General features: G+C 33.7%; 58 protein-coding genes and 1 riboswitch (2 of these 59 running past the window's edge). Of the genes, 19 read left to right on the top strand and 39 right to left on the bottom strand.

The features are described from left to right. From Q7C23_RS18350 to ahcY, 12 genes are all read right to left on the bottom strand, one after another. Positions 1–411, bottom strand: the 5' portion of a protein-coding gene (locus Q7C23_RS18350) for an alpha-ketoglutarate-dependent dioxygenase AlkB (RefSeq protein ID WP_375033864.1). 198 nt of this gene lie to the left of the window's left edge; only the first 411 of its 609 coding nucleotides appear in the window; it begins with the start codon at positions 409–411; the stop codon falls past the left edge of the window. Then, on the bottom strand, positions 398–643 hold the full coding sequence (locus Q7C23_RS18355) for an Ada metal-binding domain-containing protein (protein ID WP_375033865.1): 246 nt from the start codon (positions 641–643) through the stop codon (positions 398–400). The genes Q7C23_RS18350 and Q7C23_RS18355 overlap by 14 nt, the downstream gene beginning before the upstream one ends. Before the next feature lie 97 nt (positions 644–740). Beyond that, on the bottom strand, positions 741–1454 hold the full coding sequence (locus Q7C23_RS18360) for a 2OG-Fe(II) oxygenase (protein ID WP_375033866.1): 714 nt from the start codon (positions 1452–1454) through the stop codon (positions 741–743). Positions 1455–1464: 10 nt separating this feature from the next. Beyond that, a complete protein-coding gene (locus Q7C23_RS18365) occupies positions 1465–2316 on the bottom strand; it encodes a methylated-DNA--[protein]-cysteine S-methyltransferase (RefSeq protein WP_375033867.1) in 852 nt (283 codons plus the stop codon). Positions 2317–2456: 140 nt separating this feature from the next. Beyond that, complete coding sequence (locus tag Q7C23_RS18370; RefSeq protein WP_375033868.1) at positions 2457–2789, bottom strand: DMT family transporter; 333 nt, start codon at positions 2787–2789, stop codon at positions 2457–2459. A gap of 53 nt (positions 2790–2842) precedes the next feature. Further along, on the bottom strand, positions 2843–3931 hold the full coding sequence (locus tag Q7C23_RS18375) for a WG repeat-containing protein (RefSeq protein ID WP_375033869.1): 1089 nt from the start codon (positions 3929–3931) through the stop codon (positions 2843–2845). Positions 3932–3940: 9 nt separating this feature from the next. Then, on the bottom strand, positions 3941–4225 hold the full coding sequence (locus tag Q7C23_RS18380; protein ID WP_375033870.1) for a hypothetical protein: 285 nt from the start codon (positions 4223–4225) through the stop codon (positions 3941–3943). A 29-nt stretch (positions 4226–4254) separates the two neighbouring features. Next, on the bottom strand, positions 4255–4593 hold the full coding sequence (locus Q7C23_RS18385; RefSeq protein ID WP_375033871.1) for a hypothetical protein: 339 nt from the start codon (positions 4591–4593) through the stop codon (positions 4255–4257). A gap of 82 nt (positions 4594–4675) precedes the next feature. Then, positions 4676–5224, bottom strand: a complete 549-nt coding sequence (locus Q7C23_RS18390) for a hypothetical protein (protein WP_375033872.1) — start codon at positions 5222–5224, stop codon at positions 4676–4678. Positions 5225–5532: 308 nt separating this feature from the next. Beyond that, positions 5533–7851 carry a patatin-like phospholipase family protein gene (locus tag Q7C23_RS18395; RefSeq protein WP_375033873.1) on the bottom strand — a complete coding sequence of 773 codons (2319 nt, stop codon included), beginning with the start codon at positions 7849–7851 and terminating at the stop codon, positions 5533–5535. A 147-nt stretch (positions 7852–7998) separates the two neighbouring features. Beyond that, a complete protein-coding gene (locus Q7C23_RS18400) occupies positions 7999–8472 on the bottom strand; it encodes a hypothetical protein (RefSeq protein ID WP_375033874.1) in 474 nt (157 codons plus the stop codon). Between the two features lie 342 nt (positions 8473–8814). Continuing rightward, positions 8815–10131 carry an adenosylhomocysteinase gene (gene ahcY, locus Q7C23_RS18405; RefSeq protein WP_026983772.1) on the bottom strand — a complete coding sequence of 439 codons (1317 nt, stop codon included), beginning with the start codon at positions 10129–10131 and terminating at the stop codon, positions 8815–8817. Positions 10132–10444: 313 nt separating this feature from the next. Here ahcY and Q7C23_RS18410 point away from each other — a divergent pair, with 313 nt between their 5' ends. After that, complete coding sequence (locus Q7C23_RS18410; RefSeq protein WP_375033875.1) at positions 10445–11095, top strand: 4'-phosphopantetheinyl transferase family protein; 651 nt, start codon at positions 10445–10447, stop codon at positions 11093–11095. A 90-nt stretch (positions 11096–11185) separates the two neighbouring features. Here Q7C23_RS18410 and Q7C23_RS18415 read toward each other — a convergent pair whose 3' ends face one another. The 3 genes from Q7C23_RS18415 to Q7C23_RS18425 form a co-directional block, all read right to left on the bottom strand. Next, positions 11186–11584, bottom strand: a complete 399-nt coding sequence (locus Q7C23_RS18415; RefSeq protein ID WP_375033876.1) for a group III truncated hemoglobin — start codon at positions 11582–11584, stop codon at positions 11186–11188. Further along, entirely contained in the window at positions 11581–11868 is a 288-nt protein-coding gene (locus tag Q7C23_RS18420; protein ID WP_072970482.1) for a hypothetical protein, read from the bottom strand. Before Q7C23_RS18420 ends, Q7C23_RS18415 begins: the two co-directional genes overlap by 4 nt. An 81-nt stretch (positions 11869–11949) precedes the next feature. After that, positions 11950–12546: a Crp/Fnr family transcriptional regulator gene (locus Q7C23_RS18425; protein WP_375033877.1), complete on the bottom strand. Its 597-nt coding sequence runs from the start codon at positions 12544–12546 to the stop codon at positions 11950–11952. 95 nt (positions 12547–12641) lie between these two features. Between Q7C23_RS18425 and Q7C23_RS18430 the strand changes: the two genes are divergently transcribed. The 5 genes from Q7C23_RS18430 (at position 12642) to Q7C23_RS18450 (ending at position 19014) form a co-directional block, all read left to right on the top strand. Continuing rightward, positions 12642–13370, top strand: coding sequence for a geranylgeranylglyceryl/heptaprenylglyceryl phosphate synthase (locus tag Q7C23_RS18430; RefSeq protein WP_375033878.1), 729 nt, complete (start codon positions 12642–12644; stop codon positions 13368–13370). A gap of 24 nt (positions 13371–13394) precedes the next feature. Beyond that, positions 13395–14018, top strand: coding sequence for a nicotinamide riboside transporter PnuC (gene pnuC, locus Q7C23_RS18435; RefSeq protein WP_375033879.1), 624 nt, complete (start codon positions 13395–13397; stop codon positions 14016–14018). After that, positions 13979–16093, top strand: coding sequence for a DUF4301 family protein (locus tag Q7C23_RS18440; protein WP_375033880.1), 2115 nt, complete (start codon positions 13979–13981; stop codon positions 16091–16093). The genes pnuC and Q7C23_RS18440 overlap by 40 nt, the downstream gene beginning before the upstream one ends. Continuing rightward, positions 16093–16497, top strand: a complete 405-nt coding sequence (arfB, locus tag Q7C23_RS18445) for an alternative ribosome rescue aminoacyl-tRNA hydrolase ArfB (protein WP_375033881.1) — start codon at positions 16093–16095, stop codon at positions 16495–16497. Before Q7C23_RS18440 ends, arfB begins: the two co-directional genes overlap by 1 nt. A 321-nt stretch (positions 16498–16818) precedes the next feature. Further along, positions 16819–19014 carry a TonB-dependent receptor gene (locus tag Q7C23_RS18450; protein ID WP_375033882.1) on the top strand — a complete coding sequence of 732 codons (2196 nt, stop codon included), beginning with the start codon at positions 16819–16821 and terminating at the stop codon, positions 19012–19014. Positions 19015–19070: 56 nt separating this feature from the next. Here Q7C23_RS18450 and Q7C23_RS18455 read toward each other — a convergent pair whose 3' ends face one another. Further along, positions 19071–19484, bottom strand: coding sequence for a Rieske (2Fe-2S) protein (locus Q7C23_RS18455; RefSeq protein ID WP_375033883.1), 414 nt, complete (start codon positions 19482–19484; stop codon positions 19071–19073). A gap of 156 nt (positions 19485–19640) precedes the next feature. Here Q7C23_RS18455 and greA point away from each other — a divergent pair, with 156 nt between their 5' ends. Further along, positions 19641–20117, top strand: coding sequence for a transcription elongation factor GreA (gene greA / locus Q7C23_RS18460; RefSeq protein ID WP_072970495.1), 477 nt, complete (start codon positions 19641–19643; stop codon positions 20115–20117). Between the two features lie 66 nt (positions 20118–20183). Then, positions 20184–20570 carry an HIT family protein gene (locus tag Q7C23_RS18465; RefSeq protein WP_375033884.1) on the top strand — a complete coding sequence of 129 codons (387 nt, stop codon included), beginning with the start codon at positions 20184–20186 and terminating at the stop codon, positions 20568–20570. A gap of 41 nt (positions 20571–20611) precedes the next feature. On the opposite strand, the gene Q7C23_RS18470 is transcribed toward Q7C23_RS18465, so the two are convergent. Next, complete coding sequence (locus tag Q7C23_RS18470) at positions 20612–21766, bottom strand: PAS domain-containing sensor histidine kinase (RefSeq protein ID WP_375033885.1); 1155 nt, start codon at positions 21764–21766, stop codon at positions 20612–20614. A 159-nt stretch (positions 21767–21925) separates the two neighbouring features. On the opposite strand from Q7C23_RS18470, the gene Q7C23_RS18475 reads away from it, so the two are divergent. The 4 genes from Q7C23_RS18475 to Q7C23_RS18490 all read left to right on the top strand — a co-directional run bounded on the left by Q7C23_RS18475 (position 21926) and on the right by Q7C23_RS18490 (position 24780). After that, the gene (locus Q7C23_RS18475; RefSeq protein WP_375033886.1) at positions 21926–22801 is read left to right on the top strand and encodes a flavin reductase family protein; all 876 of its coding nucleotides are present in this window, start codon (positions 21926–21928) and stop codon (positions 22799–22801) included. A 30-nt stretch (positions 22802–22831) separates the two neighbouring features. After that, positions 22832–23203, top strand: a complete 372-nt coding sequence (locus Q7C23_RS18480) for a DUF3127 domain-containing protein (RefSeq protein WP_026983757.1) — start codon at positions 22832–22834, stop codon at positions 23201–23203. Between the two features lie 142 nt (positions 23204–23345). Continuing rightward, positions 23346–23984: a leucyl/phenylalanyl-tRNA--protein transferase gene (aat, locus tag Q7C23_RS18485; protein ID WP_375033887.1), complete on the top strand. Its 639-nt coding sequence runs from the start codon at positions 23346–23348 to the stop codon at positions 23982–23984. 1 nt (position 23985) lies between these two features. Continuing rightward, positions 23986–24780: an MOSC domain-containing protein gene (locus tag Q7C23_RS18490; protein WP_375033888.1), complete on the top strand. Its 795-nt coding sequence runs from the start codon at positions 23986–23988 to the stop codon at positions 24778–24780. Here Q7C23_RS18490 and Q7C23_RS18495 read toward each other — a convergent pair. The 14 genes from Q7C23_RS18495 to Q7C23_RS18560 form a co-directional block, all read right to left on the bottom strand. Then, positions 24777–26672 (bottom strand): DUF3857 domain-containing protein, encoded by a 1896-nt coding sequence (locus Q7C23_RS18495; RefSeq protein WP_375033889.1) that lies wholly within the window; start codon positions 26670–26672, stop codon positions 24777–24779. The genes Q7C23_RS18490 and Q7C23_RS18495 overlap by 4 nt on opposite strands. Then, the gene (locus Q7C23_RS18500) at positions 26669–28549 is read right to left on the bottom strand and encodes a transglutaminase family protein (protein ID WP_375033890.1); all 1881 of its coding nucleotides are present in this window, start codon (positions 28547–28549) and stop codon (positions 26669–26671) included. Before Q7C23_RS18500 ends, Q7C23_RS18495 begins: the two co-directional genes overlap by 4 nt. Before the next feature lie 125 nt (positions 28550–28674). After that, positions 28675–29385 carry a ThiF family adenylyltransferase gene (locus Q7C23_RS18505; RefSeq protein WP_375033891.1) on the bottom strand — a complete coding sequence of 237 codons (711 nt, stop codon included), beginning with the start codon at positions 29383–29385 and terminating at the stop codon, positions 28675–28677. A gap of 87 nt (positions 29386–29472) precedes the next feature. Next, complete coding sequence (thiH, locus tag Q7C23_RS18510; RefSeq protein ID WP_375033892.1) at positions 29473–30594, bottom strand: 2-iminoacetate synthase ThiH; 1122 nt, start codon at positions 30592–30594, stop codon at positions 29473–29475. A gap of 137 nt (positions 30595–30731) precedes the next feature. After that, entirely contained in the window at positions 30732–31508 is a 777-nt protein-coding gene (locus Q7C23_RS18515; RefSeq protein ID WP_375033893.1) for a thiazole synthase, read from the bottom strand. Next, positions 31489–32127 carry a thiamine phosphate synthase gene (locus tag Q7C23_RS18520; RefSeq protein ID WP_375033894.1) on the bottom strand — a complete coding sequence of 213 codons (639 nt, stop codon included), beginning with the start codon at positions 32125–32127 and terminating at the stop codon, positions 31489–31491. The genes Q7C23_RS18515 and Q7C23_RS18520 overlap by 20 nt, the downstream gene beginning before the upstream one ends. Beyond that, positions 32117–32872, bottom strand: a complete 756-nt coding sequence (locus Q7C23_RS18525; RefSeq protein ID WP_375033895.1) for a hydroxymethylpyrimidine/phosphomethylpyrimidine kinase — start codon at positions 32870–32872, stop codon at positions 32117–32119. Before Q7C23_RS18525 ends, Q7C23_RS18520 begins: the two co-directional genes overlap by 11 nt. Continuing rightward, positions 32839–33429, bottom strand: coding sequence for a thiamine phosphate synthase (locus Q7C23_RS18530; RefSeq protein ID WP_375033896.1), 591 nt, complete (start codon positions 33427–33429; stop codon positions 32839–32841). The genes Q7C23_RS18525 and Q7C23_RS18530 overlap by 34 nt, the downstream gene beginning before the upstream one ends. Positions 33430–33460: 31 nt before the next feature. After that, complete coding sequence (gene thiC / locus Q7C23_RS18535; RefSeq protein WP_375033897.1) at positions 33461–35284, bottom strand: phosphomethylpyrimidine synthase ThiC; 1824 nt, start codon at positions 35282–35284, stop codon at positions 33461–33463. Between the two features lie 158 nt (positions 35285–35442). Beyond that, complete coding sequence (thiS, locus tag Q7C23_RS18540; protein WP_375033898.1) at positions 35443–35649, bottom strand: sulfur carrier protein ThiS; 207 nt, start codon at positions 35647–35649, stop codon at positions 35443–35445. A gap of 63 nt (positions 35650–35712) precedes the next feature. Next, positions 35713–35811, bottom strand: a riboswitch (TPP riboswitch). A gap of 89 nt (positions 35812–35900) precedes the next feature. After that, positions 35901–36470 (bottom strand): DNA-3-methyladenine glycosylase I, encoded by a 570-nt coding sequence (locus Q7C23_RS18545; protein ID WP_375033899.1) that lies wholly within the window; start codon positions 36468–36470, stop codon positions 35901–35903. Next, positions 36470–37144, bottom strand: coding sequence for a hypothetical protein (locus Q7C23_RS18550; protein WP_375033900.1), 675 nt, complete (start codon positions 37142–37144; stop codon positions 36470–36472). The genes Q7C23_RS18545 and Q7C23_RS18550 overlap by 1 nt, the downstream gene beginning before the upstream one ends. A gap of 12 nt (positions 37145–37156) precedes the next feature. Next, positions 37157–37819 (bottom strand): queuosine precursor transporter, encoded by a 663-nt coding sequence (locus tag Q7C23_RS18555; protein WP_375033901.1) that lies wholly within the window; start codon positions 37817–37819, stop codon positions 37157–37159. Positions 37820–37877: 58 nt separating this feature from the next. Continuing rightward, positions 37878–41561 (bottom strand): TraB/GumN family protein, encoded by a 3684-nt coding sequence (locus Q7C23_RS18560; RefSeq protein WP_375033902.1) that lies wholly within the window; start codon positions 41559–41561, stop codon positions 37878–37880. A gap of 269 nt (positions 41562–41830) precedes the next feature. On the opposite strand from Q7C23_RS18560, the gene Q7C23_RS18565 reads away from it, so the two are divergent. Then, positions 41831–43894, top strand: coding sequence for a M3 family metallopeptidase (locus tag Q7C23_RS18565; RefSeq protein WP_375033903.1), 2064 nt, complete (start codon positions 41831–41833; stop codon positions 43892–43894). A gap of 58 nt (positions 43895–43952) precedes the next feature. Here Q7C23_RS18565 and tsf read toward each other — a convergent pair whose 3' ends face one another. The 6 genes from tsf to Q7C23_RS18595 all read right to left on the bottom strand — a co-directional run bounded on the left by tsf (position 43953) and on the right by Q7C23_RS18595 (position 48633). Further along, entirely contained in the window at positions 43953–44915 is a 963-nt protein-coding gene (gene tsf, locus Q7C23_RS18570) for a translation elongation factor Ts (protein ID WP_375033904.1), read from the bottom strand. 136 nt (positions 44916–45051) lie between these two features. After that, the gene (gene rpsB / locus Q7C23_RS18575; protein WP_375033905.1) at positions 45052–45834 is read right to left on the bottom strand and encodes a 30S ribosomal protein S2; all 783 of its coding nucleotides are present in this window, start codon (positions 45832–45834) and stop codon (positions 45052–45054) included. Between the two features lie 176 nt (positions 45835–46010). Beyond that, positions 46011–46397, bottom strand: coding sequence for a 30S ribosomal protein S9 (gene rpsI, locus Q7C23_RS18580; protein ID WP_007808909.1), 387 nt, complete (start codon positions 46395–46397; stop codon positions 46011–46013). Beyond that, positions 46397–46852 (bottom strand): 50S ribosomal protein L13, encoded by a 456-nt coding sequence (gene rplM, locus Q7C23_RS18585; RefSeq protein WP_026983738.1) that lies wholly within the window; start codon positions 46850–46852, stop codon positions 46397–46399. The genes rpsI and rplM overlap by 1 nt, the downstream gene beginning before the upstream one ends. 192 nt (positions 46853–47044) lie before the next feature. Continuing rightward, positions 47045–47857 carry a ferritin-like domain-containing protein gene (locus Q7C23_RS18590; protein WP_072970516.1) on the bottom strand — a complete coding sequence of 271 codons (813 nt, stop codon included), beginning with the start codon at positions 47855–47857 and terminating at the stop codon, positions 47045–47047. Positions 47858–47883: 26 nt separating this feature from the next. Then, complete coding sequence (locus Q7C23_RS18595) at positions 47884–48633, bottom strand: ferritin-like domain-containing protein (protein ID WP_375033906.1); 750 nt, start codon at positions 48631–48633, stop codon at positions 47884–47886. 192 nt (positions 48634–48825) lie between these two features. On the opposite strand from Q7C23_RS18595, the gene Q7C23_RS18600 reads away from it, so the two are divergent. After that, positions 48826–49851, top strand: a complete 1026-nt coding sequence (locus Q7C23_RS18600) for a LacI family DNA-binding transcriptional regulator (RefSeq protein ID WP_375033907.1) — start codon at positions 48826–48828, stop codon at positions 49849–49851. 42 nt (positions 49852–49893) lie between these two features. On the opposite strand, the gene Q7C23_RS18605 is transcribed toward Q7C23_RS18600, so the two are convergent. Both Q7C23_RS18605 and polA read right to left on the bottom strand, forming a co-directional pair. Then, entirely contained in the window at positions 49894–51006 is a 1113-nt protein-coding gene (locus Q7C23_RS18605; RefSeq protein ID WP_375033908.1) for a hypothetical protein, read from the bottom strand. Positions 51007–51050: 44 nt separating this feature from the next. Beyond that, positions 51051–53900 carry a DNA polymerase I gene (polA, locus tag Q7C23_RS18610; protein WP_375033909.1) on the bottom strand — a complete coding sequence of 950 codons (2850 nt, stop codon included), beginning with the start codon at positions 53898–53900 and terminating at the stop codon, positions 51051–51053. 325 nt (positions 53901–54225) lie between these two features. Here polA and Q7C23_RS18615 point away from each other — a divergent pair, with 325 nt between their 5' ends. From Q7C23_RS18615 to Q7C23_RS18635, 5 genes are all read left to right on the top strand, one after another. Next, positions 54226–54444 carry a hypothetical protein gene (locus Q7C23_RS18615; protein ID WP_375033910.1) on the top strand — a complete coding sequence of 73 codons (219 nt, stop codon included), beginning with the start codon at positions 54226–54228 and terminating at the stop codon, positions 54442–54444. Between the two features lie 185 nt (positions 54445–54629). Further along, the gene (locus Q7C23_RS18620) at positions 54630–55304 is read left to right on the top strand and encodes a response regulator transcription factor (protein WP_375033911.1); all 675 of its coding nucleotides are present in this window, start codon (positions 54630–54632) and stop codon (positions 55302–55304) included. 11 nt (positions 55305–55315) lie between these two features. Beyond that, positions 55316–56653, top strand: coding sequence for a sensor histidine kinase (locus tag Q7C23_RS18625; RefSeq protein WP_375033912.1), 1338 nt, complete (start codon positions 55316–55318; stop codon positions 56651–56653). A 149-nt stretch (positions 56654–56802) separates the two neighbouring features. Beyond that, positions 56803–57000 carry a hypothetical protein gene (locus Q7C23_RS18630; protein ID WP_375033913.1) on the top strand — a complete coding sequence of 66 codons (198 nt, stop codon included), beginning with the start codon at positions 56803–56805 and terminating at the stop codon, positions 56998–57000. 178 nt (positions 57001–57178) lie between these two features. Beyond that, positions 57179–57671, top strand: the 5' end (the start) of a protein-coding gene (locus Q7C23_RS18635; protein WP_375033914.1) for a metallophosphoesterase. 743 nt of this gene lie beyond the right edge of the window; 493 of the gene's 1236 nt are visible here — the first part of the coding sequence; its start codon is at positions 57179–57181; the stop codon falls past the right edge of the window.

Here is a 57671-nt window from a genome sequence, read left to right on the forward strand (position 1 = left end):
ACCAATTGCGCCATTCTTCTTTAAATCTTTTTCGGCGTCGCTGTGCCAGGCCATTCCTTCCTCTCCGGAATGATACAAATTAAGCAAGCAGGAGTTGAATGTTTCGCCTGTTTTTTCTTCAATAATGGCTTTTAATTCCAAAAGTTCTTTTGTCCAGGGAAGTGCTTTTTTGGTGGTATTCGAATACGTATATTCAAAACCCGAATCACCGTACCAGGCCACTTTTCGTTTGGTTAAAATTAATTTTCCGAAGATAATCGCTTCGTCATTTTTCCATTCAATTGTGTTCAAAAGAATATCTAAATAATGGTTTGAATCTTCACGAGAAAATAATCTTCCGTAATAATTCACCGTTCCATCTTTCGGAAGCAGGTTTGTATTTTCGTCTGTATGTGGATTAAATAAGTCCATTTTTCCAGTTTTGATATTCGGTTTTTATGCAATGTCCGCAAGGTCTGAAACCATTTTCCATAGCTTCGTTTTCAGATAAAAAGAAAACCCGGTTTTCGCGTTTCATTCTTTTACCGGAAGAACATTTTAAGGTTCCGTAGATTTTTAGTTTCCGGTTTCCACCGAAGCAAATTTCTGCATTTTTAATTTTATTTCTAAGATCGGAATCAAGAATTTTGTTGTGGTGTATCATTTGTTTTTTTTAGGTTCAAGGTACAAAGGCACAAAGATGCCAGCTTATGAGGAAACCTCTGAACCTCTGAACCTTTGTACCTCTGCATCTTTGCTCCTTAAGATAACGCATCATGAAAAATAATCCCCAATGTATGTCGTTCTCCAGAATGAATTTCACTCACACCATGTTTCATATTAACACGATAATATCCTTTTGTGCCTTTTACCGGTCTGAAATTGGTTGTAAAAACCAAAACGTCACCTTTTTTAGGTTTCAAAACAATCGCTTTTGATTGCGCTCTGGGCGTTTGTTGAGTTAAGACAAATTCGCCTCCTGTAAAATCTTCACCAGGCTCGTTTAGAAAAAGAACTATTTGAATAGGAAAATAAACATCTCCGTATAAATCCTGATGCAAAGTATTAAAACCACTTTTACCATATTTTAAAATTAAAACTGTTGCTTTTAGTTGATTATTAGCGTGACATTGTTCGATCAATTTTTCATGTGTTTCAGGAAAAACAGTATTGATGTTTAATACTTTCATCCATGAATTTGCAATTGGTGCCAGCTTTGGATAAATAGATGAACGAATGCTTTGAATCAAATCCGGAAGTGGATAATTAAAGTATTTATATTCACCTAAACCAAATCGGTATCGCTCCATAACAACTGTTTTTCGGTATAAATTTGGATTATCATAATCGAATTTTAAATCTTCGCATTCTTCGGTAGTAAGTAAATTGGGAATAATCGCAAATCCATTTTCGTGCATAGATTCGGTGATGCTTTCCCAATTTTGAAAAGCAATTTTTGATTGTATATTTTGCATGGAATTAAGTTTAGAGATCTGAATTTAGTTGCGCGCCTTCCCAGCCAATTATAGCTGTTTTTCGAGTATTTCCCCACATATAACCGCCAAAGGTTCCTGTGGATTGAATAACACGATGACATGGAATTAAAAACGCTACAGGATTGCTTCCAATTGCTGTTCCGACAGCGCGTGAAGCATTTGGTTTTTCAATTTGATGTGCTATAGAGCCGTAAGTAGAAAGTTGTCCCATTGGAATTTTAAGCAACGTTTCCCAAACTTTCAATTGAAAATCGGTGCCTTTTAAATGCAGTTTAATTTCAGATAATTTGCTCCAGTCGTTTTGGAAAATAAATAAGGCATTTTGTTGTACTAAATCCAGTTTCCGGGAGAAGGTTGCGTTTGGGAATTTATGTTTTAAATCTTCAAATCCGATTTCTTCGTTTTCGGCGAAAGCCATAAAACAAACCCCTTTTTGGGTAGAAGCAACTATAATATTCCCAAACGGACTTTCGGCAAAGCTGAAATTAATGTCTAAATTCTTTCCGCCATTTTTATATTCCGCTGGTGTCATTCCTTCGATGTTCACGAACAAATCATGAAGACGACTTGTTCCGGAAAGTCCGGTATCAAAAGCAGCATCAAATAAAGTGGCCTGATTGTCTTCTTTCAGAATTTTTTTAGCATGTTCGACACTTATATATTGCAAAAACTTCTTCGGACTTGTGCCGGCCCATTCGGTAAACAAACGCTGAAAATGAAACGGACTCAAATGCACTTTTTCGGCAACTTCATCAAGATTAGGCTGCGCTTTAAAATTGGCTTTGATATAATCAATCGCATCGGCGATTCTATTATAATTGATGTTTTCCTGTGTGTTCATTTCTTTCAATTTTATAAGGCAAATATCGACAGGGTTTAGCAGTCATAAAATCCGAAACTTGCTTTGTTTTTGTTTCAGGTTTCAGTTTCACGTTCTGTAGCAACTTGAAACTTGAAACAATTTTTTCAATAAATTAGAAATTAATGCGCGGTAGTTTTAGAAAAAACATTGATTACTACAACACCAATCATAATTAAAGCCAATCCAATAATGGCTGGTAAATCTGGAATTTGCTTAAAGAAAACCGCGCCAATTATGGTAATCAAAACAATTCCGACGCCGGACCAAATGGCGTACGCAATGCCAACCGGAATGGTTCTGATGGCAAAACTTAAAAAGAAAAACGCAGCAAAATAGCCTATAATTGTAATAATGCTGGGAATAAGCTGCGTAAATTGTTCTGATCTTTTTAAGGCAGAAGTAGCAATGATTTCAAATAGTATGGCGATTCCTAAAAAGAAGAAGTTTTTCATGTTTCACGTTTTTGCAAAGTTAAGCTTTGTTTTTGAGTGAGATCTAAAAAGAATCATTTAAGACTATCTTTTGACATAGAAATGCTTATTAGTTTATAACCATTTTCGGTTCTTAAAAATTCGAAATGATCCTGACCAAAATCCTCACTGTCTTTTGAGGTTATTACTATGTTCTTAACTGGGTATTGCCACTCTTTGGATTCATGACAATTATTAAAATAATCTTCATATTCTCTTGCTTCGAATATAAATTGATTTAAACCATCAGCCGAAATGAAATAGTCCGTTTTTTCAGAGTTTAATTCTTGTAATTTTAATTTTAAAAGATTGTAATTCTGTTCGATAAATTTAGTTTTTGATTCATTGATCCATCCATTTGGGTTTTTCCAATAGGTGATTTTTTCAAATGAATGTTTCGCTAGGTTGTCTTTGGATAGGTTCGAAAGCAAACTATTTTTGAGCCATAATTTAAACTCTTTATCATAATTAATAAAAGAATAATACTGACCATCAATTCCATGAAAAATTTGTATTACAGGATCCTTAGTTGGTGTTTTTGATTTCTGTACAGAATAAAAATTCAGATCATAATCGTTTTCATATTCAAAATTTTCGACTAAGACTTTATTGTTGGTATCAATAAGAAATTCTTTTCCACCAGTCCAGCCGTAATGTTCGTCGTCAAACTTTTTCTTAATAGCGCCTTTTAATGCGACAATCAGTCCGTTTCTGGCTTTTGTTAAATTGTTGTATACTGCTGGAATTACAATTTTGCCTTCAGCATTAAACATTCCCATTTTATCGGTTTTTGGATCTCTAAAACGAATGAAACCTTCATTTTCGCAATCTGGTCCGTTGTCAAAAATATACAAGCTGTCAAGGCCGACAATTTTTCCGGATTTGGTTAAGTAATAACTTTTCCAACTATCCTTTACATCTTCGCTTACGGCCATGATAGCATCAAATTTATGGGCAGAAGTCAATCTCGTAAACTTTGGCGTTATTTTGATGTTGCCGTTCTTGTCCTTAAATCCGATGTGTGTGGTGTCTTTATCCCAAAATGAAATCCAGGTGTCATTATTTTGAGCCAATAGGGAATACGATAAAAAGAGAAACGCATAAAGAAGGATATTCTTTTTCATAAAATTTATTTATCGAAGATTAATTTTCGATTCGTTATTTTTTGCCTCCTCAAAACAAGCAGTGCATAACATTTTAAAATCGGCTTTGGCCTGAAAAATATCAGTCCATTCCTCCTCATTATCAAGAAGCCATTGTTCACATTCTCCGCACCACGCAATTTGCGGAAGGTCTTCTTCGGCTTCGGAATAGAAAAAACCAACTTTTGCTTTATTGTCAATAGCCATGGCAATATGTATGCAGGTAAAAGACATATCCTTTGAGCCATGTTTTTTACATAAAATTTTTTCAATCATACTTTTTAGTCGTGTTTTTTGAAGCAATTTTACATGACTTCAATTAACTTATATTTTAGTGTATTATTTTCAAATTCAGTATGTAAAGTCAATTCGGTTTCTCTGTCGTTTTGAGTAAAAAGTTTTACTTCTATTCCAAATGCCTCTCCGGCATCATATTTAAAAATACTGAATTTTGATTCCGAAATCTCTAATTGAGGAAAATCAGCAGTTTTAAAGTACTCAAATAATTCTTCTTTAATTTCAGCAAGAACTGCCGATTTAATTCCGAACTTGGCTTCTAAGTTGTTAGTGTTCATTGAATTAATTTCGTCTATTAATTGACTGTTTAATTCGAAAGCTATTTTTTGAATATCTTTTTCTGTCATAATGTAGTAGGAGATAAATAGAAAGCGCAGCAGAAACAAATTTCGTATAATTATCAGCTAAGTATTTAGCTCAATGGAAAAATTATTTTTTTCTTTCCTGCTTTTCTTTTTCTTTTTTTGCCTTTTCTTCTTCTTTAACTCTTTTTTCTTCTTCGTGTTTTTTGATAAGTTCTTCTTTTTGGATTTTTGCAGCCTGAATTTGGTTTTGCAAATCCTGAATTTTCTTTGAACTTTTGTCTAAATCAGCTTGTGATTTATTTACTTTTTCTTCAGATTTTTGAACTTTCTTTTTCGATTTTTCAATATCTTTTTTAAGATCGGCATTGTCATTTACTTTGTTTTCAAAACTGGCCAATTCTTCTTGATTAGCCTTTAAATCGGCTTCTTTTTCTGTTGATTTAAGCTGTAATTTCTTTAGTTTTCTTTCGTCATTAGCCAGCTTTTCTTCTGATGTTTGAATATTATTAAGATTACGGGCAAGATCGCGCTGTTGCTGCTGCTGTTGCATAAACATTTGGTTTTGCTGTCTGACCATAGCATTGTTGGTCTGCATTTGCCTTTGCATGCTGGACTGCGCCATCGAAAATAAAGGCAAAAGTGCAAGTAATATTAAAATTAGGCGTGTTCTCATAATTTAGTCAGGTATTTGGGGATGAAATTTCAAATGTAAAACTTAAATTGAAAAAAAGTGTATAAAATATCTGATTAAATCTCGCTAATTTGAAACCTAAAAATTGTATTTTTCAAAAAAAAACTATGAATAGAATTCTATTGATATTAAGTGTCTTTATATGAGGAATAGAAATATCCACTACGACGGAGCAAATAGTGCGATCATTGCGATAAGTGGGTGTTATGCGCAAAGTAATTTTACCTTCTTATTGGTATAGTGGCAAGCCTCTATAATTTTAGTTTTAGTTTAAGTGTAAATTGTTTTTGTTATGGATTGAATGATAGTCCAACGCTAAAAAACAATCGTACTTTATCGATGTTGTTGATCCAGGAAGCGTCAAAATGAATTGGGCCTAAAATGGATTGATAAGAAATCGCTGTTCCTCCTGAAAGTACAAGACTTGGGTTGTCATTTTCATCCCACTTTCCTTTTGGACTAAATACATGACCGATATAATCGTCGAAAGTGTCAAAACCTACACTAGCAATATTAAAGTGTGGAGTGAGATAAATTTTTCCGGTTAAATTTATTTGAGAGCCAAGTTTAACTCCCATATACTGTGTGACATTGAGCTCGTCCTCATGCAGGCCGGGAAATGAAAAACGATTACTGCCAGAGCTCGGAATAATGCCTCCCAAAAAATATTTTGCGGCATAACCAAATCCTGAAAACGGAATTTGATCATCTTTAAGTTTGTCCTGAAAAATAAAATAAGAATCAAATCCTATAATTCCCGTAATTTTCTTTTTTAAGAGTGCTCTCTTTTCAAAACCAAAACCAAATTTTGTGTAGCCATTTGTTGAACCGGAAATACGTGTTAAATCAGGATCCGAAAAAGAAGCATCTATATCACTTAGAAATGATCGCGCTATATTTGTTTTTATAATGGTTCCGTTTGTGGCAAAAAAAACTTTGTCCATATCATTATAAGAATAATGCATGTTGAATTCAATATTATTAGAGTCGTAGTTGGTTATATTGACGGAGTTAGGATTGTATTCCCGGTCATATTTTGGTTTTAGATTGGAGTAGCTATAGTTTAAGCCAAAACCTACATAACTTTTTAATGAATTTAAATTTCTGTTTACCTCATTATTGAGTTCAAAAGCATTATAAAGTATGTTGTCTGATGCTTTACCATTTATATAAATTTCTTGTCGCAGCAGGGCGCCATAAGCTTCAGATACCCACCACCATTCTCTGTATTGCCCAAAATTCTTCTGATAATTGATTCTCGCTTTTGGCTGTTCAGCAATATCTACTGTTATAAGGAGACGGGAGGCATCGGCAAGCACATTTCGGCCGGTATAATTAAAAATGATTCCGACACCTCTGTAAGTGTCATAATGTATTGAGGTGTTGAGCTGATTTTCGGCGCGTTCGAATCCAAACAATGTAATTCCTAATTTATCTTTTTCTGTGATAAAGTAGCTATACGTAATTTGATCAAAAAGATTAGTACCCATGGCTCTGTTAATTCCGGCTATTAAATCTTTGGTGGTGTATTTTACATGTGTTTTAAGGTTTGCTCTCCCAACCACTAAAGGCATATTCTCAGGACTTATTTTTTTATAAACAATTGTGTCCAGCACAAATTCTTTTGGCATATCTGGCAACGCATGCGTTCGTTGCGGAAAAGCTTTTAGTTTTTCTGATAATGAAACTAAAGCCGGAAGATTTTGATTTGTTGCTATTTTACCATCTTTGTAGATTTCGTCACTATCTGCAAAATCAGCCGTGGAGAAACGTAAGTTAGGCAAATGATCAACCAATATTGTACAAAGATCGCGGTTTGCAGGATTCTTAATATTACTCGGAAACATACTGGTCTGCATCAAAATGGTCATCAGATTATTTAGCTTATCCATTGGTTCCATTCCTCCCCCTACGTCGCTTCCAATAATAATATCGGCCCCCATTTCTTTGGCAACATCTGTTGGGAAATTATTTAAAACTCCTCCGTCTACTAATACTGTTTTGTCGTAAGGCATTGGCTTAAAAACGGCAGGCAAAGACATACTGGCTCTCATGGCATACGATAAACTTCCCTTACTCAAAATAACTTCTTTTCCTTCAACCAAGTCGGTAGCCATAGCCCGAAAGGGAATTGGGAGACTGTCAAAATCTCTAACATTGTATACAGGAAAGGTTAATTCAGAAAGGTATTCTCTCAGATTTTGATCATTTAAAAGAGAACCAATGCTATTAAGTTTTCCATCTTTAACACCTATACCAACTAAATATCTTTGAAATTCTCGTTTTTCTTCTGCACTTACAGATCGCAACGATTGGCCTCCGCCAAGGAGTTTATCCCAATAAATGTTTTTGGTAATTTTTTCGATACTGTCTCCGGAATATCCCATGGCATACAAGCCTCCAATGATACTTCCCATACTGTTTCCAACAATAAGATCAGGGACAATGTGTAAGGAATCGAGTTTTTGCAAAAGCGGAATATGTGCAATTCCTTTTGCTCCACCACCGCTTAATACTAATACGACTTTAGGTTTTTTTTCCTGAGAAAAAAGGATTTGTGGAAGACTTAGTAAAAATAAGAAGACGATTAAATAAGTAGTTTTTTTCAAGCTTGTACTGTTTAAGTAATTGAGAAATAGAGCCTTATTTTGATTATTAAAAGTAAGCAGATATTTGTAAACGTGCAATCTTTTGAGAGAAATGTTTTTTTAGTGGAGTATGTAAACAGTAAACCCTCACATTTCTGCGAGGGTTTATTATTCTCCGTGTCTTGTATATTTAGCTTCTTCAATAGCTTTTTCAAGATCTTCTACTTTTTTTGATTCTGATTCTACCTCTGCTTTTGATTCATTTACTTTATCTTGAGATTTAGCTATTTGCAGTTTTAATTTTTCAATTCTTTTTTGATGATCATTGCTCCTGTCTTTAGTATTTTCAAGATTTTTTAATAGCTCTTGCTCCTTTTTCAAATCATCTTCCAAATCCCAGGCCTTTCTTGCTAATTTTATTAGTTTTTGTTCTTCTCTTGCCAATTTGGCTTGCGCCTTTTCTACATGAGTTAAAGTAGAAAGTGGCTTCATGGTTGGTAATTGTACTAACTGTGGTGGTTTTTCATCTCCAATTCCAAAAGGATGTCGAGGAGTAAATTGTGCTTTAGAAGGATTGAAGTTTTGTGCATTTATATAAAGTGGTAATATCATGATTATTATTACAACAAGACGTATTCCCATAATTTGGTTTTTGGTTTTCAAAAATAGGCTTATATTTTAAAATGAATTAAAGAAAATAGTAATTTATTGGTTTTTAAATACCGTTTCGAGTGAGGGATAGGAAAGGTTACAGAAGTAACCCGGATAGCCCGACAGCATGCCGGTAAGAGGGCGAATACGCGCAAAGTAATTTTGCCCTCTTATCGGGATGGTGGCACACCCTTATTATTTTAAATTTTAGACTTCTGATTTTAGATTAAAAAACAAAACCCGACAGATTTTTAAAATCTATCGGGTTTGAAATAGGTATTAAAGAGATTCAGATTTAGAATCTAAAATCTAAATTCAGAAATCTAAAATTTACTAGTATCTGTAGTACTCTGGTTTGAATGGACCTTCAACCGGAACACCAATATAAGCAGCCTGATCGTCACGTAAAGTTTCCAATTCAACTCCTAATTTAGCTAAGTGTAAAGCAGCAACTTTTTCATCTAAATGTTTTGGTAACATGTAAACGTCATTGTTGTAAGCGGCACTGTTTTTCCATAATTCGATTTGGGCCAAAGTTTGGTTTGTAAATGAGTTACTCATTACAAAACTTGGGTGACCTGTAGCACAACCAAGGTTTACTAAACGACCTTCAGCCAAAATGATGATATCTTTTCCTGCGATAGTATATTTGTCAACCTGAGGTTTGATTTCGATTTTAGATGCACCGTGGTTTTTGTTCAACCAAGCCATATCAATTTCGTTATCAAAGTGTCCGATGTTACAAACAACAGTTTTGTCTTTCATTTGCTCGAAGTGCTCTCCAAGAACGATATCTTTATTTCCTGTAGTTGTAATGATGATATCAGCATTAGCAATTACAGTGTTTAATTTTTTAACTTCATAACCGTCCATTGCAGCTTGTAAAGCACAAATTGGATCGATTTCAGTAACTGTTACAATAGATCCTGCACCTCTGAAAGAAGCAGCAGTTCCTTTTCCAACGTCACCGTATCCACAAACGATTACTCTTTTTCCCGCTAACATTAAGTCAGTTGCACGACGAACTGCATCTACTGCAGATTCTTTACAACCGTATTTGTTATCAAATTTAGATTTAGTAACAGAATCGTTAATGTTGATTGCAGGCATTGGTAAAGTTCCGGCTTTTACTCTTTCGTAAAGTCTGTGAACTCCAGTTGTAGTTTCTTCAGATAAACCTTTGATTCCAGGAACCAATTCTGGGAAACGGTCAATAACCATGTTTGTTAAATCTCCACCATCATCCAAAATCATGTTCAATGGTTTTCTGTCTTCACCAAAGAATAAAGTTTGCTCAATACACCAGTCAAATGATTGCTCATCAAGACCTTTCCAAGCGTAAACCTGAATTCCTGCAGCAGCAATAGCAGCAGCAGCCTGATCCTGAGTAGAGAAAATATTACAAGAAGACCAAGTAACTTCAGCACCAAGAGCAATTAAAGTTTCGATCAAAACAGCAGTTTGAATCGTCATGTGCAAACATCCAGCGATACGAGCACCAGCAAGTGGTTGTTCGTCTTTGTATTCAGCACGAAGTGCCATTAAACCTGGCATTTCAGCTTCAGCTAGTTCAATTTCTTTTCTTCCCCAAGCCGCTAGAGAAATGTCTTTTACTTTGAAAGCCACATAAGGCGTAGTTGTAGTACTCATTTATAGTGTATATTTGTATATTGTAAAATTTTTGCAAATTTACGGAATACCTTTGGAATTTTTACTATTTCTGTAAGATTTGTGAAATGTTTAATTTCTTAATCTTTAGAACATTAGTTTGTAAATTGTTTTTTAGAAGCTAATCCTGTTGTCCACTATATCTTTTGTGACGGGAACCCCATCACAAAAGGATGCCTCCCGATAGCATCGGGACCATCAGGGCTAAAAAGACGAGACATTAAATTACAAGTTTAGTTTTCAAAAGGAAAAATAATTCACAATTAACCATTCATAATTTACAATTAAACAAGTAATGCCTTTATTTAAAACCATACAGTGTAACGAAACGACCAAACTTTTAATTTGGGAAATAACCGAATCTTTCGAAGAGTTATTAAGCAAAGTAGTTTTGAAAGAAAAAACACAGTTGAGGTTAAACGGAATGAAATCTCAGTTGCATCAGCGTGCTTTTTTAAGCGTTCGTATGCTGATTCAGGAAATGGGTTTTACAGATAAAGATTTACATTATGATGAATTCGGGAAACCTTATTTCGATTGTCATAATTATATTTCAATTACACATTCTTATCATTTTGCAGCCATTATCATCAGTCACGAGACTGTTGGAATTGATATGGAATTACAGCGAGAGAAAATCCGTAAAATCGCGGATAAATTTGTTGATACCGAATTTGAATATTTAAATCCGAATGTTTCTGAAGAATACATCAAGAAACTTACTGTAATCTGGGGTGCGAAAGAAGCAATCTTCAAAATCAGAAACGAAAAAGGAATCAGCTTTAAAGATCATATTAGAGTTGGCGATTTTTCTTTGGATAAAGAACAAACACAGGCCAGCCTACATTTTGATGATTTGATTAAAGATTTCCATGTGCATTACGAGGAAATCAAATCTGATAATTTTGAAGGGAAGTTTACTTTGGTTTATGCTTTTGAGAAATAGTTTTTAGATTAAATTCCAATAAAAAAAAATCCAAATTCCAAACTCTGCGGATTTGTGTTAGGTACAATCTTGTCATTTCAATGACAAAAACTAAATCTCACTTTCTTTTTTACGATGCTCAAACATACTCATATATAAAAATGTACTCATTTTTCGGGCGCGGCGTTTAAGGGTATCTGCGTTTTCGCCTTCAAAATGTTCGTCGATAGTTTGAAACCAATGATTCAGCCAGATCCCGAATTCGTTTGAAGTAATTTTTCCGCCAAACTGAGCGTCAACTTCATTGTGTACTTCATGCGGATTGCCTTTGTATTTTTTGACTGCAAATAAATTGGTTTCCCAAAAATCAGTCAGTTTTTCGAGATGAGCGTCCCAATCTTTAATCATGGTATTAAAATAAAAACCAATTTCTTCATCGACTCTTATTTTAGCATAGAACTGATGTACTAGAAATTCGACATCAGCTCTATTTTCTATTTGCTTTTTCATAGTACAAAACTATTCAGAAATATTAGTAAAACACTTAATACAGCGCTTAAAATAATAAGGTTAAAAACTACTTTATGTTTCATTTGCGCTAAGATTGAAGTGTTGGCAAAAACACAAGCCAATACAATAATAGCCAGCTGAATCATTTGTCCAATAGAAGTTCCGTGTGAAAGAATGTACATCGCAGCGGCACCACCTAAACAGCTTTGACCAATTACAGCCATTGCTGCTGAACCCATATAATTTTTATTGAAATTTTCGAATGTTGTTTGATATAGTGTCATGATATTGAGATTTTTATACTACAAAGGTACAGGCACAATACATCTTCATTTTATGACTTTAATCATAAAACAGCAACTTTTTTATCTGTATACTTTTCTGTTTATAATCTTCAAAAGACCTTTTTTCTCCAACGCTTTTATGGTTCTAATTACGGTTTCAACACGCAGGCCGGTTAAATCTCCAATTTGTTGTCTGGTAAAATTAATGAGGTAGCCATTCGCATCTTTCTTAAAATTAAAATAAGCGATCCCGTGGTCAATTAATTTCAAAACGCGATGTTCGGGTTCCTGAGTAGACATTTCTGCCGCCATAACCGATTTGTAATACAATCGCTGTGCTAAATTCTCGATTATTTTAAGACTTATTGACGGATTTTCTTCCAGTAATTTTAGGAAATTGCTTTTAGAGAGAAGAAGAATTTCTGAATCGTCAACCGCGATAGCATTTGCCGGATAATTTTGATTTAAAAATAGCGGAGGTTCACCAAAAGATTGTTCTTTATAAAAAATTCCCTGAATGAATTCGCGGCCATCATCATTATAATTGCTCATTTTTACCTCTCCGAAAATAACCTGATAATAATGTGTTGGCAAATTTCCTTCTTCAAAAATAATTTCATTTTTGTCAAAAGACTTTTTTAAAGCGCCGTATTTTTCTAATAATTCAGGAGCAATCATGCTTTCATTTATTTAGTTGTCAAAAGCTATTGTGCAAATATAATTCATTCAAAATAGTTCTTCTGCATTAAAAAACTTTTACTTTTACGCCCGCTATGAAACAAAGAATATCCAACATACACCAACAGATTTTGGAAGCTAAAAAGAAGGGGCAAAAATTGCTGGCCATACTTTTAGATCCGGATAAAATTGTATGGGAAAATTTAGATCATTTATTAGATAAAATAAAGCAATCGCCAGCAACGCACATTTTTGTGGGAGGAAGTATTGTACAGGCTACCATTCTGGAAGATTTACTTGCCGAATTAAAACAAAAAACAAATTTACCCGTTTTGATATTTCCCGGCGATCCGTCGCAGATTTCACCTCAGGCAGATGCTATTTTGTTCTTGTCTTTATTGTCTGGAAGAAATCCGGATTATTTAATTGAATATCAGGTTCAGGCGGCACCAATTCTGAAAAAGACGAATCTTGAAGTTATTTCAACAGGATATATTTTAATAGAAAGTGGCAACGAAACAGCTGTAGCGCGGGTAAGTAAAACAAAGCCGCTTAAACGTGAAAATCTTGATTTGGTTTTGGCCACAGCACAAGCCGGAGAAATGCTGGGTAATAAATTAATGTATTTGGAGGCAGGAAGTGGAGCAAAAAATGCAGTGCCTCTGAAAATGATACAGTTAATAGCGCAAAACATCGAAATTCCTATAATTGTTGGCGGAGGAATTGTAGATTTGCATGGAATTCAAAATGCCTATAAAGCTGGTGCCGATTTAGTAGTTATTGGAACTGCTTTTGAAAACGACAGTCATTTTTTTGAAGCCTAAATCATAACCAAACAACCAAACCAAATGATTGATTTTTTTCTTGACAGCTATAAAAACGCACCGTTATGGCATATTGCACTAGAGTTTTTAGTTTTTGTCTGTGGAATTTTAAGTGTCTGGTTTGCTAAAAAAGAGAATATCTGGGTTTACCCAACAGGATTAATTGCTACAGTGATTTCGGTATATCTATTATATATTGCAGGTTACATAGGAGATATGATTATTAACGGTTATTTCTCGATTATGAGTATTTATGGTTGGTATTTATGGGGAAAAGGCGGAACGACAGAAGACAATTTACCAATTACTCGTACAAATCTTAATGAAAAAATAATTGGAATCGTACTATTTTTTGTAACTGTTTTTGTAGTTTTCGGGATTTATAAATATTTTGATTACGAAATTAAAACCGACAATTACGTCGATATGATTTCGTCCGGGATATTTTTTGCGGGAATGTGGTACATGGCCAGGAAAAAAATCGAAAACTGGACACTTTGGATTATTGGTGACATTATTGTAGTGCCGCTCTACGCTTATCGTGGCTTAGGGATGTTGTCACTTCAATACTTAATTTTTACAATTTTAGCTATTTCAGCTTATATAGAATGGAGAAAAATCTTAAACAGCAAAAAACAAATATCATAAAAATTGCTTTGTTTGGTCCTGAAAGTACAGGGAAAACAACTTTGGCAAAACAATTGGCAGATTACTATGAAACCGAATGGGTTCCTGAGTTTGCACGCGATTATCTACAAGAAAAGTGGGAAGAAAACCAGCACATCTGTGTGGCTGATGATATGATGCCCATCGCATACGGACAAACAGCATTAGAAAATCAAAAATTATCTACAGCAAAGAAATATTTGTTTTGTGACACTAACTTAATGGTCACTAAAGTTTTTTCTGAAATGTATTACGGTTTTTGTGATCCTTTATTAAATGAAGCTGCCCTTAAGCATGAATACGATTTGTTCTTTTTAACCGATATTGACGTTCCTTGGGAAAAAGACGACATTAGAGATACACCGGATGGAAGAGAAAGTGTTTTCTCTGTTTTTAAGCAAACGCTTATCGATACCAAAAAACCTTTTATAACGCTTTCCGGAAACAAGGAATGTCGTTTAGCAAAAGCAACTTCAATTATACATAATTTGACAATAGCGAAAGAAAAAGGTTTTTCTTCAGTTGACTTTGTTCAGATTTATGATCACGAAATACCATTTGAGAATATACTGAATCAATTGGAGATTTTTAAAAACGGAATTGCAAAAAGCAATTTAATAAGCCCGGCAACTATCAATGATGGTATTGTAAGTCTTTCAGATTCTGAACTTGAGCAAAAGGCTATTTTTTTTGACAGTCAAAAATTAAAATTAAAACTGAAAAAGTTTGTTCCTGCCTCTGGAGCTGCAAGTAGAATGTTTAAGTTCTTGAATGCGTTTTTGAATGATTTTGACATTCATAAAGAAACCATAAACGCTTATATAAACAGAAAAAAAGATAGTGATCTCTCGATTTTTATAGTAGCAATGGATAAATTTCCTTTTTTTGAAACTATAGATAAAAAACTTAGGGAAATTTATCCTGATTTTGAAACTCTGGACAGGGATTATAAGAATTACTATTTTATAAAGTTATTGCTGTCTCGTGAGTATTTTGATTTTGCAAACAAGCCAAAAGCGGTTCTGCCATTTCATCAATATAAGACGCATCTTGCAAATCCCATAGAAGAGCATTTGAACGAATGTGTACATTATGCAACTGCAGGAAAAACATCAAATCTTCATTTTACGGTTTCAGAAAACCATCAAACTCAGTTTGAAGAGGCTGTTGATTTCGTTAAAGATAAAATAGAAAAAGATTCTGGAACTAAGATTAATATTGGATATTCTTATCAAAGCAAGAGTACCGATTCTATTACAGTTGATGTTCATAATAAAGCAGTTCGAAATAAAGACGGAGTACTTGTTTTTAGACCTGGAGGCCACGGAGCACTAATTGAAAATCTGAATAAATTAGATTCTGATATCATTTTTATTAAAAATATAGATAACGTAATCCAAAATCATATTGATAGGATTACGTTCTATAAAAAGTCTTTGGCAGGAATTTTAATTGAAATTCAGCATAAGTTTTTTGGTTATTTAATTGCTATCGAAAACAATGAAATTAAAGAAAATGATGTCAATGAAATTGTTGAATTTTTAAGACAACAACTAAATATTCGTCTAACGAATGATTTTAATAAATTTACATTTGAAAATAAAATCTTTAAAATTAAGGAGCTGTTAGATCGTCCAATTCGCGTTTGCGGAATGGTTAAAAATGAAGGAGAACCTGGTGGTGGACCATTTTGGGTGATGAATGAAAAAGGAAATATTTCGCTTCAAATCGTAGAAACATCGCAAGTGGATGTAATGAATAAAAAACAGCTTCAAATTTTAGCTGAAGCAACACATTTTAATCCTGTTGATTTAATCTGCGGTATTAAAAATTATAAGAAACAAAAGTTTGATCTGACTCAGTTTGTGGATCATAAAGCTGGATTTATTGTAGAAAAAAGCATTGACGGAAAAACAGTTAAAAGTTATGAATTGCCTGGGTTATGGAATGGTGCAATGGCAAATTGGTTAACCGTTTTTGTGGCTGTTCCTTTAATAACCTTTAATCCGGTGAAAACAGTAAATGATTTATTAAAAGCAGCACATCAACCGCAATAATGGATTCAGAAAAAATCATATCAGAATTAAGTTTTAAAGCTGTTCGTAGCAGCGGTGCCGGCGGACAAAACGTAAATAAAGTATCATCAAAAGTGGTGCTAACTTTTGATTTGAATACATCGCAAGCCATATCTGAAGAAGAAAAAGCGCTTTTGCTGACTAATATTGCACCGCGTTTAACGACTGAAAACATTTTGATTTTAAATTGTGACGAAGATCGAAGCCAGCTTAAAAACAAAGATATTGTTGTAAAACGTTTTTTAGACATCATTAAAAAAGGATTACATGTTCCGAAAGTTAGAAAAGCAACTAAGATTCCAAAATCTGTAATTAAAAAGAGAATTAAGGATAAAAAGAATATTTCTGAGATAAAGCAATCCCGCAGAAAACCAGATTTAGATTAAATTCCAAAAATTAAATTCTAATTGAAACAACGTTAAGTGAGTTTTCTTGGAATTTGGAATTTTTTTTTTGGATTTTATTTAATCTATGAGTTTTTGGAATTTGGAATTTGATTTTTGGATTTTTTAAGTTTACATTTGCACTGTCTCAAAGGGGTGCTCTAAATAACGAGCTGAGATCATACCCAAAGAACCTGAGCGAGTAATGTTGCTAAGGGAAAAAACGACAATTGTTAGTGTGTACACTATATCTTGTCGTAAGAAACACATTTATTAATTTAACAAAAAGAATAATTCCCCCTTTTATTCGTAATTTTTTTACGGATGAAAACTTCTCTTAAAGGTACTAAGGTGCTAAGTTACAAAGGTTCTAAGTTTTTAAAAACGATACGAACCAAATCTATTTTCTTTACTCTATTTTCTTTACTCTATTCTCTATTTTCTTTCGCTCAAGAGCAGGAAAAAGATTCTACCAAAGTAAATTCTCTTGATGAGGTTTTGGTCTCTGCTGTTCGTGTTACTACAAAAACGCCGGTTACGTTTAGTAATTTGGATAAAAAAGACATCAAATACAGAAATCTGGGTCAGGATATTCCAATTCTTATGAATTATATGCCTTCTGTGGTTACAACTTCTGATGCGGGTAACGGAATGGGTTACACCGGAATTCGTGTCCGCGGAAGCGATGCTACACGTGTCAATGTTACCATCAACGGAATTCCATACAATGATGCTGAAAGTCAGGGAACATTTTGGGTTAATATGCCTGATTTTGCTTCTTCTGTTGAGAGTTTACAATTGCAGAGAGGTGTTGGAACTTCAACTAATGGTTCAGGTGCTTTTGGTGCCAGTTTAAATATGCTGACAGATAATTATGCTTCAAAAGCCAATGGCGAAATTTCAGGCTCTTATGGAAGTTTTAATTCTCAAAAACAAACAGTAAAATTTAGTACAGGCTTATTAAACGATCATTTTGAATTGGCCGGACGTTTGTCAAGAATCAAATCGGATGGTTATATCGACAGAGCAAGTTCTGATTTGAAATCGTATTTTTTACAAGGAACTTATGTTGGTAAAACAACTTTGATTAAAGCATTGGTTTTTGGTGGAACAGAAAAAACATATCAATCCTGGAACGGAATTGATGCTGAAACACTAAACTCAAACCGTACTTTCAATTCTTCCGGAATGTATATCGACGAATCGGGAAACATTCGTTTTTATGATAATGAAACCGATAACTATCAGCAAGATCATTATCAATTGCATTGGAGTGAATCATTCTCAGATAAATGGAGCTCCAACTTAGCTGTTCATTATACTAAAGGCAAAGGGTATTACGAAAATTATAAATATGATGAGCCGGTTGCAGGATATGGGCCAATTGAACCTACCAAAATGGTTGAGAATGATAACGGAGAATTAGTTCCAGGGACTGATTTAATTCGTCAGAAATGGCTGGATAATGATTTTTACGGAACCACTTTTTCTGTAAAATACAAAGATGAAAAGCTGGATGTTATTTTTGGCGGAGGCTGGAACAAATACGAAGGCGATCATTTCGGAAAAGTAATTTGGGCAAGACATTCTGCTCAATCAGAATTAGGCGATCATTATTACGATGATTTTTCAACTAAAACAGATGGAAATATTTTCGCAAAAGCCAATTATCAGTTTACAGAAAAATTGAGCTTTTATGGCGATTTACAATATAGAAATGTAAAATACAAATCCAATAGTGCAGACACTGGTTTGGTTGATGATAACTTCAATTTCTTTAATCCGAAAGCGGGTTTGAACTACGAAATCAATCAAAAAAACACGCTTTATTTCTCCTACGCCAGAGCCAATCGTGAACCAAACAGAACGGATTATGAAGGCGGAAATGTAAAGCCGGAAAAACTAAATGATTTTGAATTAGGCTGGAGATTCAATTCGGAGAAATTTCAGTTAAATTCGAATTTCTATTATATGGCCTACAAAGACCAGCTGATTTTAACCGGAAGATTAGACGATGTTGGTGCGCCAATTCGTTCCAATACTGATAAAAGTTACCGTTTAGGATTTGAAGTAGATGCTACCATTAAATTATCAGAGAAATTTATATTGCGACCAAACTTCACTTTAAGCAGCAATAAAAATGTTGATTTGGCTGTTGAAGGTCAAAATTACGGCACAACTAAAATTGCCTATTCACCAGAAGTAATTGCAGGAAATATTATTGTGTATAGCCCGCTTGAAAGTTTGCACATTTCGTTATTACAGAAATATGTTGGTGAGCAATATATGAACAATATCGAATTGCCATCAGCAAAACTGGCTGATTATTTTGTAAATGATTTGAATGTATCTTATGAAATTAAACCGAAATCTGTTTTCAAATCAATAATGATTACAGGATTGGTAAATAATATTTTAGATAAGAAATACGTTTCAAACGGATACATGTGGGATGTTTATCCATACTATTATCCACAGGCGGGAATTAATTTCTTAGCCGGACTGGCTTTGAAATTCTAAAATATTGTAAAAATAAAAAAGCCTGAAAGTTTTAAACTTTCAGGCTTTTTTATTTTTTAATTATAAACGTGAATCAACGTTCCGTTAACTTCTACTTTATATTGTTTTAGTGGATATTCTTTGCCTCCAAGTCCCGTAAATAAACTATAGGCAGTTTTATCACAAGAGCATACTGCATTGATACCATCAATAGTCATAGCGGTACACGAATTTAAAGCCTGATTTGGGCATGCAGCATCAAAAGCATTATAAGTGCCTCCGGCGTTAAAAATGATGACCCCCTTTGCTCCAAAATTCGGAACGATAACGCCATTACTCACAAATTTAAGATTGGAATAGGCCGGCAGATTCATATCTACAGACAGATTAACTGAATAATTTGGTATGTTAGGATTATTATTGCTTCTTTCACTATCACTACAAGAGAAAAGTACAGAAACAAATACGAGTAAGAGCCAGAATTTTTTCATTGATTTAAATAAGAATTGGAGAAACAAAAATAAATTATTTAGTTTTGAATTTTATATGATTAACATATAATTATGTACTATTAAAAATAATAGTATATTTGTAATACAAAATCCCGTCCCGATGGGATTTTTTGTATTTATATAAACGATGAAGTTATGAGTAAAGTATCTTATTATACCGCAGAAGGATTAAAAAAATTGAAAGAGGAGTTGGAGCATTTAAAAAGTGTAATGCGTCCTAAGGCATCTCAAGATATAGCAGAGGCAAGAGATAAAGGTGATTTATCTGAAAATGCCGAATATGATGCAGCAAAAGAAGCACAGGGTTTATTAGAAATGAGAATTGCTAAACTGGAGGAAGTATATTCTAACGCCAGATTAATTGACGAATCACAATTAGATGTTTCGAAAGCATTGGTGCTTTCTAATGTAAAAATTAAGAACCAAAGCAACGGAATGGAAATGAAATATACGCTTGTTGCTGAAAGCGAAGCTGACCTTAAAACTGGAAAAATCTCAGTAACGTCTCCTATTGGAAAAGGTTTGCTTGGGAAATCTGTTGGAGAAGTAGCTGAAATTACAGTACCAAACGGAGTTTTGAAATTTGAAATTCTTGAAATCTCAAGAGACTAATTTTTTTAAGTTTAACTGTTTAATCGTTCAATTGGTTAAACAAGTAACCAAATAAACGAATAAACAATGTCTATATTCACGAAAATAGTAAACGGAGAAATTCCTTCATATAAAATTACTGAAGACGATAATTATTTAGCTTTTTTAGATGTAAATCCAAATGCAAAAGGACATACGCTTTGTATTCCAAAACAAGAAATTGACAAGATTTTTGACATGGATGATGAATTGTATTTAGGATTAATGAAGTTTTCTAAAAAAATTGCAATTGCTTTAGAAAAAACGGTTCCATGCAAAAGAGTCGGAATGGCAGTTGTTGGTTTGGAAGTTCCTCATGCACACGTTCATTTGATTCCTTTAAATCATATGGATGAAATGCTTTTTCAAAATAAAGTATCTCTTTCTAAAGAAGAATTTGAGGCTTTGGCAAAAAGCATTCAGGTGAATTTGTAATAGATTCCGAAATAAAACAAAAAGAGCAGTAAATAAAAATTTTACTGCTCTTTTTTATTTAGTGAAATCTGAAATGTGGTTCCTTTTCCAATTTCAGACTGTAAAACCTTTATTTTTCCCCGGTGATATTCTTCTACAATTCTTTTTGTCAAAGAAAGCCCTAATCCCCAACCTCGTTTTTTGGTTGTAAAACCGGGCTCAAAAATAGTTTTGAATTGCTTTTTTAAAATTCCGGTTCCTGAATCTTTTATATTTATTTTAATATGATGAGCATCCTGTTCAATTTGAAGATCTAAAGTTCCTTTTCCTTTCATGGCATCAATGGCATTTTTAACGAGATTCTCAATCGTCCAACTATGAAGTGTTGGATTTATCATGGCTAAAACAGGTTCTTTTGGTGCGTCATAAGAAAAAGTAACTTGTTTTGAAAAACGTGATTGCAGATATTCATAACTACTTAAAGTCTCAGAAACGACATCATGTAATTCTAAAGCAGGAACTGAACCAATTTTTGAAAAACGGTCTGTAATGGTTTGCAATCGATCAATATCCTTTTCGATTTCCAATGTTATGGATGGATCGATTTCTTCCGTTTTTAAAATTTCAACCCAGCCAATTAAAGACGAAAGTGGCGTACCAATTTGGTGGGCTGTTTCTTTTGCCATACCAGCCCATAGTTTGTTTTGAGTGGCCATTTTGGTACTTTTGTAAAAATTATAAATTAGAGCACCGAACAAAACGATAATCAGCAGTAAAGCAATCGGGTAATATTTGAGTTTATTGATTAGCTCAGAATTTCCATAATATAATTTCTGAAATTTCCCTGGGGCGTATTCAATAACAATCGGATCATTTTCTCGCTTTAGATTATTTAAATAGGAAAGTGATTTTTCTTCGTCTTCCATTATTCTTTCCGGTACATTGACAGAACTGATAATTTTATCGCCATACATCGTTAGCATTACAGGAACCGAATGATTGTTGTTTAAAATCTCAAGTGGTAAATCTAAGTCTGTGTTTTCATCTGCATTGACCAAGGCCTTTTGTGCATTGGCTAAAAGATTCATTTTTAACCTTTCTTCGTTTTTGAAAACCTGAAAAAAGATATAGGTATTCCAAAGAATCAGAGAAATGATTAAGAAGGAAATGGAAATGATAATCCAGCGGGTAGTATTTCTTCTTTCGGAAAAAGACATAGGTATTTTTTTGAGGTATAAATATAACGAAATAAACACATTTTATATTTTGTTATTTATTAAAGATTTTTGTTTTTATGTCTTAAAGTATTTCTTTGGATTAAACGATTTCTCTACTTTTGCAGATACCGAAATGAGGTTCGGTTAAAAAGAAAAAATATGATTAGCATTAATCCAAAAGAGATTCCAACGGCAAAATTACACGGTTATCTGCAAAGCGCTGTAGGTCCAAGACCAATTGCTTTTGCCAGTACAATGAGCGAAAAAGGGATTCCGAATTTGTCGCCGTTTAGTTTTTTTAATGTATTTAGTGCCAATCCGCCCATTTTAATTTTTTCACCGGCACGACGCGTACGTGATAATACGGTCAAACATACACTGATTAATGTCGAAGCAACACGCGAAGTAGTTATAAATGTGGTTAACTATGATTTAGTGCAGCAAACATCATTAGCCAGTACAGAATATGCAGAAGGTGTAAACGAATTTATCAAGGCAGGATTGACACAAATTCCGTCAGATTTGGTAAAACCATATCGTGTAAAAGAGTCTCCAGTTCAGTTTGAGTGCAAAGTCACGCAGATTATTCCTTTAGGAACAGAAGGCGGAGCAGGAAATTTAGTTTTATGCGAAGTAGTGAAAATTCATATTCACGAAGCAGTTTTAGATGAAAATGGTGGTATTGATCAGCATAAAATTGATTTGGTTTCACGACTCGGAAATAATTGGTACTCAAGATCAAACCAAGGACTTTTTGAAGTACCAAAACCACTAACGACTTTAGGGGTCGGAGTAGATGCAATTCCGAATTTCGTCAAGGAAAGTCCGGTTTTTGACGGAAATGATCTCGGAAAATTAGGTAATATTGAAGCCTTGCCTACAACGGAAGAAGTTAGTATATTTGTGAAAGAAAATTTTTCAGTGAAAGGAGTTTTGAGCTCAGACGATCTGGAAAAAATTCATTTAGAAGCCAAAAAATACCTGAATAATGATGATATTTCATCGGCTTGGAAAGTGCTTTTAGCCAAAAAATAAGAATAGAAACAATAATTAATATAGACGAAGATGGAAGTTACAGGAAAAGTAAAAGTGGTTAACCCAGAGCAACAAGTTAGTGCTGCATTCAAAAAAAGAGAGTTGGTTGTTACAACAGACGAGCAATATCCTCAACATATTTTGATTGAATTTACTCAGGATAAATGTGATTTATTGAGCAGCTACAAGCAAGGTGAGGCTGTTAAAGTTTCTATCAATTTAAGAGGAAGAGAATGGGTTAATCCACAAGGAGAAACTAGATATTTTAATAGTATTCAAGGTTGGAGAATCGAAAGATTAGCTCCAGAAGGTCCTGCACAAACAGCTCCAATGCCTGCTGCAGAAGCTTTTGCTCCGGCAACAAACTTAAACGAAGACGAACCAGACGATTTGCCTTTCTAATAAGTTTAAATTCCAAAACTAAAATTCCAAATTCCAAATCATTCTGTGTATTGGGATTTGGAATTTTTTGTATTCTGTAGATCTTTGTCAAAGGTTTTCTAGATGTTTGGAATTTGGAATTTAAAAATTAATATTTAAAAAAATGTATTATTTATTTGAAAATATAGCTTTCCCCCCCGTTTCAGAAACTGATGAAGAAGGTATTCTGGCCATTGGTGGTGACTTAAAACCGGAAAGATTGAAGCTGGCTTACCAAAGCGGAATTTTTCCCTGGTTTAATGAGGGAGAACCTATTTTGTGGTGGTCGCCAGATCCCAGAATGGTTTTGTTTTTGGATGAATTAATCGTTTCTAAAAGTATGCGTAATATTTTGAATCGAAATCAGTTAAAAGTTACCTTTAATCAAAATTTTAAGGATGTAATTTCGAATTGTCAAAAAATAAAACGCGACGGTCAGGACGGAACCTGGATTTCGAACGAAATGATCGAAGCGTACTGTAAATTGCATGCAGAAGGAATTGCAAAATCAGTTGAGGTTTGGCAAGATGAGGTTTTGGTTGGAGGTTTGTATGGAATTGATTTAGGAGATGTTTTTTGTGGAGAAAGTATGTTTTCAAAAGTTTCTAATGCTTCAAAAGTAGCTTTTATTGCCTTGGTAAATAAGTTAAAAAAGGAAAATTATAAATTATTGGATTGTCAGGTTTATAATCCGCATTTAGAGAGTTTAGGCTGTCGCGAAATTGGTCGTGATGAATTTATATCTATTTTAAAAAATAAGTAAAATGAGTGCAATTCATGTTGTAAAAGAAATTTACATTTATCCGATAAAAAGCCTGGCGGGAATTAGCTGCCAAAATGCCAAAGCAGAAGAAATGGGCTTTGAAAACGATCGTCGTTGGATGTTACTGGATGCCGAAAATCAGATGATAACACAAAGAGAGCATCGTATTATGAGTCAGTTTTATCCTCAGATTTCAGATGGAAAAATCAGCATTACTTTTAAGGATCAAAAACATGAATTCTCTATTGATGAAAATTTAGGAAATGCAATAAAAGTCAATGTGTGGGATGATAAAAGCGAAGTATTTGAGGTGAATAATGAAACTTCAAAATGGTTTAGCCAACACTTAGGTTTTGAATGCAAACTGGTAAAGATCACTAAAATTGGAGCGCGTAAACATGAAAGTTCACGATTAAAAGAAACTTTCAATGTCAGTCTTGCTGATGGATATCCTTATTTATTGATTGGTACAGAAAGTATGGATTTTTTAAATGATAAGTTGGAGGAAAAAATTACAATAAAAAGATTTCGTCCAAACATTGTTATCAGTACCCAAAAAGAACATGAAGAAGATAATCTTGATACTTTTAAAATCGGAGAAGTTCAATTTAAAAACATAAAGCCTTGCGGAAGATGTATTATGGTCAACAATGATCCTTCAAATGGTCGTTTGAAAAAAGAACCTTTAAAGACTCTAAGCAAATACCGAAATGTAAATAACTCCGTTTTATTCGGAACTAATATTGTTAGTTTGAATTCAGGAGTTATTAGTGTTGGTGATGAGGTTGTTATTTAATTATTTCGGGTTAAAATTAATGAAGCATTATTAAAGTCATATAATGCGTCGACTAAATCTCTATATTCACTGTATTTTTCTTTCTCTAAATAAGTAAAATTGTAAAATTCTTCGACAGCTATTTTTACTGTATTACCTTCAATTTGCGCTGTTGATTTAAATAAACCGATAACATCATTATTAGCGTTTTTAATTTCTTTAGTAAAAGCTAAACTGCCTACATTTTTAACGCTGTAGCCTGATGGGATACTTAAATTAATATAATTAATGTTTTTCTTTGGATAAGATATTACAATCGGATTTGTTCTGTTTGTTTCCTGATGTAAACTGGTTTGTTTTCCTAACACTTTTCCAATCGTTATCAAATTGTTTTTTCCTGCATTTTCGATCCAGGATTCTTTAACTTTTATGGCGCTGTTGATTGTAAAAGGTTTTTCAGGATCATAATTGTTTTTGTACTCTTGATTTTCAAAAGAATATTTTTGAACATCAACATCAATATCATTAAAAGTATTATTCTTTACAAAATCATTTATTTTTTCTTCGGAGACATGCTTTACGGCATATCTAAAATATGACGCAAGATAACCCGTATAGATGCTTTTTTTATCTACCAAAACGGTTTCCATATCATCATCAATTGTGATGTTGCTTGTTGCTTTCGTAACGTTGTCATCCATTAAAACATTTTCGATCTTTTTGAATTCGTAGGTAACCTGCTGGCGATCTTCCTTGTTAAAATAAACAGCATCGTTGTTTACAGAAAGCGCATTAGGCTGACCATAAGGCATCCAAAATTGAAAAGGAGAAAGGTATTTTTTTGTTTCCGGTATGTAAATCAGAATCTCTGATAAGGCATCGGGAACAACATTTTCTTTGTCAAATTTATCATCAAATTTATCTGTAGAAGCTGTAAACTGATATTTAATTTTAAGGTAATCTAAAACGTCTTTATAAAAATATAAAACCATGCTTGGTGTCATTTTTTTGGTTTCTAATGCTTTTTTATAAATGTACTGTTTATCAATTTCGATATTTTCTTTCAGATAGATATCGACAATTTTTATTTTTTCATCTGTTGTAAGGGCAGGATCATTCAAATTAAATTTTTCTACAAAATTTTTAATCATTGATTTAGCACTTACACCATCGGCAAAACTATTAAGAGAATTATAATAGTCTACATAACTATAGGATAGGGAAGTATCAATAAAAAAATAAACCTTTGCAAGGTTTGCAAGATTAGTGGCATTTTTTTCAAATTTGTAAGCTGGTAGATTTTTTGCAACATAAATTGTTGTTTTGAAGTCACTTTCTTTTACCAACCCGTTATAAGCAGCGGTATAGGTTCTGGCACGAGAAATTTTATTAATCTGGAACTTCGCATCAAGAACTGGGATGTCTCTCTGAAAATACTCACAGCCACTAAAATCCGGATATTCTTTTATTACATAGTAATATTCAATAATATCTCCTTTTTCAACACCCTCAAAAGCAAATTGTCTTTCAGTAGTTCCTTCTTTTTCAATGATTTTTTCTTTCGGAAGTTCTTCAATTTTTCCGTTCGGTTTAATTACTCTAACTTTTAAATCTCTGTAATCCCTTACATATCTATTGTTTATCGATACTTTGTTATATTCATTAATTCCGGCTTCAGATAAGATTTTTATTACCTGATGTTTTACAACATACGCTTTGTAAGTATATTCTCCGACCTTGTTTTCGTATAGTCTGTAGTCTTTTAAAACGACAGCTGGATAATTACTAAATTCAGCGGGAATTTCCTGAAAATTAGGGACTTCATCCCATTTGTAATTTTTGACTTCTTCCTCTTGGGAGAATGAAAGTTGTGTAGATAAAATTGCGATGATGAAGAAAATTAGATTTTTCATTTTTTTGTAAGAATAATATTTTGATTGTATTGTTTTGTAATGTTTTTAATGGCAGTATTCCATGTTTCAAATTTTTCTTTTTCTAAGAGTAAAACATTCATTTCCATCTTTTGATTTATAATGATAGTATTATTAACCTTTTTATAGTTGATACTTGCCTGGAAAAAATCATTTTTAAAAGTGAAATTTTCAGGTAAAAAATCTAAAGAATATCCTGCTGGAATAGCGAATTCATATTCAAACTCATAAGATTTTTTAAAGTCATTTTCCAATGGGTTTTTTCTTTTCTCAATATTAATTCTTGCATCAGAATAAGGAAAAAACAGAATTGGTTTAAAAAGCAATTGATTATCGGTCTGTTTGATCCATTTATCTAATTCAAAATGATATAAAATTTGAAGCGTATTTTGTGACACGTCATCATTTTTAATGTCAATATTAGATGTTTTAATGTTTTGAATGAAACGCGCCAGGTATTCCTTTAGCATTTCATCTTTATCAGTTGTCGTTATATAACTGCTAATAAATTGCGTTTTTACAAATCCGTCTAATCTAAAATCTGCTTCGCCCAATATAGAATTTTGATCGAATTTAAGTTTTAGTTTACCAATAGTTTTGTTTTTATCAGCTGGAATAACAGGTACTTTGATGATGCGGTATTTCTCATCATCTATTTTTACCAGAGCTTCTTTTCCCTGAATAAACGGAGTAATATTTGGGAACGAAGTATAATGACCAGTCGCGTCCAAAAAGATGTCTTTATTATCAATTGTCGCAACAGTAATCATATGATTATCCACAATTGGGCTCGGAACATTTTCGTAGGTATAATTGTTTTGACGTGTTCCAATCCAGGAAATATTCGATTCTATGCCGGCATAGTGCAACATTTCATTAAGTAGGTTGGCCATATCTTTACAATCGCCATATTTTTTCTGTAATACCGAAGCGGCTTCTCTCGGGATAAATCCACCCATTCCTTCTTCGAAGGCAACATAGTTTATTTTACTCTGAACATAATCAAAAATAGCTTTTGCTTTTGCCATATTATCAGTCAATCCGTTGATAAGTTCAGCTGTTTTTTCTTTTACCTGAGTTTGGTCTTCTTTATTAATATTTTTAATGGTTTCTGCATAAAAATGATAAAGATTATCTACAGAACCAACGACATTTTGTGTGCCGGTAGCTGTTTTGTAATTTTTAATGTAAAAAATTAAATGCGGACTATAATAAGAAGTACCAGGTGAACCGTTTTCTTTTTCTTCTTTAGCAGCATTTAATAGTTGCCAGGTATAGATAGTGAAGTCACCTTCGTTTTGAGTCGAAAAATCAATTTTTTCATCAAATTTACCTTGTACAGTATATCCGATTTCGACATCTTTAGAAACTTTTAAAATAACTTTTGAAGATTTACAATCGAGGTAATCTTTGAAATAAAAGCTTTCTAAAAACTGAGGCTTTTTATATTCTTTTTTATAGAAAGAGTAGGTTTGAGAACCTTCTTCCAGATTTAAAAAGTTATAATATTTGAATTTCATGTCATGAAAAAAGACATCTCCAATTTCGCGATCACCGGTTCCAACATAACCTATTTTTTCTTTTTTGTTTTTTGGAGAAATGCTATAAGCTTCTATGTCATAAACTTTCTCAAATGAATCAATGTAGGTTATTCTGTTTCCCAGAACCGCGTTTTCATTTTTATCACCTACCCATTTTTTTTCTTTCGAGGTTAAAATTATTGAAGGAATATTATTTTTTATTGAAATCTCATACGAATCAACTTTTTCATCAATATATGATTTTGGTTTTGTACTCTGGGCTCTACAAAAAATCGCTAAAAAAAATATAAATAAATAGGAGTGCCTATATAAAATCATCTATCAAAAAGAATTAAAAGTATTTGGAAATATTATGGCAATATTAACAAATAAATTCAACTAATTTATTAATTCAGCACAAGTTTATTTGTAGCATTTTTTAGATGATTTTAAATTCACATTCTTTAGAAATGCAACTTTGTAAAATTCCAATTCAAAGTATTAAAAAGTACCAATTCATTTTTTAAAGTTGGCAATTCTAAAATCAATTTGAGGGTTTCGTGCGCCATCATAGTTCCAATAATTCCGGGCAAAGTTCCTAAAACACCATTCAAATTACAATTTGGGACCTCTTTGGGATCTGGCATTTCAGGGAATAAATCACGCAGGTTTTTACTTCCGTTATGATTAAAAATTGCAACTTGGCCTTCAAATTTTAAAATACTTCCGTAGATCAAAGGTTTTTGAAATTGAACACAAGTATCGTTTACTAAATAACGGGTTGCAAAATTATCAGATCCATCGACTATAACATCATATTGTTGAATTATTATTGCTGCGTTTTCACTTGTCAATTTCGCATTAATCGCTTCAACCTCAATTAATGGATTCAGTTTTGAAACGACTTCTTTCGCAATAATCGCTTTTTCTTTTCCAATTTCATTTTCAGTATATAATATCTGTCTGTGTAAGTTGTGAATTTCAATGGTGTCAAAATCCATAATTCCGATATAACCAACTCCGGCCGTTGCAATATATTGTAAAACAGGACAGCCCAAACCGCCAGCTCCAATTACCAATACTTTGGCTTTTTTGAGTTTTTCCTGCCCTTCATCTCCAATTTCCGGAAGAATGGTTTGTCGGTTGTAACGTAGAAATTCTTGTATGATACTCATTTTTTTTTAGTCTTAAAGTTTGAAAGTTGTAAAGTTGAAAGTCAAAATGTATACGTCAAAAGTTGATAGACTTTATGACTTTCGACTTTAAGACTTTTGACTAAATGTTCTGTCCCAATCTTTCCAAACGGGTTCGTAACCTGAGCCTTTTATGATTTCTGATATTTCTTCTGCAGAGCGTTCGTCGCTGATTTCAAATTGTTCCAACGATTGAGGATCCACAACGTAACCACCCGGATTGGTTTTGGAGCCAGCACTCATACTTGTAACACCAATCGGAATAATATTGTTTCTGAATTTTTCGTTTTCACGAGTTGAAATGGAAATTTCGAGATCTTCATTCCATAGACGATAGGCACAAATGAGTTGTGTCAAATCTTTATCATCCATAATAAAATTAGGTTCGATAATGCCTTCTGCCGGACGCAGCCTTGGAAAAGAAACCGAATATTTTGTCTGCCAATATTTCTTTTGAAGATAATCTAAATGCAGTGCGTTAAAAAAACTATCCGTTCGCCAATCTTCCAAACCCAATAAAACGCCTAAGCCAATTTTATGAATTCCGGCTGTTCCAATTCGGTCAGGAGTTTCCAGCCTGTAATCGAAATTTGATTTTTTTCCTTTCGTATGATATTTTTTATAGACTTCCTGATGGTAGGTTTCCTGATACACCAAAACAGAATAAACACCCGCTTCATGCAAACGTTCATAATCTTCGGTAGAAAGTGGCTGCAATTCCACAGAAATAATTGAAAATTGCTCTCTTATTAAGGCAATTGCATTCAGAAAATAATTAATGTTTACGGTGTAATTTGCTTCGCCCGTAACCAATAAAACATGATCAAAGCCGACATTTTTTAATGCTTCAACTTCGAGTTTAATCTCTGCGTCTGTAAGTGTTTTTCGTTTGATTTTATTGTCTAAACTGAAACCACAATAGGTACAAATGTTCTGGCATTCGTTGCTTAAATATAATGGCGCGTACATTTGAATCGTTTTTCCGAAACGCTTCTTGGTTAGTTCATGACATTGCTGTGCCATTTGCTCTAAGTAATTTTGGGCAATAGGAGAAATCAAAACTAAAAAATCATCGAGATTGCGTTTTGTTTTTTCCAACGCGCGTTCGACATCCTGAGAGGTTGTCTGGTATATTTTTGATTGAATATTGTCCCAATTATATTGCTCAAATATTGCTTTAAATGTTTTCATTTGGATTGTGTTTTTTAACCGCAAAGTGCTCTAAGAATTACGCAAAGTTCGCAAAGCTTTGTGTTTTTTGTTTTTGATGAAAAGTTCTCAAAGCTTTGCGAACTTTGCGTAAAACCTTGCGAACTTTGCGGTTAAATTTATTCGTAAAGAAATGAAGTCAAAGGACTAGAAGCAACAGCATAATTTTGTTGATTCGCAATTTTAGCTTCAAAAGCTTTTCTTCCTGCAATAACGGCTTCTCTGAAAGCTTCAGCCATTAATTTTGGGTTTCCCGCTACCGCAATTGCAGTATTGACCAAAACAGCATCGGCACCAATTTCCATTGCTTTTGCAGCGTCGGATGGAGCGCCGATTCCGGCATCTATAATTACAGGAACATTACTTTGCTCGATAATAATTTCAAGGAAATCAATAGTCTTTAATCCTTTATTGCTTCCAATTGGGGAGCCTAAAGGCATTACTGCCGTTGTTCCTGCACTCTCTAAATGTTTGCATAAAACAGGATCAGCATGAATGTAGGGCAAAACAAAAAATCCAAGTTTTGCCAGTTCCTCTGTTGCTTTTAAAGTTTCAATTGGGTCGGGCATTAAGTATTTTGGATCGGGATGAATTTCGAGTTTTACCCAATTGGTTTCAAGAGCTTCTCTCGCTAATTGCGCGGCAAAAACGGCCTCTTTTGCATTTCTAGCTCCAGATGTATTGGGTAATAAATTGATATTTGGATGTTTTAAGTGCGACAAAATAGCGTCTGTATCCGTTTCGAGATCGATGCGTTTTAAAGCCACCGTCACCAATTCACTTTCTGATGCCAGGATCGCTTCTTCCATTTGGATATTAGAACCAAATTTCCCTGTTCCCAAAAATAAACGCGATCTAAAGCTTTTGTCCCCAATATTAAACAATGACGTTTGCATATAATTTTTCGTTGAGTTGTTGAATTAATTTTTCTTTTTGATCACTTTTTGTAATCATTCCAGAAACCGCTATTCCGTGAATCCCGGATTCCATTAAAGGACTTATATCGTTTAATGTGATTCCGCCAATGGCGTAAACAGGAGTTTCTATTTTACTGTTTTTCATTTTTTGAAGAGTACTATGGTAGCCTGATAAACCTAAAATTGGGCTTAATTTTTCTTTTGTATCGGTGAAACGAAAAGGTCCTAATCCAATATAATCACAGCCATTTTTTACATGATTTTCGATATCTTCAAAAGTGTTGGCAGTTCCGCCGATAATTTTTGTATTTCCTAAAATTGCCCTTGCTTCTGCAATATTCATGTCGGTTAAACCTAAATGCACGCCATCTGCAGCGATTTGTTGTGCCAGATATAAATTGTCATTTACAATAAAATTGGCGAGATATTCTTCGCATAAAAATTTTACCGCTTCCGCTAAAGCAAAAGTGTCTTTGGCCGTTTGATTTTTGAAACGCATTTGTATCCAGTCACACCCGGCATCTAAGGCATGATGAATATTATACAATTGTTCTTCGATTGTTTTTCCTTGCGAAATGTATTGCAGTTTATTGTACATAGTGATATCCAATTAAAGTTGATGTTGAATTCAGGTATTTTTCTATGTAGGTTTTAGCATTTTTACAAGCTTCTTCCAAAGTTTGGTCTAATGCCAGATTTGCGGCTATTGCTGCTGATAAAACACAGCCGGAACCATGTTTTTCAAAACATTTTTTTTGGGAAGGGGCTAATTCAATAATTTCATTTTTTAAGAACAAACGATCCGTACCAATTTCCGATTCGTTATGTCCTCCTTTTAGTAAAATGTTGGTTGGAATTTCATTTTGGACCCAAAATTTGTTTGGAATAAAACCAGGGAATAAAATTTCAATTTCATTGTAATTAGGTGTAATCAAATCTATTTTGGAAAGAATCTTGTTAAGATCTGTATCTTCTTCAACTTTCAAAAACTCGAATTTTGTTGTGGATTTTAAAACCGGATCCCAGACAATTTTAGTCGTTGGAGACAATAGTTTTATCGTCGAAAGAATTCGGTTTAAGTAATGCAGACTTGGCATAATCCCGATTTTTACCGTTTTGATTTTATAGCTTAGAAATAGGGTTTCAATGGAACGGATTACAAAACTCAAATTTGTCCATTGAATTTCATAAAAGCCATCTTCCGTCTGAATTGTATTTGCCGTTACAACAGCAAAACCGGTCACCTGATGTTGTTCGAATGTTTTAACATCTGCCAAAACACCCGCGCCACCACAAGGATCAAGTCCTGCTATGCTAAGTACGAATGGGCGATTTGCTGACATAATTTGAATTGTTTTACAGGGTTTTCACTATTCCAGATGCTTCCTAAAAGAGCAACATCATCAAAACCGTTTTCAAGAGTTCTTTTGAGGTTTTCAGTGGCAATTCCGCCTAAAGCGATAACTTTTGTTTTAAAATTTGTTCTTGATTTTAAAGCGTCAAAAAGATTTTTTTTTGGGTGATAATTCTCTTTGGAAATACTTTTAAAAACCGGACTCAGAAAAGCGTAATCAAAATCATTTTCCAATGAATTAAAATCTTCTATAGAATGGGTTGATGTCGAACAAATCTTTCCACTAATAGGTCTGAATGTTCTATCTTTTCTGTCTTTTTCAGAAATATGAATTCTATTAATTCCGAGGTCTTTTGCCAATTGATGATGACTGTGTAAAACCAAACTAGATCTGAATTCTACTTTTATCTTATCAATAAAATGCGCCATTTCAACTGCAGAAAACTCAGGTTTCCGAATATGAAGCAAAGACAATCCTTCCTCAAATAAAGAATCAATAATGCGAATTTCGCCAGAAATTGCAGAAGGATTAGTAATCACAATCATATCTTTTCTCTTTCTTCTTGACTTTATTTTCTTAGATGTAAATCTCTTTCCCCTGTTCTATAAACTCTTCTGATTTCTCCTGCATTCCTTTTTCTGCGGCAGCAACATCTCTAATTTCCTGAGATATTTTCATAGAGCAGAATTTTGGACCACACATTGAACAAAAATGAGCCACTTTTGCACCATCGGCAGGAAGCGTTTCATCATGGAATTCTCTTGCAGTATCAGGATCAAGTGATAAGTTAAATTGATCTTCCCAACGGAATTCGAAACGGGCTTTACTTAAAGCATTGTCTCGATATTGTGCACCTGGATGACCTTTTGCCAAATCCGCAGCATGAGCCGAAATTTTATAGGTGATTACACCATCTTTTACGTCTTTTTTATTTGGTAAACCAAGATGTTCTTTTGGCGTTACATAACATAACATCGCACAGCCGTACCAGCCAATCATGGCAGCGCCAATTGCTGAAGTAATATGATCATAACCCGGAGCAATATCAGTCGTTAATGGCCCAAGAGTGTAAAAAGGAGCTTCGTTACAATGTTCGAGTTGCTTGTCCATATTTTCTTTAATCATGTGCATAGGAACGTGACCCGGGCCTTCAATGAAAACCTGAACATCATGTTTCCAGGCGATTTTGGTTAATTCTCCAAGTGTTTCTAATTCGGCGAATTGTGCAGCGTCATTAGCATCAGCAATTGAACCCGGACGTAAACCATCTCCTAGAGAAAAAGCAACATCATATTGTTTCATGATTTCACAGATTTCCTCAAAATGGGTGTATAAGAAGTTTTCTTTATGATGAAACAAACACCATTTTGCCATAATCGATCCTCCTCTGGAAACGATTCCGGTAACACGATCAGCTGTTAAATGAATGTAGCGTAATAAAACGCCGGCGTGAATGGTGAAATATGAAACGCCTTGTTCTGCCTGTTCGATTAAAGTATCGCGGAAAACTTCCCAGGTTAAATCTTCGGCAATTCCTTTTACTTTTTCCAATGCCTGATAAATAGGAACCGTACCAATTGGAACCGGCGAATTGCGAATAATCCATTCTCTGGTTTCATGAATATTTTTTCCCGTTGACAAATCCATAATAGTGTCAGCTCCCCAGCGACAAGCCCAAACGGCTTTTTCAACTTCTTCCTCGATACTCGAAGTCACGGCGCTGTTACCAATATTAGCGTTTATTTTGACTAAGAAATTACGACCAACGATCATCGGTTCGCTTTCAGGATGATTGATGTTGTTTGGGATAATGGCTCTTCCGCAGGCAACTTCACTTCTAACAAATTCAGGGGTAATCTTGCTTTTTGGTGTGTTTGCCCCAAAACTATGACCCGCATGCTGGCATTGCATTGCTTTTGTTTGCTTGTTTAAAAGTTCAATACGTTGGTTTTCACGAATCGCAATATATTCCATTTCAGGAGTTATAATTCCTTGTTTGGCGTAATACAATTGCGTTACGTTTGCCCCTTTTTTAGCACGTTTTGGTTGATGTAAATATTCAAATCGTAGATGATTTAAGCTTTCATCTTTCAAACGGGTTTGACCGTAATCAGAAGTTATTTCATTTAAAATTTCAACATCATTTCGATCCAGGATCCAGCTTTCGCGTAAGCGTGGCAATCCTTTTCTAATATCTATTTCAATGTTTGGATCTGTATAAGCACCTGAAGTATCGTAAACCGTTACAGGTGGATTTTTCTCAATTCCGCCATTTGATAGTTTGGTGTCGCTTAAAATGACTTCTCGCATCGCCACTTTTATGGGATGAATTTCACCATTGACATAAACTTTTTTAGAATTCGGAAAAGGTGTTCTGGAAATTTGTTCTTCTGTTGTCATAGTTTTTTGGTTTCAAGTTTCAGGTTGATCTTGATTGTTGAATTTTAGATGTAAAATGAAAGATGTTCCGGTAGAGGCGCACAGCAGCACGTCTACGCTCTGTATATAATTGGAACTTGGAATTTATTTTTTGGAATTTATTCCGATAGCTATCGGGACTATCCACCCTGAGTGGCAGAAATAATTAAAATTTCGTCGGTTTCGTGTACGAGATGTTGGTTCCAATTGATTCTTGGAACAACGGTGTTGTTAATGGCAACGGCAATTCCGTTTTGTTTGTTTGGAATTTCGAGATCGAGCAATGATTGAACGCTTAGCGATTCAGCATTGAATTTTTTGATTTGTTGGTTGATTTTTAGTTCCATTCCTTTTTGAATTAGTATAGTTATACTTTAGGAATGGCTACAAAAACGCATAAAAATACGCGCAGAAGTCATCTTACTTTTCCCTACGCTAGTATGAACTAGATCAGGTTCAGAGGGTAAAATCTCAGCCTGCTTATTTAGCAGACACCCCTAAAGTGTGAAGCAAATGTAATAAAATTTTGTTTGGTTGTTTGAAAAAGTTTCAAGTTTCAAGTTTCATGTTGTTTCTGAGAACTGAAATCTGAGGCTATTTACTTAGCTCTTTTCCAGCAATCTTCGGCGTGATCATTGACCATTCCGGTGGCTTGCATGTGTGCATAAATGACGGTTGAACCAACAAATTTAAAACCTCTTTTTTTTAAATCTTTACTGATTTCGTCTGAAAGTGGAGTAGTGGCCGGAGCGTCTTTTGACGTTTTAAGGTTATTTATGATTGGTTTTCCGTTGGTATATTTCCAGATATAATCAGAGAAACTGCCAAATTCGTCCTGTACTTTCATAAAAGCCTGCGCGTTGGAAACGGCTGCTTTTATTTTTAGTCTATTACGGATAATTCCGGTATTTTGCATTAATTCTTCGATTTTATCTTCAGAATAAAAGGCTATTTTTTTATAATCAAAATAGTCAAATGCAATTCTGAAATTCTCCCTTTTGTTTAAAATGGTAATCCAGCTTAAGCCGGCCTGAAAGGTTTCTAAAATTAAAAATTCGAATAAAGTAGGGTCGTCATAAACAGGAACGCCCCATTCTTCGTCATGGTATTTTTTATATAAATCGCTGGAAGTACACCAGCCACATCGAATTAAATTTTCGTTTTCCATTATTTACCAATTTGCCAATGATATCCTTTTACGCTTGGTATATAGGCGGAATGGCCAATTATTATTAAATCATTATAAACTTTTCTGTTGTATTTAATGCCAATTGCTTTGCCAGACATGAACATTTTATTGGCCTGAAATCTAACTTTCATTTTACCGTCTTCAAGTTCAGCATCAGATACTTTTTCTACAAGCCAGGTTGAACGCCATTTTACATTTAATTCATCCTGAGCTGTTCTGGTAACACTTTTAACGAGTTTAACAGCTTCTTCCGGGATTTTAAAATTTTGAGTCAAATCTTTCTGACTCATGGTCTGGCCAATTTTAGTGCCTGAAAATATTTTGCGCAGATTAACAAAATTCATTAAGTCGTTTTCTTCTTTTTTTATCGGAGATGGAGCTTTTTCTGTTGTCGCTATTTTTGCAGTAGGAATTTCTGGCGTTACAATTGGTTTAGTGACAGTAAAAGCCTTTTTTTTATTAAGTGGAGATTTATCGTCGCTGTCTTTTGCCACTGCTATTTTAGCAGGAGTTGGGTCAATTGGTTTTTGAGGAGCAGGTTTTAAAGAACTAACAGGATATACTTTATCGTTAGGTTGCTTTTTGTCATCGCTGCCACAGCTATAAAGGAAGCAGCAGATTGAAAATAGTAATATTACATTAGTTTTTTTCATAACAATAATTTTTTAGTCCTTATGAGAAATGTCTCCTTCCAAATATTTTTTAATCAAATGATGTCCTGCGTAAATTAATGGTGTCAGTATAATGGCTATAGATAATTTAAAGGTGTAGCCTATCAATGCTGATGAAAGAAATGTATCAAAGTCAATTTTTCCCGGCAGCCAGAATGCGATTCCAAGTACTATAAACGAATCAAATAATTGCGAAATTACAGTTGATCCTGTAGTTCGAAGCCATATTTTTTTATCGCCAGTTCGGTTTTTAAAGAACCAAAATATACTAACATCTATAAGCTGCGAAACCATAAAAGCTATAATACTACCAACAATAATCCACATACTTTGTCCAAAAACGGCCTGAAATTGTTCATCATTTACAGGGCTAATTCCTTTTGCCGCCGGAATTACAATGGCCATAAATAAAATTAAAAAGGCATATGCAATTAAACAAGCCGTGATAAAAGAGAGTTTTTTAACTCCTTTTTCTCCAAAATATTCATTTATTAAATCGGTTGTCAGGAAAACGACTGGCCATGGTAAAATACCAATACTCATTACGAACGGTCCAATCTGAATTAATTTCCCTCCAATAAGCTCCGCGACAACTGCATTTGTTATAAAAATTCCTGCCAGAATTACAAAGACAATTTCTTTTTTGGTTTTGAACATAAATACGTACTATAAAATCTGATACTTCAAAGTTAACTATTTTATGCCGAAAATAGATTTAATATTCTTCACCAAGTGATAACTCTTCTTCTTCTTTTTCTTTTTCAAAACTTGCTCTCATATGATCGCCATTCAGGGTTTCATTGATGATAAGAGCATATGTTTTCTCCGGATTTTCTTCAATACTAATTGTTTTTATTGGAGCAGTAGTATAGGCCAAAGGATTTATTTTTTTGTTTTCATTTAAAAAAGCAAGAGTGTACAATTGTTTTTTGATCGCTTTTGTTTCGTCATTTTTTCTTTGAATCTGATAAAAGTAAAACGAAATTTCATGATTGTCTTTTTCTATAATTTGCTTTTTTAATAAAGTTATAGAATCCTTTTTAGAAAGATTTTGAAAATTTATGGCAGCTGATTTTGCAATCTCATCATCTGTAAAATGAATCAAATCTTTTTTGTTTTGATTCAGTAATAAGTTTATTGTGATAAATTGCGTTTTAGGATCGTTTAGAAAACCTTCAATTTCAGTTGTATTTAGTGAATTATGTGTAATTCCTAATCGGGCTAATTCTATGTTTAATTCCGGAATGTCAAGGTTTTTTATTTTTTTCAACACTTCTTTTACAACATTATCATCAGCATAATTATAGATTAAATTGGTGTAATTTATCAAATCAGTTAATGATCGTGAAGATTCAGAATAAAAAGTTACTTCATCTTCTACGGTAGCTGCCTCTTGTGTAGCTTTGTTTTTTTCGTTCCAGCTTGCTACTCTTTTATATTCGAGCTTGGTATTGGTCAGGATTATTTTTTTAAAAGCTTTTAGTTTTTTAACCGAAATCAACTTTTTCTCTAATAATGAATTACAAAAGCTAATGATTGGCTTGTTGTATTCTTTGATACTGTAATATTGAAAAATCTCAGGAAATAACTCTTTACTGTTTTCGGGATCTCTTTCAAACGTATAAAAAAGGCTTCCAATCTCATATTGTAAATCGGAAATAGGCAAATCGTACTCTAGTAACTCATTGATTTTTTTGTATGCCGCTTTTGATTTTTGGTGCGAAATACTTTTTAAGATACTAATCTGTGCATCAGTTTTGGTCGATTCTTTTTTATAATAATTCTCCAGATAAGGAATTACTCTTTCATCCTCTATTTTACCAATTTTTTCCAGTAATGAAGTAACAGCATCAGTTTCACTTTCTTTAAATTTAAAAGTGTTGATGAAATTTGTTATCGCTTCAAAATCTTTTTTTGTGATATCAAGATTGTCAATCGTGTTTAAGGCCGAATAACGAATGGTGTCTTTTTCACTTTTAGCATCTTCGATAAAAAGTTTTACCTTGTCTTCAGCGGTATCTGTTTTGATATTGTCAACCAGATCTAGTGAATTAAAGGTTTTTTCTATGAAAGGATCATCATTTTTATAGTTTTTCTCAACCAGCGTATTCAATAGATAATAGGAGTTGTTTTTGTAAAGAACTTTGTATTTAATGGCCTGAGTCGCATTAGGCTTAGAAACTAAAGCATTAATGGTGTAACTATTTTGGTCTTTGTTAAAAGTGGTACTTTCAGATAAAAATTCGTAATTATCTTTTTTGTCAGCAATAATTTCGTCCCATAAAGACTGCGAGAATCCTTTTTTAAGGAATAATTCCGGGCTTAACAATGATGTTGCCGTTTCGTAACTTTCATCGTCTTCTGCCTCAAAATAATTTTGTTCAGAATCGCTTTCATATTGATTTAGAAATTCTTTTTTAAGCATACGCTGAACAGAATCAATAGATAATGTTTGTTCGTATTTCGGAAATTTATGATAGGCCAGTTTGATTTTTCTACCGGTTTCAGAATTGAATGCCTGAAACTGATTTACAACTTTAAAAGCATTTTTTACCTCGCGCTTGTTTTGTTTTAATTTTAAAAATAGATTTTCGTTCTCCTTTTCTGGAATTTCGATTTTATAGTTTGCAGTTGAATCTACTAAAACTTTAGATTTTGATTTGTAATCGAACGGAGCAAGTACAAATGAATTAAAAAAGCGATTTGTATTCGCTTCAGATGTATTCACAGTACCCAATAAATAATATTTGTTACCCGAAATAACCGTTTTTAATTTGATATTTCGGTCTCCAATTTTAGAGGATGAAACAAAAGAATTTTCAATTTTGTTATATTTTGTAGCGGTCGAATCCTGATCTTGCTGAAGATAAAATTGATAATGAATTTGCTTTTGCTCGTATTCAGAATTTTCAAGGAAACTGGTATCGTTTAGGGTTTTCTCTCTTAAAAAGTAGAATCCTTTTTCCAGATTGTCATACGCCTGAATGTCAATGTTAGTTCCTTTTTCGGCATTGTTTCCAAAGACGAAATTGAATGATGGAAGTTCAGTTTGAAAGCCTCCTTTTAAAGGTTTGATCTTTTCCCATTCGTTTTTAAAAGGTTTAATTTTAATATTTTCGAAAACTTCATTTTCATATTGGCGCACATAATTGGCTGGTCCGGTCATTGCAATAGAAATGATTTCTAATGGTGTGATGTAAAACTTTGAATGTTGAGCGTTTCCTGTTTTCGTAATATTTTGTATATCATAACTGGCATAGTTAGGTTGCTCAGTATATTTTTTTTCAATAATATCCCCTGCAATTTTTTCAAAAAACAAACTATCCAGTGATTTCGGATTATAAGTAACATCAGTGTTTTTTAGGAAATAATTTAACGGAATTCTTTTTATCGTAATGGCGCCACCGTTGGTAAAATCCGGAGAGCCCATGCTTTCGTTTTCTTCGATAGTGGTTTTATATAATGGCAATTGTACCATTTTATCTTTGGTATTCGAAATGGTAAAATTAGGATTAGGAAAATAAGCTTCGATAGTTTTCTTCTGATTTTTTCCGTTTTCGGTAAAAGTATCGATTATAGGTTTTACCGTATAACCTTTCTGTCTTAAAAGTTCAATTATACCGTCATTTCCTGCAAGATGCGCCGCACCCACAGCTGAGAATAAACTGCCTGTTTTGGCAATAGAATCAATGCTCTTGGTCATTATTTTGTTGCGGTTAACAATAAGGGCATCATGTGCTTTTTTCGAAAATATTAGCTTATAAATCGAGTCAAGCATTACAATGTCTTTCTCTCTGTAATATTCTTTTAGGGCTTCCTGAGGATTTCTGTTTTTTAAAATTTTTACTAAAGCAAGTTTATTTTCTTCTTTTGGTTTTGCGTCTTCATCAATGATTTGCAATATCGAAAGCATTGATTCTTTTGCATCTTCCAAACCAACAATTTTCTTTTTATATTTTTTTCCTGTTTGAAAAATAAACATGTCTAATACCGTGTCTTCCTGAAAATCGGCCTGATCTCCTTCGGCTCCGGATAACATATTTCTAAAATACTTGCCATTGTCATTAATAAAAATAGTCTGAATATTTTCTTTTGTTGTGGGGAACAAATAGAATTCGGTATAAAACTTTTTATAGGAGTTGAAATCATTACTTTTCATTAGATCGTTCAAGCTTCCCCATGTTTCAGGATTGCTTTCATTGGCCACGATATCAGACCCCAGTAGGTTGGTAAAAAACGAATCAGATAAATGAAACGAGATTTTATCATTAACGTGCATAGTCCCGTAGATATAGGATTTTTTGGTTAAACCGTTACCGGATATTTCCCAAAATAAACTCTTGTTTTGCGCCTGAAGGACTGAAGTTATTAATAATGAGAGGTAAAGTAATTTTTTCAAGAGGGTTGGTTTAGTGGTTTAGCTAAACAAATATAAAATAGATTACGGTCTTTTCGTTTATGATTTTGGCTTTTTATTTGATTTTTATAAGGTATTTTCTTAAAAACCAGAATTTGCTTTAAGAGCCGGAAAAGTTTCTCTGGCAAGTCTTTTTTAAGACAATTAAGATTTGTTTTTTCATTGCTAACTTTTAGGTACTTTTGAAGTAATAATGTGCTATTGCTTCATTAGCAAGGGGAGGGCAAAATATACACTTCAATTTTTCTTATATGGCGACAGATGCTACTAATTTTTTAGTAAAGAAATGGACAGGACCCTATGGAGGTGTTCCTGCTTTTAATGAATATAAAGTTTCAGATTTTAAACCGGCACTAGAATTTGCTATTCAGGAAAAACTGGATCAAATTGATGCTATAGCAAATAATTTAGAAGAAGTTAGTTTTGAAAATACAGTTGTTGCTTTAGAACTTTCCGGCAAAACGCTTAATCAGGTTCAGACCGTTTTCGGAATTTACAGATCTAATTTGAGCAGTCCGGAGTTTAATGATGTTGATACAGAAATGTCTCCAAGATTAGCAGCGATCAATAACAAAATGTATCAGAATAAGAAATTATTTTCGAGAATCGAAAAATTGTATAAATCTGATGCAAAGGGAAAATTAAATGAGGAGCAACAACGTCTGGTTTGGCTTTATTATACAGATTTTGTTAAAGAAGGAGCAGAGTTAAGTGAAGTTGATAAGGAAGAAGTGGCTAAAATTAATCAGGAGCTTGCTGGGCTTTTTACGCTTTTTAGTCAAAAGTTATTGGCAGAAGAAAATGATCAGTTTCTGGAATTGCGATCTGAATCAGATTTGGATGGCTTGCCGGAAGCATTTAAAAATGCCGCCATCGCAGAGGCGAAAGAAAGAAATTTAAATGTTTTAGCTTGTATTGGCAACACGAGATCTTCAATTGAACCGTTCTTGACTTTTTCTAATCGCCGTGATTTAAGGGAGAAAGCCTTTGATATTTTTGTGAAGCGGGGAGATAACAAAAATGAAAATAATACAAATGAAACGCTGGTTTCTATTTTGCAATTAAGGGCCAGAAAAGCTAAGATTTTAGGGTTCGATAACTTCGCTCAATGGAGCTTGTCTAATAAAATGGCAAAAGATCCACAGAAAACTTTAGACTTAATGGAATCTGTTTGGAAGCCCGCTGTTGAAAAAGTAAAAAATGACGTTGCTTCGATGCAGGAAATGGTAGATCAGGAAGGTAGAAATTTTAAAATTCAGCCTTGGGATTATCGCTATTATGCTGAAAAAGTTCGTAAAGCAAAATATGATTTAGATCAAAACGAGTTAAAACCGTATTTGCAGTTAGAAAATTTGCGTGAAGGGATGTTTTGGGTTGCAGGCGAATTATTTGATTTAGGTTTCAAACAAGTTTTTGATGTTCCAGTTTATCATTCGGATGTAAGAGTTTGGGAGGTGAATAATTCAACAACTGGAAATCCTGTCGGTTTGTGGTATTTTGATCCTTACGCGCGCCAGGGAAAACGATCCGGGGCCTGGATGAACTCACATAGGAAACAACAGAAAATAGAAGAGAATGTACTCCCGATTGTTTCTAACAATTGCAATTTTATTAAAGGCGCAGCAAATGAACCTGTTTTGATTTCATGGGATGATGCCACTACTTTATTTCATGAATTTGGTCATGCACTACACGGATTATGTTCAAATGTTACCTATCCTGGTTTAAGCGGAACTGCGGTTGCAAGAGATTATGTAGAATTTCCGTCGCAGTTGCTGGAACACTGGCTGGCCACTCCGGAAGTATTAAATAAGTTTGCGCTGCATTATAAAACAAATCAGCCATTGCCTTCAATATTAGTTGAAAGACTTGAAAAAGCGGCTAATTTTAATGAAGGTTTTGCAACTGTAGAAACAATTTCAAGTTCTTTTGTTGATATGAAGCTGCACTTAACAACAGAAACTATTGATCCTCATGAATTTGAAAAGGACGTTCTGCAAGAAATTAATATGCCATCAGAAATTGTAATGCGTCATAGAATTCCGCAATTTGCGCATATTTTTTCAAGTGATGGATATGCAGCCGGATATTATAGTTATTTATGGGCAGATGTCATTAATGCGGATGCCTATGAGGCTTTTATAGAAGGCAAAGGTCCTTATGATAAAGAAATTTCAAAACGTCTTTATGATACGGTTTTAAGCGTTGGAAATACTATTGATAATGAAAAGATGTACGAGAATTTTAGAGGAAGAACTCCGGAATCAAATGCTTTGATGCGTGCCAGAAATTTTCCGACAGTCCAGAATTCATAAAAATAAAAAAGCCCGAATAAATGAATATTCGGGCTTTTTATATTGAAATAATAATATATTAACCTAAAGTAACTCTTTTGAAACCTGTGATTTCAACGTTGTATCCTTTAACATAATCACCAACTTTTTTACTATCATCTTTAATGAAGTTTTGATCTAGTAAAGCTTTTTCCTGATCTAAAGTTGTATTGTCAGAGATGAAACGTTGCACTTTTCCTGGAATAATTTTATCCCAAATTTGCTCTGGTTTACCTTCAGCTTTTAATTCAGCTTTAGCATCTTCTTCAGCTTGTTTTAAAACTTCTTCAGTTAATTGAGAGAAAGAAATATATTTAGGAACATTTTTTAAAGTTTTTCCTAAACGTTTTGCTTCTTCATTATCCTTTTCGATTACAGCAATACGAGCAGCAAGTTCAGATTCAACGAAAGCAGGATCAAAATCTTTGTAAGATAGTGTATCAGCTCCCATAGAAGCAACTTGCATAGAAACATCTTTAGTTAAAACGTCAGCGTTAGGAATTGCAGCAGAAATTGCAGTTAATGCAGCAATTTTGTTAACGTGAACATAAGATCCAACAAAAGCACCTTCTAAAATTTCAAAACCACCGATTTCGATTTTTTCTCCGATAACTCCAGTTTGCTCGATTAATTTTTCAGCAACAGTAATTCCGTTGAAATCTGAAGCTAAGAAATCTTCTTTAGAAGAAAAGTTAATAGCTCTTTCTACTAATTCTTTAGCTAAAGTTACGAAAGCCTCATTTTTACCTACGAAATCTGTTTCGCAGTTTAAAGTGATGATAGCTCCTTTAGTATTATCAGCATTGATAAAAGAAACAGCAGCTCCTTCAGAAGACTCACGGTCAGAACGGTTAGCAGCAACTTTTTGTCCTTTTTCTCTAAGGTTTTGTATAGCTTTATCGAAATCTCCATCAGCTTCAACTAAAGCTTTTTTACAGTCCATCATTCCGGCACCTGTAGTTTGTCTTAATTTATTTACGTCTGCAGCAGTAATTGTTGCCATAATATTTTGAATTTTAATGTTAAAAGTAAAAATTCCATCTTTTAAATTCTAAACTCCAATTTTATTAAATTATCAACATAACGTTTTTAATTTGTGGTTGGATTTTAGAATTTAAAATTTGGAATTTAAATTTGATTTATTCTTCAGTTGCAGGAGCAGCAGCTTCAACAGCCGGTGCAGCTTCAGTAGCTGGAGCTTCTTCTGTGAAAACTTCAGCTTCTTTGTCAGAACCTCTGTCAGAAAGACCGTCGATTACAGCAGCAGTAACTAAAGATAAAATTTTGTCAATTGATTTAGAAGCATCATCATTTGCAGGAATAACGTAATCAACCTCTCTTGGGTCAGAATTCGTATCAACCATTGCGAAAACTGGAATGTTTAATTTTTGTGCTTCTTTTATTGCGATGTGTTCAGCTTTGATATCTACTACGAACAATGCAGCTGGTAGTCTAGACATGTCAGCGATTGAACCTAAGTTTTTCTCTAATTTAGCACGTAGACGATCAACTTGCAAACGCTCTTTTTTAGATAACGTCATGAAAGTACCATCTTTCTTCATTTTATCAATAGAAGACATTTTTTTAACTGCCTTTCTGATAGTTACGAAGTTAGTTAGCATTCCACCAGGCCATCTTTCAGTGATGTAAGGCATGTTTGCAGCCTTTGCTTTTTCAGCAACGATGTCTTTAGCTTGTTTTTTGGTAGCTACGAATAAGATTTTTCTACCTGATGCAGCGATTTTTTTCAAAGCTTCATTAGCTTCTTCAATTTTTGCTGCAGTTTTATATAGATTGATAATGTGAATACCATTACGCTCCATATAAATGTAAGGGGCCATATTTGGATCCCATTTTCTAGTCATGTGTCCAAAGTGAACACCTGCTTCTAGTAAGTCTTTTACTTCTATTTTGTTTGCCATTTTTGTACTAGTTTACGTTCTGTTGATTAGCAATGTATAAATGGCGGTTTCCCAGGCTTTATACATTTAGATGCTAAACTATTTCCTACCTCGATAGGAGAGCAACAACAACTGTGTTTTTTAATTTCAATAAATAATTGATCTTGTCTTGTACCAAATGTACAAGACAGGTAATATTAACGTTTAGAGAATTGGAATCTCTTACGAGCTTTCTTCTGACCGAATTTCTTACGTTCAACCATTCTTGGATCTCTTGTTAATAAACCTTCTGGTTTTAAGATAGCTCTGTTTTCAGCATTTACTTCACACATAACACGTGCTAATGCCATTCTTACAGCTTCTGCCTGACCAGTTGAACCACCTCCGTAAACGTTTACTTTTACATCAAAGTTGTTTACATTTTCTGTCATAGACATTGGTTGTAAAACTTTGTATTGTAAAGTTGCAGTTGGAAAGTAAGTTGCGAATTCTTTTTTGTTTACAGTGATTTTTCCTGTTCCTTCAGAAACATATACACGTGCAACAGCGGTTTTTCTTCTACCGATTTTGTGAATAACTCCCATTACTTAAGATCGTTTAGGTTAACAGTTCTAGGTTTTTGAGCTCCGTGAGTATGCTCAGCACCTACAACAACATTTAGATTTCTAAAAAGTTCAGCTCCTAATTTGTTTTTAGGTAACATTCCTTTTACAGCTTTTTCTACTAATAATGCAGGGTTTTTAGATTGCAATACTTTAGCAGTTAAAGTTCTTTGTCCTCCTGGGTAACCTGTATGACGCATGTAAATTTTGTCATTCATTTTTGTACCTGTAAGGTTAATTTTTTCTGAGTTGATAACAATTACGTTATCTCCACAGTCAACGTGCGGTGTGTAACTTGGTTTGTACTTACCTCTTAAGATCATCGCAACCTTTGAAGCAAGACGTCCTAAGTTATGCCCTTCAGCATCAACAACAATCCACTCTTTAGTTACAGTGGCTTTGCTAGCTGAAATTGTCTTGTAGCTTAATGCGTCCATAATATTATTTTAATTAAACATTCCATCCCCAATAAAGGGGATGCAAAAGTACAATTAATTATTTTAAAACCAAATACCTGAAAAGAATATTTTATCTGTTGAAAATCAGGCCTTCAGTTTTCTATTTAAAACAATAAAAAAAAACCACCTTCACAATAACGCGAAGGTGGTTCAATATTTGGATTTGTTTTGTTAAACAATAAATATATTTGCGATGTCTACAACTTGTTGTGTTGTAAGCGGCTCATCATAAGCTTCTGATCCTGCTGCAGCTCCAAATAAACTGGCTGTATTATAACCAGCCTGCATGGTAACGCCTTCGCCATCGTATACGGCTTGTGTGGCTGCTGGCATTCCGGCGCCTCTTTCTGCATTCGAAATCCAGCCTTTTAATCCACGTAGTCTTCGTACTTCTGATGCGTGTCGTGCTTCAACAGAATGAATCTGTAAAGCTGCGGTTAGTAGATCAGGAGTTGTAATTAAATTGGCAGCTTGTCCTTTATAAGCTCTCACGCCTGTGTCTTCAAAAGCTTGTGCCAATGCCAAAAAGGTCGGGTAATCTCCAAAAGGATCAAACGCTCCTCCAACAGTAAAGTCAAAAGTAGGCTTCGGAACAAAGTTCGCACTCATTGTTCCTCCTAATCCTGCAATTAAAAAAGAAACGTGATCTGCTTCGTGAGCGGCAATCTGCTGAAAAACTTTTAAATCACGTCCACCGTTTTCAGATGCTGGAATTACGCCAGAATCTAGTGCCATTGCATAAAATTCGTTTTCAAGATATTCTAAAGTCAGGGCAAATTGTAAGGCCCCAATTGGTGTCGCTGGTGTGGCGGTTATATCTGCAGCTAGTGCTTTGTTGGCAAAAGCGGAAAGCCCGAAAGGAATTGCTGCGAATGCTAAATTTTTTCCAATATTTCCAAACTGTGAAAAACTGTCTCTTCGGGAACCAGTGCTATTCATTAAGCTATCATCAGTGAAGGTTTCTATAAATTTTAAGATATTCATAATTTCTAAGTTTTAGCTAGTTAGGATTAAGGTAAATATTTGGCAGTAAATTTTGTGGTAATAAATCCTCCGGCAATTGGCAGGATTTTAGAAGGATCCTGGGCTACATCCAGACCAGTTGATGTGTTGATAATATCATCACCTGCAAAATCGCTTGAATTTGGATTAATCAAACTTCTTATTGCTGAAGCGTGTCTGGCTTCTACTGAAACAATTTTACCAGCTAATAATAAGTAGTCTGGACTTTTAATTAATTTTCCGGCTCCGTTGTATGCGGCAACTCCGGTATCTTCCAAAGCTTTTGCTGTTGCAAGAACTTCAGTACGACTATTAAAATTCATGGATCCGTAATTGAATGCCAATGACGGAAGCAATTGTGAACTCGGGTCTGGAAGTGCTCCGGTCAGTGCGGCTTTGAAAAAATCTCTGTGAACTACTTCGTGATGATACAAATCGGTTAGAACCTGACGTTCGATATCATTAAAAGTAGTATTAAAACTTGACGCGTTTACGACCTTAGTATAAAAATCAGCTTCTAACTGTTCTAAGGCATATGCATAGGTCAGAACTCCAAAATCACCAGAGCCTAAATCAAATACACCATTTTTTATTCCGGGCAAGGTGTTATCCTGCATGTCATTGTCATCATTATCATTATCGCTGCAGCCAGCTAAAACCAAACCTGCGCCAACTAGTGTTAAGCCGCTGAGCTTTAGAAAGCTCCTTCTGTTATTCAATGAAGGGTCAACTTCATGAATTTTAACTTCGTTTTTCATAATCAAGGTCTTTTAAAAGGTTAATAACATATATTTAGGTATTAACGAGATTTAAAGACATCCGGTTTTGAAAAACCAATCTATTTTTTAATTTTTCTAAAAAGCCTTATAATTTTAAATACTGGTAGGCCTTTTTTGTTTTATTTTAGGTAATTCTACTATATTTGTATTAATTACATAAAATATTAATAGATGAAAGCTAAAGCAACTCTAAAACAAATTGCGAAAGAACTTGGTGTTTCTGTATCTACGGTGTCTAAGGCATTGAATGATAGCCCGGAGATTAGTGAGCAAACGAAGGTGAAGATTAAGGAGTATGCCAAACTCAAAAATTATAAGCCTAATGTTATTGGTCTGAATCTGAAGAATCGTAAAACCAAAACAATCGGTGTAATTATACCTAATATATTAAATTCCTTTTTTGCAAAGGTTTTTAGTGGTATCGAGAAAGTAGCCGATAAAAAAGGATATAATGTAATTACCTGTATCTCGAACGAATCTTTAGAGAAAGAAATTCATACACTTGAAATGTTGAGTAACGGAACTATTGACGGATTTATTCTTTCCGTTTCTGAAGAAGCTCAGAAATTACAAGATTACAGTCATTTCTCTGCTATTATTAATGACGGAACCCCGATTGTAATGTTTGACCGAATTGCTGATGAAGTAGAATGTGATAAAGTTGTGGTGGATGATTTTGATTCGGCTTTGAATTCAACGCAGCATTTAATCAATCTAGGATGTAAAAATATTGCCTTAATTTCTTCAGTAGACAATTTAAGTGTTGGAAAATTAAGAGCAGATGGATATTTAAAAGCTTTGGCTGATAATAATATTCCGGTAAACGAAAAAATTATTCTTCGTACCGATTCTGAAGATGATATGAAGAGTAAAATTGATGCCATTTTTGACAATAAGATTGATGCGATTTTTGCCTTGGATGAAAATGATTCAGTTGCAGCCTTAAGAGTGAGTTTGAAAAAGGGATACAGAGTTCCTGAAGATATTTCGATCATTGGTTTTGCAGATGGAATCTTAGCATCAAGACGTTTGTCGCCTAGTTTAACAACGGTTAGTCAACACGGAATTGAAATTGGAGAAGTGGCTGCCAAAAAACTAATTGAAAGACTGGAAGAATCTGAAGATGAAACCTCAGATTATGAAACAATCGTCATCAAAACAAAATTGAAAGAGCGAGAATCGACAAGAAAAAAATAACGTCCATAAAAAAATCCATCAGCCGCAACTGATGGATTTTTTTTATTGTAATGGATAAGGAAATTTTGGATTCTTATACTTTTTTAGTTTTTCAAAAGGAACTAAATAAGGTTCTTCACAAGATCTTGCCGCTCTATAAAAAATTGGGGTGAATTCTATACCTTTTTCAGTGTAATTCCAAGATGGGAAATCCCAATATTCTTCATCAGTATAATCACAAGGATTATCGTCGTCTTTTGGCTTTTCAAAATGGAATTCTGAGTTAAGTACTGCAAGTAATTTAGGAGCAAAATAAGTGCTTCTATAAGTTGAATAACTCGAAAAATCACTTTCTTTCTCTGTTGTTACACTTTTATCAAAAGCAAGAATATTGTCTATTTGATAGTTTTTTCCGTTATTTAAATCAATCAAAAAACCACTGCTTCCAAAATCAGGATGAGCACCACCGCAGTAATATGAACTCGAAATCTCAAAGCCCAATAAATTAGTATTCAGAAAATTTATGGTCGAATTTCCTTCTATTCCTTTTCCTTCACTATATTCAAATGATGAAGCGCAATTTAGTTGGTCTAATGTGTTCTGTGTGTGAATTTTTTCCAGAATTGGGTTTATAACCGCTTTGTTTTTTTCTGAAAAGTTGCTTCCTAATCTGAAAAAATCAGAATCACAATGTTTTTCAGAATACCAAATAAATTCTTTGTTATTATAGGTAGTTACTTTCTGTTTTTTAAACTCTAAAAATTTATATTTTACAAGATTTAGTTTATCATCAGCATAATACTTATCCAGATTAGATTTGTAATTTGAAAAGTCAATAGTCTGTAATTGAACCGGTAATTGTTTTCCAGATGTGTTGTACCAGGATCCTTCAAAAGAATTATTGGCAGCTTTGTTTAAATAGAATTTTTCCAGAATTGCATCATTTGGTTTAAAAGAGAAAGTGAAGCTATTCTTGTTCATCTTTCCTTCTAGCTTAATGTCTTTTAGTGAATTTTGGTAAAAATAAGTTGCGCTTACATTTTCATCAGAATTAAAAACCTCGATTTTCATGTAAATTTTACTTTTCGCCAAAGTTCCTTCCAGATAATAAGTCCGATCCTGAGCCATTGCAATCATAGAATAGAAGGCAAAAAAGAACAAGGCATATTTTTTCATAAAACTATACAATCAATTAATTTAAAATCTGCAATCTGAAATTATTAATGCGCCGCCAGCCAATCAGCCCCCATACCTAATTCAACATCCAAAGGAACGCTCATCATAAAAGCATTTTCCATTTCGTGTTTAATCATCGGCTGTATTTTTTCTAATTCGTCGTTGTGCACATCAAACACAAGCTCATCATGAACCTGAAGTAGCATTTTAGATTTCCAATTCTCTTCTGTTAGTTTTTTATGAATGTTGATCATGGCGATTTTAATCACATCGGCAGCACTTCCCTGAATTGGTGCATTTACAGCATTTCGTTCAGCAGCACTTCTTACTACCGCATTAGCCGAGTTAATGTCTTTTAAATAACGGCGACGACCTAAAATCGTTTGTACATATCCTTTTTCACGTGCAAATTCAATTTGTTCATTTATATAGGATCTTAATCTTGGATACGTTTTATAATATGCTTCGATTAATGCAGAACTTTCGCTTCTTGATAATGAAGTCTGATTGCTCAATCCGAAAGCAGAAACACCGTATATAATTCCGAAGTTTACCGTTTTTGCATTACTTCTTTGTTCGCGTGAAACTTCTTCTAAGGGAACATTGAAAACTTTAGCAGCTGTTGCTTTGTGAATGTCTTCTCCATCCTGGAAAGCTTTAATCATATTTTCTTCACCACTTAAAGCGGCAATAATTCTTAATTCTATTTGCGAGTAATCGGCAGAGATTAAAGTGTGGTTTTCATCACGTGCAACGAAAGCTTTACGAATCTGGCGACCTCTTTCTGTACGAATCGGAATATTTTGCAAGTTCGGATTATTAGAGCTCAAACGACCTGTAGCGGCAACAGTCTGCATATAATCAGTATGAACGCGTAATGTTTTCTTGTCTACTTGTTCTGGCAAAGCCAAAATATAAGTGCTTTGTAATTTCACCATTTGACGCCAATCTAAAATTTCTTTTATAATCGGATTGTCATTGGCTAAATATGTTAAAACATCTTCGCCAGTTGCGTATTGACCGGTTTTGGTTTTCTTTTGTTTGGCACCGCCAATTTTCATTTTATCAAATAAAATGTCCCCCAATTGTTTTGGTGAAGCCAAATTGAATTTCTCACCGGCAGTTTCGTATATTTTTTGTTCTAAAGATTTAATCTCAACCTCCATTTCAGTTGACATCTGTTTCAGAAAATCAACATCTAAACGAATTCCTTCAGTTTCCATAGCAGCCAAAACGGTTACTAATGGAATCTCGATTTCATCAAATAATTTTTTGGTTTCGGTTTTGTCTAATTCTGTTGTGAAAAGCTCTTTTAGTTGAAAAGTAACATCAGCATCTTCGGCAGCATATTCCTTAATGTCTTCAAGGGCAACATCGCGCATTGTAATTTGATTTTTTCCTTTTTTACCAATTAAAGTCTCAATTGATTTTGGAGAATATTTTAAATACGTTTCAGATAAAATATCCATATTATGACGCATATCCGGATTGATCAGATAATGCGCAATCATCGTATCAAAAAGTTTTCCTTTTACGTTTATACCATAATTAGAAAGGATTTTTAAATCATATTTTAAATTCTGACCTATTTTTTCGATGTTTTCATTCTCAAAAAACGGTCTGAACTTTTCAATTAAAGTATGCGCTTCTTCCTGACTTTCGGGAAATGGGACATAAAATCCTTTTCCTTTTTCAAAAGAGAAAGCGATTCCTACCAACTCAGCATGCAAAGCATCTAAGCCGGTTGTTTCAGTGTCAAAACAAACTTCAGTCTGTTTTTGTAAATTCTGCAAAAGCAATTTAATTCCTAAATCACCTTGAATGGCTTGATAGGAGTGAGGTGTGTTTTCTAAAGTATTGTAGAATGAAGTTCTTTCAGTTTCTGTACCTTCATCTGAATTTCCTCCGCCAAAAAGATCGAACTGATCTTCGTTTTTAGGTTGTGGTTTTTTGTACAATTTAGCATCAGAAGAAGGAGCTGCAGAAGTAGCTAATTCATTTCCGCCACCAACTTTAAATAAATTATCAAATTGTTCTGCCATTCTTCTGAATTCTAATTCCTGAAAAATAGCATCTGTTTTTTCAATATCAGGACGCGAAAGTTCGTAATCATCTTCATTAAAAGTAACATCGCAGTCGCAGATAATAGTGGCTAATTTTTTAGATAAAATACCTTTTTCTTTATTGGCTTCGATGTTTTCTTTCATCTTGCCTTTTAGTAAATGAGTGTTGTCCAAAAGATTTTCCATCGTACCAAATTCTTTCAAAAACTTTTTGGCTGTAACTTCTCCAACACCTGGTAATCCTGGGATATTATCAACAGCATCTCCCATCATTCCAAGAAAGTCAATTACTTGTTCCGGTCTTTCGATTTCAAATTTTGCCAAAACTTCGGGAACGCCCCAAATTTCTATTCCGTTACCCATACGGGCTGGTTTGTACATAAAAATGTTCTCAGAAACCAATTGAGCAAAATCTTTATCGGGTGTAACCATAAAAACCTTGTAGTTTTCTTTTTCGGCTTGTTTGGCAATTGTTCCGATCAAATCATCGGCTTCACAACCTTCTATTTCAATAATCGGAATGTGCATGGCTTTTAATAATTCCTGAATATAAGGTACAGCAATTTTAATCGCTTCTGGAGTAGCGTCACGATTGGCTTTGTATTCGACAAACATTTCTGTTCTAACGTGGCTTCCGCCTTTATCAAAAGCAACAGCTAAATGATCTGGTTTTTCACGTTTAATAACATCCAAAAGCGAATTCATGAATCCCATGATCGCTGATGTATCCATTCCTTTAGAGTTAATTCTCGGGTTTTTTATAAAGGCATAATAACCACGAAAAATTAGCGCGTACGCATCGAGAAGAAAAAGACGTTTTTGAGTTGACATAAAAAAAATATTAGTCTGTAAAAATAAACAATTGGGTTCTCAAAAATTAAACTAAAAAGATTTTTTTTCCACCATAGGAGTGATATAAGTTTATTTTGGTATTCGAGGCTATCTTATATGTCCTGCTATGGTTTAATCAAACCATTGGCGTACTGCTAAGCGCCACTGCTAAAATGAACTTATATCACTTCTATGGTGAAAACTACACAAAGCGTTAATATCAAGTTAATTTTTTTTCTGTGGTGATAATCTTCATTTTCTCTTCATTTTGCAGAGGTACTTTTGATCTGTAAAATAAAAGGTATTAATTTAAATCTTAGAAATCATGAGAAATTTATTGATGTTACTAGTAGCAGTTTTAGGAACAAGTGTAATGGTACATGCGTTTCCAGCTTCTGTAAAAGTTGGTCCAGCAAAAGAAGTAAAAGAACTTCCTGCAAAAGAAGTGAAAGCTACAAAACACCCAAAAAACAAAGCTGATAAAAAAACAAAATCAGCAAAAACGGAAGCTCCGAAAGCAGAAACAACAAAAGTGAAAAAATAAGTATTGCTTTTGTTTTGTTTTTGAAGAATTCTAAAGGAGACAAAACAGGAATAATGGTTATGGAATGTGGAGGAGAAAGCTGATAAAGAAATTTGTCAGCTTTTTTTGATTCGTTAATTTTTTAATAATGGGCAACAGGGCTTTTTTTAATTGCTTAAATTTAGTTACGCTTAAAAGCTGTTTTTATGAATATTTTAATTGTTGAAGATAATAAAGAACTTGCTGTAGAGGTTTACGACTTTTTATGTAACGTTGGTTATATATGTAAAATAGCAAATAATTGCAGTGATGCTCTTGAAGAAGTGGCCAGTAACGATTATGATGCAATGCTGTTGGATCTTGGTTTGCCTGACGGAGATGGTTTTGATATTTTGAAAACCATTCGTAAAACAAAATCTAAAATGGCTGTAATTGTCCTGACAGCTCGTGGCGAATTAGATGACAGAATAAATGGTTTGCATTTAGGTGCCGATGATTATTTGACAAAACCATTTGCTTTGACCGAATTAAGTGCGCGATTGTTTGCAGTTATTAGAAGAATTCATGGTTTTACTTTAAACAATTTAGAAGTGCACGGATTTTTATTGCGGTTGCAGGATTACAAAGTGACTTATAATGATATCCCAATCAACTTAACGAAAAAAGAGTTTGATATTTTTCAATATCTAGTTTTGAATAAAAACAGGGTCATAACAAGACTTCAGCTTACCGAGCATATTTGGGGAGATATTTTGGAGGTTAATTCAGATTCTAATTTTATTGATGTTCATGTTCGAAACCTTCGTAAAAAACTGGACAAACACACTGCAATAGACTGGTTTGAAACAGTTCGAAATGTAGGCTATCGTATAAACGAGTAAAAAAAAATTCTGTGAAAATAAAACACCAATTGGCCATTTTTAATGCACTGACAAGATTGTTGGTGATTCTGGTTTTATGGTTAATGTTGCCAATTCTGGTTGAAAATGTAGTTTACAGGCACATTAATAATGGATTGGTTGAAAAAAAGAAAAAATTTATTGATCACCTAAATAAAAAAGAGATCGATGATTTTATCGAAAATTCAAATGATTCTACCGAAACGTATTCTCAGTTTTCAACTTTGCACAGTGAGTTTTTGGTCCTTTCTAAGATTACCGGGAAACCACATCAGAAAAAAACAACTTTCAGTAATGATTATCGGATAATTGACGGTGAGGAAAATGAATACCGAATCCTGCAGTATCATTTTACTTATGAAAATCAAGGTTATAAATTAGAAATAGGAAGCAGTTTAAGCGAAGTAAACGATCTTACTTTTATTATTCGATTGTTTATCATTATTGTATTGGTTGTTATTCTTTTAGTGACTTTTTTGGCAGACACTGTTTATATCGAATATTTGCTCAAACCTTTTTATAAAATTATTGATACGAAAATCAGGCGCGTCAACGAACCTGAAGCTTTTGATCATACTCCTATAAATGCAAAATCACGAGATTTTAGAGAATTAGATTTGGTTTTAAACCAGATGATGGATCGCATTGGAGAACTATTCAAGAAAGAGAAACAATTTATTTCAAATGTTTCTCACGAACTACTGACGCCAATTGCTTTGCTTAAAAACAAGTTTGAAAATTTATTGCAAAATGATTCTTTAGATGATAATGCGATTGATAAAATTGCGGGTGCATTGCGAACCTTAGATATGCTGAAAAAAATCATCAATAATTTATTACTGATTTCCAGAATTGAAAACAATCAATATGAAGCGAATGAGAAAATCAATTTTAAAGAGATTTTAAATGATTTGCAGGAAGATTTACAAGATCGAATTGAGGACAAAGAAATTCAGTTTTCAAACCAGATAAAACATGATTTTGTTTTCAGAGGAAATAAAACGTTAATCCATATCTTGATTTACAATTTAGTTACCAATGCTATAAAATATAATAAATCGCAAGGCAGTATTGTAGTTGAAGATGGTTTTAATAGTAGCCAATATTTTATTTCTATTAAAGATTCTGGTATTGGAATGAACACTGCTCAAATTGAAAAAGTATTTAATAGGTTTGCAAGAATAAGTTCTGATCAGGACGGTCAGGGTTTAGGGCTTGCCATCGCTGAAAGTATTGCTTTTTTTCACCGTCTAGAAATTAAGGTTACTTCTGAAATTAATAAAGGGTCAAGCTTTACACTTTTGTTTCCCGAAGTGCATTTGCATAATTAAAAGTTAAATTTTTAAAAGCACTTCAATCTTCATTTTGTCTTCATTTTCCGATTATATCTTTGAACTATAAATAATTAAGATAATAATCATAAAAACTTAAAGTCATGAAATCAACGATTCACGAAAACAAAAAAAACAAACTACAAAGCTTGAGTAAAAAATTAGTAATGTTAGCAGTAGCTGTTTTAGGAATAACTGCAATGGTAAACGCTCAAACAAGTCCAACACAAACAACCCCTGTAAAAGAAGCTAAAGCCCCTAAAAAAGATAAAAAAGCAGATAAAAAAGCAGATAAAAAAGCTAAAAAAGCAGAAGCTAAGCCAGAAGCGGCAAAAGCTCAAAAATAACAAGGCATAAGTTTATTTGTAAACTTTATTGTGGATTAAAAGGTTTAAAAAAAATTGGTAGAGAAAAGGCTGGTGAAGAAATTTACCAGCTTTTTTTGTTGTTAGTTGAGTTAAAATTTTGATAATAAAAAGCAATAAAATTTTCATTCTTTGTTACTTTGCTTAAAACTATACCTACATGATCCTTCGTTTTGTAATTCTTTGTGCTCTATTTCTATTTATTGAGTTCTATTCTTATCAGGCTTTTCGAACTTTAATCAAATTAAGATGGATTTTGATTGGTTATCAGGTTGTAAGTTTATTCATTTTAATCTTTATAATTTATTCTTTCTCACAAGTAGATCGTTCTATTGGGCAAACCAAACAGTTTATGTTTACTACAGGATTGATGTTGCTGGTTTATGTGCCAAAAATTGTAGTGACGCTTATTTTATTTGGTGAAGATATCTTTAGAATAGGAGCAAGTATTTTTAACTACTTTATTTATAATGCACCAAGAAAGGAAATGATGCCCGATAGGCGAAAGTTTATCAGTCAGATTGCTTTAGGATTGGCTGCTGTACCTTTTTTATCCATTATCTACGGAATTTTTGAAGGAAAATATAACTTCAAAGTAATCAAGCAAACAGTCTTTTTTCCTGATTTGCCAGATGCTTTTGATGGATTTAGAA

It is taken from the genome of Flavobacterium sp. LAR06, from assembly GCF_041946075.1.
In the GTDB taxonomy this organism is placed as follows: Bacteria; Bacteroidota; Bacteroidia; order Flavobacteriales; family Flavobacteriaceae; genus Flavobacterium.

Excerpts from the sequence above, each read along its gene's own strand:
- Q7C23_RS18355 (WP_375033865.1), bottom strand. The coding sequence starts at position 643 with ATGATACACCACAACAAAATTCTTGATTCCGATCTTAGAAATAAAATT.
- Q7C23_RS18360 (WP_375033866.1), bottom strand. The coding sequence starts at position 1,454 with ATGCAAAATATACAATCAAAAATTGCTTTTCAAAATTGGGAAAGCATC.
- Q7C23_RS18365 (WP_375033867.1), bottom strand. The coding sequence starts at position 2,316 with ATGAACACACAGGAAAACATCAATTATAATAGAATCGCCGATGCGATT.
- Q7C23_RS18370 (WP_375033868.1), bottom strand. The coding sequence starts at position 2,789 with ATGAAAAACTTCTTCTTTTTAGGAATCGCCATACTATTTGAAATCATT.
- Q7C23_RS18375 (WP_375033869.1), bottom strand. The coding sequence starts at position 3,931 with ATGAAAAAGAATATCCTTCTTTATGCGTTTCTCTTTTTATCGTATTCC.
- Q7C23_RS18380 (WP_375033870.1), bottom strand. The coding sequence starts at position 4,225 with ATGATTGAAAAAATTTTATGTAAAAAACATGGCTCAAAGGATATGTCT.
- Q7C23_RS18385 (WP_375033871.1), bottom strand. The coding sequence starts at position 4,593 with ATGACAGAAAAAGATATTCAAAAAATAGCTTTCGAATTAAACAGTCAA.
- Q7C23_RS18390 (WP_375033872.1), bottom strand. The coding sequence starts at position 5,224 with ATGAGAACACGCCTAATTTTAATATTACTTGCACTTTTGCCTTTATTT.
- Q7C23_RS18400 (WP_375033874.1), bottom strand. The coding sequence starts at position 8,472 with ATGGGAATACGTCTTGTTGTAATAATAATCATGATATTACCACTTTAT.
- ahcY (WP_026983772.1), bottom strand. The coding sequence starts at position 10,131 with ATGAGTACTACAACTACGCCTTATGTGGCTTTCAAAGTAAAAGACATT.
- Q7C23_RS18410 (WP_375033875.1), top strand. The coding sequence starts at position 10,445 with ATGCCTTTATTTAAAACCATACAGTGTAACGAAACGACCAAACTTTTA.
- Q7C23_RS18415 (WP_375033876.1), bottom strand. The coding sequence starts at position 11,584 with ATGAAAAAGCAAATAGAAAATAGAGCTGATGTCGAATTTCTAGTACAT.
- Q7C23_RS18420 (WP_072970482.1), bottom strand. The coding sequence starts at position 11,868 with ATGACACTATATCAAACAACATTCGAAAATTTCAATAAAAATTATATG.
- Q7C23_RS18425 (WP_375033877.1), bottom strand. The coding sequence starts at position 12,546 with ATGATTGCTCCTGAATTATTAGAAAAATACGGCGCTTTAAAAAAGTCT.
- Q7C23_RS18430 (WP_375033878.1), top strand. The coding sequence starts at position 12,642 with ATGAAACAAAGAATATCCAACATACACCAACAGATTTTGGAAGCTAAA.
- pnuC (WP_375033879.1), top strand. The coding sequence starts at position 13,395 with ATGATTGATTTTTTTCTTGACAGCTATAAAAACGCACCGTTATGGCAT.
- Q7C23_RS18440 (WP_375033880.1), top strand. The coding sequence starts at position 13,979 with ATGGAGAAAAATCTTAAACAGCAAAAAACAAATATCATAAAAATTGCT.
- arfB (WP_375033881.1), top strand. The coding sequence starts at position 16,093 with ATGGATTCAGAAAAAATCATATCAGAATTAAGTTTTAAAGCTGTTCGT.
- Q7C23_RS18450 (WP_375033882.1), top strand. The coding sequence starts at position 16,819 with ATGAAAACTTCTCTTAAAGGTACTAAGGTGCTAAGTTACAAAGGTTCT.
- Q7C23_RS18455 (WP_375033883.1), bottom strand. The coding sequence starts at position 19,484 with ATGAAAAAATTCTGGCTCTTACTCGTATTTGTTTCTGTACTTTTCTCT.
- greA (WP_072970495.1), top strand. The coding sequence starts at position 19,641 with ATGAGTAAAGTATCTTATTATACCGCAGAAGGATTAAAAAAATTGAAA.
- Q7C23_RS18465 (WP_375033884.1), top strand. The coding sequence starts at position 20,184 with ATGTCTATATTCACGAAAATAGTAAACGGAGAAATTCCTTCATATAAA.
- Q7C23_RS18470 (WP_375033885.1), bottom strand. The coding sequence starts at position 21,766 with ATGTCTTTTTCCGAAAGAAGAAATACTACCCGCTGGATTATCATTTCC.
- Q7C23_RS18475 (WP_375033886.1), top strand. The coding sequence starts at position 21,926 with ATGATTAGCATTAATCCAAAAGAGATTCCAACGGCAAAATTACACGGT.
- Q7C23_RS18480 (WP_026983757.1), top strand. The coding sequence starts at position 22,832 with ATGGAAGTTACAGGAAAAGTAAAAGTGGTTAACCCAGAGCAACAAGTT.
- aat (WP_375033887.1), top strand. The coding sequence starts at position 23,346 with ATGTATTATTTATTTGAAAATATAGCTTTCCCCCCCGTTTCAGAAACT.
- Q7C23_RS18490 (WP_375033888.1), top strand. The coding sequence starts at position 23,986 with ATGAGTGCAATTCATGTTGTAAAAGAAATTTACATTTATCCGATAAAA.
- Q7C23_RS18495 (WP_375033889.1), bottom strand. The coding sequence starts at position 26,672 with ATGAAAAATCTAATTTTCTTCATCATCGCAATTTTATCTACACAACTT.
- Q7C23_RS18500 (WP_375033890.1), bottom strand. The coding sequence starts at position 28,549 with ATGATTTTATATAGGCACTCCTATTTATTTATATTTTTTTTAGCGATT.
- Q7C23_RS18505 (WP_375033891.1), bottom strand. The coding sequence starts at position 29,385 with ATGAGTATCATACAAGAATTTCTACGTTACAACCGACAAACCATTCTT.
- thiH (WP_375033892.1), bottom strand. The coding sequence starts at position 30,594 with ATGAAAACATTTAAAGCAATATTTGAGCAATATAATTGGGACAATATT.
- Q7C23_RS18515 (WP_375033893.1), bottom strand. The coding sequence starts at position 31,508 with ATGCAAACGTCATTGTTTAATATTGGGGACAAAAGCTTTAGATCGCGT.
- Q7C23_RS18520 (WP_375033894.1), bottom strand. The coding sequence starts at position 32,127 with ATGTACAATAAACTGCAATACATTTCGCAAGGAAAAACAATCGAAGAA.
- Q7C23_RS18525 (WP_375033895.1), bottom strand. The coding sequence starts at position 32,872 with ATGTCAGCAAATCGCCCATTCGTACTTAGCATAGCAGGACTTGATCCT.
- Q7C23_RS18530 (WP_375033896.1), bottom strand. The coding sequence starts at position 33,429 with ATGATTGTGATTACTAATCCTTCTGCAATTTCTGGCGAAATTCGCATT.
- thiC (WP_375033897.1), bottom strand. The coding sequence starts at position 35,284 with ATGACAACAGAAGAACAAATTTCCAGAACACCTTTTCCGAATTCTAAA.
- thiS (WP_375033898.1), bottom strand. The coding sequence starts at position 35,649 with ATGGAACTAAAAATCAACCAACAAATCAAAAAATTCAATGCTGAATCG.
- Q7C23_RS18545 (WP_375033899.1), bottom strand. The coding sequence starts at position 36,470 with ATGGAAAACGAAAATTTAATTCGATGTGGCTGGTGTACTTCCAGCGAT.
- Q7C23_RS18550 (WP_375033900.1), bottom strand. The coding sequence starts at position 37,144 with ATGAAAAAAACTAATGTAATATTACTATTTTCAATCTGCTGCTTCCTT.
- Q7C23_RS18555 (WP_375033901.1), bottom strand. The coding sequence starts at position 37,819 with ATGTTCAAAACCAAAAAAGAAATTGTCTTTGTAATTCTGGCAGGAATT.
- Q7C23_RS18565 (WP_375033903.1), top strand. The coding sequence starts at position 41,831 with ATGGCGACAGATGCTACTAATTTTTTAGTAAAGAAATGGACAGGACCC.
- tsf (WP_375033904.1), bottom strand. The coding sequence starts at position 44,915 with ATGGCAACAATTACTGCTGCAGACGTAAATAAATTAAGACAAACTACA.
- rpsB (WP_375033905.1), bottom strand. The coding sequence starts at position 45,834 with ATGGCAAACAAAATAGAAGTAAAAGACTTACTAGAAGCAGGTGTTCAC.
- rpsI (WP_007808909.1), bottom strand. The coding sequence starts at position 46,397 with ATGGGAGTTATTCACAAAATCGGTAGAAGAAAAACCGCTGTTGCACGT.
- rplM (WP_026983738.1), bottom strand. The coding sequence starts at position 46,852 with ATGGACGCATTAAGCTACAAGACAATTTCAGCTAGCAAAGCCACTGTA.
- Q7C23_RS18590 (WP_072970516.1), bottom strand. The coding sequence starts at position 47,857 with ATGAATATCTTAAAATTTATAGAAACCTTCACTGATGATAGCTTAATG.
- Q7C23_RS18595 (WP_375033906.1), bottom strand. The coding sequence starts at position 48,633 with ATGAAAAACGAAGTTAAAATTCATGAAGTTGACCCTTCATTGAATAAC.
- Q7C23_RS18600 (WP_375033907.1), top strand. The coding sequence starts at position 48,826 with ATGAAAGCTAAAGCAACTCTAAAACAAATTGCGAAAGAACTTGGTGTT.
- Q7C23_RS18605 (WP_375033908.1), bottom strand. The coding sequence starts at position 51,006 with ATGAAAAAATATGCCTTGTTCTTTTTTGCCTTCTATTCTATGATTGCA.
- polA (WP_375033909.1), bottom strand. The coding sequence starts at position 53,900 with ATGTCAACTCAAAAACGTCTTTTTCTTCTCGATGCGTACGCGCTAATT.
- Q7C23_RS18615 (WP_375033910.1), top strand. The coding sequence starts at position 54,226 with ATGAGAAATTTATTGATGTTACTAGTAGCAGTTTTAGGAACAAGTGTA.
- Q7C23_RS18620 (WP_375033911.1), top strand. The coding sequence starts at position 54,630 with ATGAATATTTTAATTGTTGAAGATAATAAAGAACTTGCTGTAGAGGTT.